A 57,228-nucleotide genomic window follows, 5' to 3' on the forward strand; every position below is an offset into this window, starting at 1 on the left:
TCCAAGAGACGAACACCGTTTCCCTGCGCGATATGAAAGCGCAGATGCTCGACTCGATGGATATCGAGCGCGAGCGCGGGATCACGATCAAGGCCCAGACGGTGCGGATCAACTACACCGCCCAGAACGGCGAGGAATATATCCTCAATCTGATCGACACCCCCGGTCACGTCGACTTTGCCTACGAGGTCTCTCGCTCCATGCGCGCGGTCGAAGGATCGCTGCTGGTCGTGGACAGCACCCAAGGCGTAGAGGCGCAGACGCTCGCCAACGTGTATCACGCGATTGATGCGGATCACGAGATCGTGCCGGTTCTCAACAAGATCGACCTGCCTGCGTCCGACTGCGACCGCGTGGCGGAACAGATCGAGGATGTGATCGGGATCGATGCTTCCGAAGCGATCCGTGTTTCGGCCAAGACAGGTCAGGGCATTGTCGAAACGCTTGAAGCCATCGTGCATAAGCTGCCCGCACCAAAGGGCACGCAGGACGCGCCCTTGAAAGCGATGCTGGTCGATTCATGGTACGACAGCTATCTGGGCGTCATCGTTCTGGTGCGGATCATGGATGGTCAGCTGAAAAAAGGCGACCGTATCCGCATGATGCAGAACGGGTCGGTGCACCACGTCGACCGTATCGGCGTCTTCCGTCCCGCCATGACCGAGATCGACAGCCTCAACCCCGGCGAGATCGGGTTTCTGACCGCATCGATCAAACAGGTCCGCGACACACGGGTCGGGGATACAATCACGCACGAGAAAAAGGGCACCGAAACCCCGCTGCCGGGCTTTAAGCCAGCGCAGCCCGTGGTGTTCTGTGGTCTGTTCCCAGTGGACGCCGCCGAGTTCGAAGACCTGCGCGACAGTATTGAAAAGCTGGCGCTGAACGACGCGTCTTTCAGCTTCGAGATGGAAACATCCGCCGCACTGGGTTTCGGTTTCCGCTGCGGCTTCCTTGGCCTGCTGCACCTTGAAGTCATTCGTGACCGGATCGAGCGCGAGTATGACATCGACCTGATCACCACCGCGCCGTCGGTTATCTATGACATCCACATGAAAGACGGCACGGTCGAGCAGTTGCACAACCCCGCTGACATGCCCGACCTGACCTTCGTGGACCACATCGAAGAACCACGCATCAAGGCGACGATCCTTGTGCCGGATGACTATCTTGGTGACGTGCTTAAGCTGTGCCAGGACCGCCGCGGCATCCAGATGGACCTGACCTATGCGGGCAGCCGCGCGATGGTTGTCTATGATCTGCCGTTGAACGAGGTGGTTTTCGACTTCTATGACCGGTTGAAGTCGGTGACCAAGGGCTATGCCTCGTTCGACTATCAGATGATCGGCTACCGTCAGGATGCGCTGGTCAAGATGTCTATTCTGGTCAACGACGAACCTGTCGATGCGCTCAGCACTATGGTGCACCGCGACCGCGCCGAAATGCGCGGCCGTGCCATGGTTGAAAAGCTTAAAGATCTGATCCCGCGTCACATGTTCAAGATCCCTATTCAGGCGGCCATCGGCGGCAAGGTGATCGCGCGCGAAACCCTATCGGCGATGCGCAAGGATGTGACCGCGAAATGCTACGGCGGCGACGCCTCGCGGAAACGCAAACTGTTGGATAAACAGAAGGCGGGTAAGAAGAAAATGCGCCAGTTCGGCAAGGTCGACATCCCGCAAGAGGCATTTATCTCTGCCTTGAAGATGGACAGCTAAGACGATTGTTGAAAGGGGCGCTTCATGCGCCCCTTTTCGTTGGAACGACACCAAAGGTCAGGGCAGCCTTGTCATCTGTGCAGGCACCGCCCCACCGTCCAGCAGCCGCGCCAGACAAGCGTGGGTGAACCCCCAGATATCTTCGTCGTGCACCAGGTGGTGGGTCAGAAATCCCAAGGGTTCCTGCGGGTCAGTCAGCCCTTTGCGGCGGTCCTGCAGCAGTTTGGTGATATCCGCAATCAGCGTGTCCGGCGGGACAAGGCTGCGGGTGCCGCGCCAGAAAATCGGGTCGATATGGGTGTTAATCTGCACCAACCCGGGGGCGGCAATCCGGTTATTCCGCGGCAGATAGGTCGACACCCCGACATAGCCTGCGTCTGCCAGCATCGGCAGCAACCCATCGTCCAACCGGTTCCACGGCGGCACAAAGATCGGCAGCAGGTCGTCGCCGAAAAGCTGTTGCATCCGGTTCAGCGCTTGGGCGAGCTCGTGGGCCGCGTCCGGGCGCGGGTGCCCGAACTCTGCCTTTTTCGCCCCGTCGGGCGCGTGGCTGATATGCTGCCAGCCATGCACCAGCGGGCGGATCAGCGGTCGGTCCTTGCTATAGGCGGCAAGCGCGGGTTCTGCATGTCTAGGGATGACGGCGATATGCACGGGCAGGGACAGATCCTCGGCCAGTGCGGCAAGGCGATCCAGCGCGGGGGTTGGGGCGATGGCATCATCATCGCGCCACCAGATCGGCAGGTGCAATCCCTCTGCGCGCCATATTGCAAGCTCGGCGTCAAGATTGGTCCAATCCACGGTCATCGCGTGCCCTTTCGCATCGCCTCGGTCAGGGTGACCGTCCTCGCGGCCCCGTCAAACCCGTCTGTCTGCGCAGGCCGGGTCGGGGCGGCGTGCAGAGTTGCCAAGGCGGATAGCAACCTGTCCGGTGTCAGATCAGCGCTGCGCAGCACCTCGATCCCCGGTAGCGCGGACAGCGCATCGGCGCGCAGCCCTTGTTCCACCTCGTTGCCGGCGTCAAAGGGGACAAACAGCGCGCGCACCCCGCTTTGCAGCACATCCAGCGCGGTATTGTAGCCGCACAAAGAGACAGAGGCGGCGGCGTGATACAGCATCTGGCGGAATTCGGGGCGCGCCGGTTCGATCACCACATTCGCGGGGGCATTCTGCATCAGCGCGGCGCTGCGTGCGACCGCATCCTGCCCCCCTAGCAGCAAGCGCCAGACCCGCCCCGCATCACGCGCGGCCGCGGCGCGGCAGGTGTCGAACACATGCGCGCCCACATCGCCGCCCCCTGCGCTGACGATAATCTCGCCCGCGCCAAGCCGGTCGGGATGGGGGCTGGCGGGGGGCGGTGCAACGAAACCGGTATAGCGCAGCTTGTCCTGCATCGCGTCCGACACCGGCCAGCTGAGCGAGAGCGGCGTCACGGCCTCGTCCGCATGGACCAGCACCGCATCGTAATACTGCGCAACCAGATCATCGGCCAGCTGCGCCTTGGCGGGTTTGGATGGCGGCGCGAGGATATCGCGTACCGATGCGCAGATCAGTGGGCGCGTGGGCAGGGCATCTGCGGCGTCAAGCAGGGCCAGGAACTCTGCCTTGAGGGTGCGGCGCCCAAAGGGGAACAGTTCGGTGATCAGCAGATCGGGGGCGCGGGTCTGGATGTGGGCGATCAGCATCTCGCGCCGCGCGGCCTTCAACGCTTCAGAGGCAAGCGTGCCGTGTTCATCCAGCAGCCGCGCGAAATCCACACCGTCAGAGCGCAGCGGCGGCAGTTGCACCATGTCAACGCCGTCGCTGTTCAACTGCGGTGCGGGCATCCCGCCCGAGACGACCTGCACATCATGCCCCGCCGCCCCATAGGCGCGGCCAAGGGTCAAGGCGCGGGCCAGATGGCCGGTGCCCAGCAGATGTGTGACGACGATGCTGACCTTCATAAGCGCGGCTCCAGTCGGATGGGATCAGGGTGGGCGGTCCAGCCCTTGGGTGAAATATCCAGTAGATATAAGCGGTTGCGCTTGATCTGAAAGGGGGCGGGGCCAGCGAAACCCCAGCCGGTCGCATGGGCCAGCAAAACACGCATCACGCCGATATGGCAGACGGCGACAGTATCGCGCGTCAAGCTGTTGGCCCAAGGGATCAGCCGTTCGCGCAGGCTGTCGGGGCTTTCGCCGCCGGGTGGGGTGTAGCCCCAGCCCCAATCCTCGATATCGCGGAACCCGCTGGCGGGGTCTGCCTTAAGGTCTACGCCGTGCAGCCCTTCCCACTTGCCCCAGTCCATCTCCATCAGCGCGGGCGCGGTTTTCGGCGCGCGGTCTGCGACCAGTCGGGCGGTTTCAGCGGCGCGGGACAGGGGGCTCGACACAAGATCGGCACGGTCCCAAGGCGCGGGCAATGCCAGCGCCGCCAGACCGGCGCGGGCGTCATCATCCAGCGGGATATCCGTGCGCCCTTGAATGCGGCCCGCACGGTTCCAGCTTGTGTGCCCGTGGCGGAGCAGGGCAAGCCGGATCACGGGCGCACCCCGCAGCTTTCCAACCCTGCCAGCAAGGTCGCGGTGGCAGTGGGAAGCAGATGATGTTGCGCAACAAAATCGCGGGCGGCTTGGGCGCGTGTGTGGCGTAGGGTGGTATCCGCCAGCAGCGCTTTGATCTGTGCGGCAAGCGGGGCGGTGCCGCTTTCCGGTGCGGGATAGGAGGCAGGGGCCAGCACATCGCGCACGCCGGGGCGGTCTTGGGCCACGACGGGCAGGCCCGCGGCCTGCGCCTCCAGATAGGCGAGGCCAAAGGCTTCGTTCACCCCGGGCCAGAACAGCAGCGATGCATGGCGATAGGCGGCGGCCATGGCGGTCGCATCAAGCTCCCCAAGAAAACGAACCGCGTCGCCAAAGGGGGTCATCATCGTCTCTATCTCGGTGCGGGCGGGGCCGTCACCCGCGATATCCAACCGCCAGCTGTTTGCTGGCAGCAGCGCCAGCGTCTCCGCGATGATCTGATACGAGGCGCGTTTGTCCCCGTCGCGCAGCATACCCACAGCCAGCATCGGGCCATCCAGCGCGGACGGCAGAGGCAAAGCGTCCTGTGCGAGAAACGGCGGCAGATGCACCAGCCGCTGCCCCGCGGTCTGATCGCGGCGCAGCGTTTCGGCATCGCGGTGCGTGAGGTAAAAGATCACATCCGCCGCGTCGCTTGCGGCTTCGGCAGCTTGGGCGAAACCGGCCCACGGGCCTGTCAGCCGTTTGCGCGCACGGCTGGATTCGACCAGCAGATAGGGGATACCAAGGGCGCGGGCGACCGCGGGGCCGATCAGGTCGGGGGCCTTGTAATAGTTATGATAGGTGATCCACGCCTGCCAGCCTTCGGTGCGTCCGCGGGCGGTGGCTTGGGTCACTTCGGCCTCGGCAGCGTTGAACAGCATGGCCTGCGCCGCGCTGTCGCCCGCCCCGTCGCGGCTGCGCAGGGTGCTGGCGACTGTGACGGTCGCGCCCCCCCGCTGCAGGGCAGTCATCAACCCACGCGCCATCGCCCGATCACCCGAGGGTACCGGATGGTCAGGCGACTTTAACGGAGCGTAGAACGCAAGCCGCATCAGCCGCCCTGTGCCAGCATGGCCGTCAGCCGTTTGTGTAGCTGGCGAATGCCGGGGGCCATGGTGAACTCTGCATGCAGCCGCTCGTGGGCGGCTTCGGCCAGCCGAGGGCCAAGCGATGGATCCTCCGCAAAACGCCGCATCGCCTCGGCAAGGGCGGCGGGGGCATCGTCGCTTAGCACTCCGGTGGTGCCGCTGGTGATGAACTCGGGGATGGCGGATACGGGCGTGCTGAGCAGCGGAAGCTTCTGGCTTGCCGCTTCCATCAGCACATTGGGCAGCCCGTCACGGTCACCGTCCTTGGCAATGCGCGAAGGCAGCACGAACAGATCGGCGGCGCGCATGGCCGCGATCACCTCTGGTTGGTCGCAAGCCCCGCGCCAAGTGATCCGGTCGTTGATCCCGTGCGTTTCTGCGCGTGCTTTCATCGGTTCCGACAGGTCCCCGCCGCCGATATGGGTCCAGTGCCAGTCAAACTCATTCGGCAGCAGCGCCAGCGCGTCGATCAGGTTGTCAAAGCCCTTCTTCTCGACCATGCGCCCGACAGACATCATCTGGAACGGATCGCTTTTGGCGCGTTGGACCCGGGTTGGCGGTTCGGGGAAACGCGCCAGATCTAACCCGTGGTAGACCAGATCAATCCGGCCCGGGGCGGTGGTTAGCTTACGCAGATGTTGCGCGTTAAAGTCCGTGCAGGTGGCGCCAAAGGCGGCACCGTGGCTGGCGGGGTCCAGCTTTTCGCGCAACTCCCATTCGGGCGAGGTCCAGATGTCCTTGGCGTGGGCAGAAAAGCTCCACGGTAGGCCCCGCAGGATCGCGGCATAGCGCGCGACCGAGGACGGGGTGTGCAGGAAATGCGCATAGATGCCGCGGGTCTCGGCGGGGAGCTCATGTGCCATGACGCAGGCCTGCCCAAAGCGGCGACGGCGGTTAGGGGTGTCATCGCGGGCAAGGTCTTGTTGGAAAACCTCCCATGCCGCGTCGTAACCGGGCATGGCTTTCGCGGCCTCTTGTGCTGCGGCCACACGTTCGGGATCGTCGCGCAGGTATTCCGGCAAATAGCGCACGCGCGCTTGCAGCCGGTCGTGCAACGGGTGGGTTTTCGTATCGGTCGGGTGGCGCAGCGACCAGATGTCGAACCGCAGACCGGCTTCTTCAAGGGCGACAAGTTCTTGTGCGATGAAGGTCTCGGACAGGCGCGGCCAGCCTTTGACCACAATGGCGAGGGGGGCGGGGGCGAGGGGGGCAGGGGTGTCGGTCATGCGCCACCGCCCATCAGGGCGCGGCCCCGTTCAACCACCACGTCAAGCCCGTCCAGCAGCCCGTCTGCACCGGCTTGCGAGGGTTTGTTCTGATGCGGCAGGTTGCGGATTGCGGCGATCATCGCCTGCGGTGTCATGCCATCACGGGTTTCTTCCAGCATGCGGACGAGCCCAAGCTCTTCGGCGCGGCTGGCACGGATCCATTGTTCCAACCGGGGCACGGTGCGCGGCACGATGACGGCGCGTTTGTCAAAAGAAAGCACCTCGCAGAAGGTGTTGTAGCCGCCCATGCAAACCACGCCTTCAGCCCCGACATAAAGCTGTTCGATCCGGCTATCAAAGCCAAGCGCGGTCACCCGCCCGCCCAGCTTGGCCACCCGCGCGTCAAAGGCGTCGCGGACGTCGCCGGACAGGAAGGGGCCGTAGATCAGCTTGGCATTTGGCGTCAGGTCGGGGTCTTGCTCGTAGGCGTCCAGCACAAGCGACACCATCGCGGCACCGTCCCCGCCGCCGCCGGGGGTAATCAGCACATAGGGCTCTTCGGCGGGGGGCACCTCGTCCGGGGCCTCGCGGCGCAGGTAGCCGGTCCAATGCATCCGGTCGTGGGTCGCCTGCGACAGGGGCAGCCCCTTGGTCGGATCATAGACATCGCGCATGCCGTAGACCCAAATCTCGTCATAGTATGTCTCGGTCGCTTCAACCGCGCCCTTGCGTTCCCATTCGGCGGCCAGCACCTCGGGTTCGTCCAGCACGTCGCGCAGGCCCAGCACGACTTTGGTGGTGCCATTCTCGCGCAGCCAGTCAAGGCTGGGCAGCAGTTCCCCGCGAAAGCCCGTCGGCTCTTTATCCACGATCAGCAGATCGGGGGTGTATTCCTCGATCGCGGTGCGGATCAGACCGGCCCGCAGGGAGGTAACCTCGTCGATATCAAGGCCAAGCGTTTGCGCCACATAGCTGCCGTCGGCCAGCTTCGTCACGCCTGGAAGGCGGATGTGGTCGACGCCTTTAGGAAAGGTGAAACGCCCCGCGACGGGCGATCCGGTCAGGATGATGGCCGAGGCATCTTCGTCGCCGTCCATCAAGGCGGCAGCCAGTGCGCGCGACCGCCGTAAGTGGCCCAATCCAAAGGTGTCGTGGCTATAGAAAAGCACCCGCCGCGCTGGTTTGCCATTGCGGGCGTTGTTCGAGACCGTTTGGCGCATGGGCCGATCCTAACTTAGTCAAATATCCTTGGCCGCACCTATCAGTCTGGCGGCTAGAAAGCGTTTATTGTCGAAGGCAGGTGAACCCGTCCCGCCCGATGCACCCAGAAACCGAATACACTCACATCACCTTGGTCTGCCGGTCGAACAGCCCAATAAGAATACCTTAGGCATCTATGGTGAACATGTCATGCATTTCAGCACCTTCCGCCGTCGGCGCCCTTGAATAGGCTGCGAAAACCGGCGTTTGAGGGGGCCAAGCCCGTGGGAAGATGCGGCGCGTGTCATATTCGGCGTCCTTCGCGGTTCATCGTCTGGGGGAGTAGGTGGGGCCGGGGGGTAAAGATTGCAATGGCACGGGGGGTGGCTTAGCGTCTCTAGACTGCTCCCCAAGGCCATGAGCGAGGACATATGCGGCATTTCATCTTCACCCTTCTTTTGTCGCTGTGGGTCTTGCCCTTTGCCAACGCCGCGACGGCGCAAGGGGTTCTGTCCCTTTTGCCAACAGCGCAGGAAACTGCCGTCAGCGATGCAGAAGGCGATGCCGCGCGACTGCAAGAGGTCATCAGACGAGCCGCTGAAAGCGGGGTGAGCGTGGTGGTGGTCGATAGCGCGGGCCAGTTGTTGAACCAGCCCGCATCTGCCCAACCGGCCGAGGGCGACCGGCAAGAGGCGGCGCTGGCCAAGGAAACCTCTGCGTTGATGCACCTGCAAGAACGGGGCAACCAGTTCCGCACTGCCTTGATCGAACGCATCGTGCAGTTGCCCGACGCGATCAACGAGGTGATCTATATTCTGCGGGCCGCCAGCCCGGACGGCACGCTTTGGGCCTTTGGTGAGACGCTGCTGGTGGCGCTCGCGCTGTTTGCTGTCGGGGCCGTGGTCGAGGTAGAGCTGTTCGGCAAGCGAATGGCACGCGGCTTCGTCACCGCCAAAGTGCAGGCGAACCCCGTTGGCTATACCGAAAAGATGCCGTTTCTGGTGTTTCGGTTTTTCATGGGGGTCATCGGCGTTCTGGTGTCGATGGTGGTGGCCTATATTCTGGGCGCGCTGCTGTTTGGACCGCTTGAAGACACGGCGATCCAGTTCACTGTCACGCTGATCAACATCGGCTATTTTGTCTGTCGCGTGGCCGCGGGCCTGTGGCGGATGATCCTGTCACCCTTCCTGTCGCAATACCGCATCCCTGTGTTCAGCGACCGCGACGCCAAACGGCTGCACCGCTGGCTGTGGATGATGGCAAGCCTTGATACCGTCGCGATCCTGTTCGGTATCTGGATCGCTGAACTCGGGCTGAACTATGATGTCTATGCCTTCATCGCCTCCCTGATGTCGGCGGCGATCGTCGTGGCGAATATTCTGATGATCTGGGTCAACCGCCGCCCCATTTCAAACGCGCTGCGGCAGGGCAAGCCCGCGTCGGAATGCAGCGCCGTGGGGCGATTTATGTCGCGAGCCTGGGCACCGCTGGTGGTGGCCTATGCGATTTTTGCCTGGTTCGAACTGACCTATGATCTGGTGCTCGAGAACCCAAGCTCCGTGCCTCTGATCGCGGGGGCCTATGGTATTCTGGTGTCGATCATCGTGGTCTACGGTGTGATCAACTATGCTATTGAACGCGGCTTTGCCCGCGCGCGCATGATGCGCCGCCTGAACGAGCTGCGCCGCGAGAAGCGCGCTGATGCCGCCCTGGACGAGGACGCGCCCGAGGCCGCCGGCACTGCGCAAGCGGATGATACCATGTCGCTGGACGAGGCTGACCGACAGGCGGCAATGGTGCCACGCCAAAGTCTCACCAGCTTTGAAGGTCTGGCGCGGCGCGTGGCCGGTATCCTCGCCTTTGTTACGGGGGCCTATGCGTTCTTCTATATCTGGGACACAGAGGCAACGTTGATGGTCGAAAGCCACGCGGACAAGCTGCTGGACGTGATGGTGATCCTGTTTATCGGCTACGTCGTCTATCACGCCTTCCGCATCTGGATCGACAGCAAGATCGAGGCCGAAACCGCCGACCAGCCCGAGGCGGAACTGGGCGACGAAGGCAGCGGCGCGTCCTCTGCCAGCCGATTGGCAACGCTGCTGCCGCTGTTTCGCAACTTTGTCCTGATCGTTCTGATCGTGACCATCGCCCTCATCGTGTTGATGGAATTCGGGATCAATGTCGGCCCGCTGTTCGCCGGTGCGGGGATCGTCGGTGTTGCCGTCGGCTTTGGCAGTCAAGCACTGGTGCGCGATATCTTTGCTGGCGCGTTCTTTCTGTTCGACGATGCCTTCCGCAAGGGGGAATACCTTGATGTGGGCGGCGTGAAGGGCACTGTCGAGAAAATCTCGGTCCGGTCGTTCCAGCTGCGCCACCATCTGGGCGCGCTGCACACCATCCCCTTTGGCGAGCTGCAGGTGATGACCAACTACAGCCGCGACTGGGTGATCATGAAGCTGCCGTTGCGGGTGACCTATGACACCGATGTCGAACGCGTTCGCAAGCTGATCAAAAAGCTTGGCATCACGCTGCTGGATGATCCGGTGATCGGCGACAACTTTATCCAGCCGCTGAAATCGCAGGGCGTGATTGAAATGCAGGATTCCGCCATGATCATCCGGGTCAAGTTCATGACCAAACCGGGGGATCAATGGCTGGTGCGCAAGAAGGTCTATGAGGAAATCCGAGCCTTGTTTGAGCGCGAAGGAATCCGTTTTGCCCATCGGGAGGTCACTGTGCGTCTGGCCGACGGCAAGGTCAAAGACCTGAGCGACGAGGAACGCGATGCGGTGACCGCAGCGGCGCAGGCATCGCTGGAAGAAGAGGCACAAACCGGCCCGGAGCCGGGCGGCGACGACCGATAGCCTTGTCTCGCGCAGTTGTGACATTGAAACGACGGCGGCGGGCGCTAGCATCATCTTCACCTGCAACAGGAGAATTCCCATGAAACAGTCCAGACGCCAATTCCTGACGACCACCGCCGCCACCGCCGGGGTTGTGACGCTACTGCCTTATGCCGCGCAAGCCGCGGCTCACGGCGGTAATATGTTCCCCATGACCGGCGGCGAGGTCAAAGTGCACCCCATCGACCACGCGTCCTTTGTGATGGAGACGCCAGCCGGCGTGATCTACTGCGATCCCGTGGGCGAGGTTGCCAATTACAGCGATTTTGCCACCCCCGATCTGATCCTGATCACCCACGAGCACGGCGATCACTATAACGCCGAAACACTGGCCGGTGTGGTGGGCGAAAACACGCAGATCCTTACCAATCCTGCGGTCTACGACATGCTGCCCGAGGCGCTGAAGGCCAAGGCGAATGCGCTGGCCAATGGCGAGCAGGCGATGTTCAACGAGGTCTCGATCGAGGCGATCCCCGCCTATAACACCACTGAAGAACGCAAGCAGTTCCACCCGCAGGGGCGTGACAACGGCTATATCGTGAACCTCAGCGATTTCCGCGTGTATATCTCGGGCGATACCGAAGCGACGCCGGAGATGCTGGCGCTAGAGAATATCGATCTGGCGTTTGTCTGTATGAACCTGCCGTTTACCATGGACGCGACCTCGGCCGCGGCTGCGGTGTCGACGTTCAAACCCTCTTTCGTCTACCCCTACCATTACCGTGGGCGCGACGACGGCACGCAAGACCCCGCCGCCTTTGCCGCCATGGTCGGCGAGGGGATCGAAGTCAAAATGGGCGACTGGTACTGATCCGGCGCAGCGGGGGGCCAGCCCCCCGCACCCCCCGGGATTTAGACCATTTGGAACTGAAGGCCCCAGCGGGTCAGGATTTATACGGATCAAGACTTGCGCGCAGACCATCGCCCAGGAAGTTGAACGCCAGCACCACGACGATGATCGGCAGCATGGGAATGGCGGTCCACCAGTAGATCTCGATGCTCGCCAGATTTTGCGCGTCATTCAGCATGACGCCCCAGCTGACGGCGGGCGCGCGTAGGCCCAACCCGAGGAAGCTCAGCGCGGTTTCCCCAAGGATCATCGCCGGGATCGATAGGGTCGCGCTGGCGATCAGATGCGACATGAAATTCGGCAGCAAGTGTTTGCGGATCACCCGTGCGGGCGACGCGCCCATCATCTCGGCCGCTTTGACGTATTCCTCTTCACGCAGGCTCAGGAATTTTGACCGTACCGCCCGCGCCAGCCCGGGCCAGTCCAGAATCCCGAGGATGATCGAGATGATAAAGAACACCGACACGGGCCCCCAGTTCGACGGCACCGCCGCCGAAAGCGCCAGCCAGAGCGGGAGCTCTGGCAAGGACCGCAAAATCTCGATCGCGCGGTTGACCAGCCAGTCGGTCTTGCCGCCGAAGTAACCGGCCAAAGATCCAAAGAAGATCCCCAGCACAAAGCTGACCGTGATGCCGATCAACCCCACCGTCAAGGACAGCTGCGCGCCATAGAGGATGCGGCTGAACACATCGCGCCCCAACCGATCCGATCCCCAGAGAAACACCGTCGCCCCGTCAGGCGCGCAGAACAGGTGGGTGTCGCTGGGGATGACAGCAAAGAGGTGGTAGGTTTCACCCTTACAAAAATACTCAATCTTGCGCGGGTCGCTGGTATCGGTGTCGTATTCCCAGCGGAAATTCACCAGATCCGCAGTGCCCGTCGTCTCGTAGACAAAGGGGCCGATGAAACTGCCCTCGTGCCAAAGGTTGATGCTTTGGGGTGGCGCGTAGATGTGTTCGGCATTGCGCTCGTTTGGTGTGTAGGGCGCGATGAACCCCGCCACTGGCAAGATCAGATAGCAGAAGGCCAGAAACAGCCCGGATACCAGCGCCAGCTTGTGCCGCCGGAACTTGCGCCACATAAGCCGCGCGACAGAGGCGTCCATCTCGGCCCGCTCAAGCGCGGAAAGATCGGCGTCGTCGGTCCAGGGGGTGGTGTCGACAAAGCGGTTGTCCGGCTGGATGCTCATGAGCTGCGTGCCCCGTAACGGATGCGCGGATCAAGCAGGACCAGCAGCATGTCAGAGATCATCGTGCCGATCAGCGTCAGCAGGGCCACGAACATCAAGATGAACGCCGCGAGGAACTGGTCTTGGGACTTCAGCGCCACCAGCAGATAGGGCCCGATGGTTTGCAGACCCAGCACCACCGATACCAGCACAGAGCCCGACACCATCGCAGGCAGCAGGTTCCCGATATCCGCGACAAAGGGGTTGAAAGCCACGCGCAGCGGGTATTTCGACAGCAGACGCGCGGGGCCCATACCCTTGGCCTTGGCGGTTTCCACATAGGGTTTATCAAGCTCGTCGAGCATATTCGCTCGTAACCGCTGCATCATCGCGGCGGCACCGGCGGTGCCGATCACAAAAGTCGGGACGATCAGGTGCAGCAGGACCGAGCGTACTTTCTCCCATGACATGGGCTGGCCCTCAAGCTCGGGGGCCATAAGCCCGCCAATCGGCAGGTCAAAGTATTTATGCCCATAGTAAAACAGGATCAGTGCCAGCAGGAAGTTCGGTGTCGCGAGCCCGAGGTAGCCCAGAAAGCCGGCGGTATAATCGACCCAAGTCTCGGATTTGGCGGCGGCAAGCACCCCTAGCGGCAGGGCGATAAGATAAACGAATAATACCGCGGCGAGATTGACCAGCACCGTCATCCATAGCGCATCGCCGACGATTTCGCCCACGGGGCGGTCAAATTCGAACGACCAGCCGAAATTGCCTTGGATCAAGCCGGCAAACCCCTGCGGCCCCGGCACCATGCCGACCCAGATCAGGTATTGCTTCCAGATCGGTTCATCCAGCGCGTATTCGTGGCGCAGAAACTCGGCCTTGGCCACGCCTTCGGCCTGACCCGTCGCGCGCAACTCGGCGATCTGGTTCGACAGATAGTCGCCGGGTGGCAGGTTGATGATGACGAAGACCAGAAGCGAAACCACCCAGAGGGTCAGTAGCATGGTGATGAAACGCCACACGGCGTATCGGAGGAAGATCATCGGCTTACCTGCACATGGGGGTCTTGGAAGTAGAATTCGTCGATGCGGTGAATGCCGAAATGCGCGCCGGGATCAAAGGCCCAGATTCCATGCTCCGGTACATTCATTAGGTCGTTTGAGACGACGACGGGTTGCGGGGCCTCGGCCAGCACGCCGATGGCGAATTGCTGTTCGGCGTGAATGGCGAGCATCCGCTTCCAGATGTCTTCGCGCACCTGTGGGTCGTCGGTGTGGTTCCAGTCATTCGCCAGCAGCATCAGCCGTTTCGCGGGCTGCATATCGGGGGGCGACCCGGCCTGTCCGACTGTTTGGTAGTATTGTCCCCACATCGGCCAGGCAAAGAATTCCTGATTGGTGGGCGCCAGATAGGAAGGAGAGGTCGACGGCCCCGGTAGCCCGTTGTCCCAGCCGAACCAGACCGAGGCCATGGTCCGCCCTGCATAGATCCGGTTGCGCAGGATATCGCGGTCCAGCGGGCGCATGATCAGGCGGATGCCCAGATCACGCCATGTGTCCGCGATGATCGCCAGCGCGTTTTCTTCCTCGCTGCGTTCGCCAGCGGTTTCGATCACGAATTCCATCGGGCGGCCATCGGGAAGCTTGCGGAGCCCTGCGGGGGTGCGGTCGGTCAGACCCATATCATCCAGCAGCGCGTTGGCGTGGGCGAGGTTCATCATGGACCACGCATGTGTGTTGTCGTCGTTGTAAAGCGCGCTTTGCGACAGGGCGGACATGCCGCCTTCGCTGGCGAGGCCGAAATAGAGCGCGCGGTTGATCATGCGTCGATCGATGCCGAGGCTCAGGGCGCGGCGAAAACGCACGTCGCGCATGACCTCGCGCCACACGGGGTCGGCGAAGTTCAGGTTGGGATAGATGGCGATCTGGCTGGCGGCGCCGTTGGCCCAAAGCAGGGTGCGGTATTTGCCGCCGTCCGCCTCGCCTTTCTTGAGGATCGCGACATCGGGGAAATCGAGCCCGCGCGCCTGCAGGTCGACCTCGCCCGCGTTGGCCTTGGCCGCGATCAGCCCGCCGCCGACCACGGTCATCTGCACCACATCGATATAGGGCAGCTGCACGCCCCGGCTGTCGATACGGTGGAAATAGGGGTTACGCACAAAGAGCTTGCGCGAGCTGTCCTTGTCCGAGGAGTTGATCCACGGCTGCAGAGTCGGCAGCGCGGGGTTGTCGAACTTATACATATTGTCGCGCTTGTTGTGCAGCGCGGCCCAGCTTTTGACCCGCGCGGCTTTGACCTTTTCGACCAGCGCATCGGGATCGGCGAACTTCTTATGGAACTGCGACAGGTAGTGGGCGGGGCGATAGATGAACGGTGGGCTTGCTTGCGCCAGCAGCGGCAGGAAATTCGGATTGGGGATCTGCCATTCGAACACGACCGTATGTTCATCGGGGAAGGTGACCTTTCCCAGGCGGTTGTCCACGATCATGAAATCCGGCGGCCCGCTGGGGGTGATGTCCGGGTCGTTGGCAACATTTTCCCACCAGTAACGGAAATCATCCGAGGTAAAGGGCATGCCGTCCGACCAGCGGTGACCGGGGCGCAGGTGTAGCGTGAATTTGCGCCCTTCTTCCACGTCCACCGCGGCGAGGATATCGGGGGCAAGCGTGTAGTCAGGCTGATACCCTACCAGCCGCGCATAGCCGTAGACGACCATCTGCCGCACGTCCTTGGTGCGCGAGATCAACGTGCGTAGCGTACCGCCCTGACGCCCGAAGCTGCGGCCCTTGGCTTCGAGGTCGACGACCAGAGGCTCTGACGGGATGCGGTCCTGCACGTGGGGCAGGCTGCCGGCGTTGACCTCTTGCGCCCAAAAGCTGCTTTCTTGCAGCACGGGGCCATCGCTATGCGCGGCAAGGGGCGCAAAGCCGAGGGTCGCGGCGAGGGCAAGGAAGAACTTACGCATGACAACGTACCTTATGGCCGGGCTCAAGCTCGCGCAGGGCGGGGGCGTGACGGCCTTCAAAACGGAACTGTTCGGGCCAGAGCGTGGGAGAGCCCGCGCCCTTGGCGACCAGATCAAGATCGATGGGCCGGCTGATATCGGGTTCGGGCTGTGCCGCGATCAAGGCGCGGGTGTAGGGGTGTTGCGGATTGTAGAACAACGTGTCGGGCGGGGCCTGTTCGACGATCACGCCAGCGCGCATAACCGCGACCTCGTCCGCGATGCGGGCAACGACCGCCAGATCGTGGCTGATGAACAGGTAGCTCAGGTTGGCGCGGTCGCGGATGTCTTCGAGCAGCGTTAGAATTTGCTCTTGGACCGAGACATCCAGCGCCGAGGTGGGTTCGTCGCAGATCAGCAGCTTCGGATCGAGCGTCAGCGCGCGGGCAATGGACAGCCGTTGGCGCTGGCCGCCTGAAAACGCATGCGGGAAACGGCCAAGCATATCAGGGTTCAATCCGACCCACCGCAGCATTTCGGCCGCCTTTTCACGGCGGTCGCGGGCTGTGCCGATGTTGTGCACCTCCATCGGTTCGGTCAGGGCTTGCTGCACGCGCATCCGCGGGCTGAGCGAGGAATACGGGTCTTGAAACACCATCTGCGCTTGCCGTTGAAATGCGGTGCGTTCAGTGGGCGACAGATCATGCACGGCCAGCGGTGCGGCGGCGGGGTCGGGGCGAAACAGCACTTCGCCGCCGACATCGGGACGTTCGGCCCCCATGGCGATGCGGGCGCAGGTGGTCTTGCCCGATCCGCTTTCGCCGACAATCGCCAGCGTCTTGCCACGGGGCAGGTGCAGGTCAACGTGCTGGCAGGCGGATACGGACACCGGCTTGCGCCAGCCGCCCGCCCGCATGGTATAGGTCTTGGACACGTCGCGGAGATCAAGGATCACATCGTCTGCGGGCTTCGTGGAAGCGGGCGCAGGGGCGGCCACGGCGGGGATCATCGGGGCGGCAGCGAAAAGCTTGGCGGTGTAGGGGTGGGCAGGGCTGCCCAACACCTCTTGCGCATCGCCCCGTTCCATCACGCGGCCCTTGTTCATCACCACGACACGCTGCGCCATATTCGCCACGACGCCCAGATCATGGGTCACAAGGATCACACCCATGCCGGTTTCTGCCTGCAGCGACCGGATCAGCCCGAGCACCTGCGCTTGGGTCGTCACGTCCAAGGCGGTCGTCGGTTCGTCCGCGATCAACAGCTCGGGCTTGGCGACCATGGCCATAGCGATCATCGCGCGTTGGCGCATCCCGCCGGACATCTCGAACGGATAGCTTTTCCAGGCGCGCAGTGGATCGACAAAACCGACCTTCTCAAACTGTTCGAGCACGGCACGTTTAGCCGCCGTTCGTCCCATCTTGCGGTGCAAGCGCAGTACTTCGGCGACCTGATCCCCAAGCCGGTGCAGCGGCGATAGCGACCGCATGGGTTCTTGAAAGATCATCGAGATTCGATCCCCCCGAATGGCGCGCATCTTCTTTTCGGGGAGGGACAGCAGGTTGACGGCACCCTCGGCCCCGTTGAACCGGATCGACCCGCCGCGCATCTGTGCCGCATCGGGCAGCAGGCGTAAAACCGACCGGCAGGACAGCGTTTTGCCGGACCCGCTTTCGCCCACCAGCGCGAGGGTCTCGCCCGCGTTCAACGCAAAGCTGACGCCGTCCACGACCGACGGGCCGTTGCCGAAACCGATCGACAGATCATTTACTTCAAGAAGGGGGGCCATTGTTATCCCAAGCGGGTCAGAGCGATCATTACCTATCGAGTGAAGCCGATAAACACCCAAGCGTCTAGGGGGCAGCGCAAAAACCAAGCGTCAGCGGTACACAAAGGGGGGTGGCGTCCCCATGTTGCATCAGTACGACCCAACCCGAAGGAGAACCGCGATGAGCCGCCTGGACATTTTTATCGACCGTATGGTGTCACAGCGTGCGTGTCTCGACCATGCCGCCGCCCTGACGCAGAAAATGACGGGGCCGGTGTTCGAGCTGGGATTGGGCAATGGCCGTACCTTTCACCACATCCGTGAAACGATGCCCGACCGCGATATCTTTGTGTTTGAGCGCGCGGTTGCATCGAATCCCGATAGCACGCCCGAGGACCATCAGCTGATCCTAGGCGATGTGCACGAAACCCTGCCTGCGGCACTGACGCGCTTTGGCGCGAATGCGGCTCTGATTCACGCTGATCTTGGCGGGCATAACCTTGCAAAAAACGATGCTTTCGCGCGTGAAATCTCGCCTTTGATCGAGCCGTTATTGGCCGTCGGGGGCATCATGGTGTCCAGTGACCGGATGTATTTCGACAATTTGATCGAAATCCCCTTACCACCTGAAGCTGTGGAGGGACGCTGCTTCATGTACCGCCGCGAGAAGTCATGATCTGAATTAAGTACTTGATACGTAATGGTTAAATAGTAAGCGGCGTCGGTATTCCGGCGCCGCTTTAAGTTTCGCTTGCACGTTCCAAATCCCCTCCCTAGTGTGCGCCCGAGACATAGTGAAACGATGTTTCGCATGGTAAAACAATTCTTGGGAGGGAATTACATGTCCTTTTTGAAAAACCTATCTTTCGCTGCTGCAATGACTGTGGCGGCTTCCGTTGCCGGTGCTGAAACCGTGCTTATCCACGGCGAAGCAGGCCCGAATCGCGGTGCCCGTGCAGATGCGTTGCAGTGGTTCGCCGATCAGGTTGCCGAGCGGTCGGAAAACGATCTGCGCCTCGACATCCAGTGGGGCGGCGCGCTGTTCAAGGCGAATGCGGCTGTACAGTCCATCGGTGACGGTGTGGCGGATATGGGGTCGGTGATCGCGGTGTATTACCCGCAGGAAATGGCCGCCTATGGCATCGCTGACCTGCCCGTAAACAACCCGGACGCCTGGGTCGGTATGCGCGCCACGGACGAGCTGATGCGGTCGAACCCCGCGATTGCGGAAAACCTGGCTGAAAAGAACCTCGTGTACATCGGGACATGGACCACCAGCCAGGTGAACATCGGCTGTAAGGGCGACGCGATCCGTTCGGTTGCCGATATCGCGGGCAAGAAAGTACGCGGCACAGGGGCCTATGGTAAGGTCTTTGGTGACGAAGGCGCGAACATGGTCAACATGTCGATCTATGACGCGTACCAAGGGCTCGACACCGGTCTGATCGACTGTAGCCAAGGGTATTCCTACGCTGTTGCCGCGCTGAAGCAGGCCGAAGTCATGGACAACTACACCCTGTTGAACTGGGGCCAGGTTGGCGGCGTCGGCATCTTCATGAACAAAGACATGTTCGATGCGCTGTCCGAAGATCAGCAAGCTGTGCTGCTGGAAACCGGTGCGGATCTGTCCGATGAATTCGGCCGCATGATCACAACCGCGAACGACAACGCCATTGCCGCGATGAAAGAGCAAGGTGTCGAAGTGTTCGAACTGCCCGCGGAAGAGCGCGCCAAGCTGGTCGAAGGCGGCGAGAAGTATCTGGCTGAGTGGGTCGAGACAGCCAACCGCACCGGTCTGCCGGGCGAGCAACTGCTGGAAGACTACAAAGCGCTGATCGCCAAATACACGCAAGAGCGCGACGAGAACGGTTACCCTTGGGCAGCTGACAACAACTAAACACAAGCTTTGGGAGGAGCAGGGACCATGTTGGTACCACTTGAGAAAATCCTGTTGGGGTTGGGCGCGGCTGCGGTCATCCTTTTGGGGATCTTGATCACGTCCAACGTGGTCGCACGCGCCGTCTTCGCATCTAGCGTACCCGATAGCGTCACTTTGGTGCGGGAGCTGATGGTTGCGGCCATCCTCCTGCCCCTTGCGGCAGCGACCGCAAACCGCGCTCACGTTAGTGTGGCTTTTGTGTCCGACCGGTTCGGGCCCAAACTCCGGTCCTGGCTTATTGTGCTGGGGTCGGTCATGGGGATGATCGCCTTGGGCGGTCTGATCTATTCCGGCGGCCGCGAATTCCTGAGCGTTTGGGAAAAGGGCAGCTTTTTCTACGGTGACCTGAACCTGCCCAAATGGCCCGGACGTCTGTTGTTTGTGGTCGGTATCGCCGCCTGCTGGCTGCGTCTGGCGGAACTGGCGATCCGCGATGTGCGGACCATCCTGTCCGGGGGCATCGTTTCGGACGAAGAAAACCACACAATCGAGCTCGTTGCCGAAAAAGAGGTGCTGTAATGGATGCGTCGACCATCGGGCTGATTGCCTTTGCTGCCGTTCTGATCCTGTTGGCGCTGCGTGTGCCGATTGCCTTTGCGCTGGCCAGCGTCGCGACGATTGCGACCTTCTTTATCTTTGCCTTCCGCACTGGCACTTTCATGCCCGAACGTGCCATCCGTGCCACAACGTCGATGGTGTTCTCGAACTCCTTTGACCTGATACACTCCTACGATCTATCGATGATACCGCTGTTTGTCGCCCTTGGGCACATTGCCTATCGCGCGGATATCACGACCAAGATCTACCACGCGGCCAAGGTTTGGCTGACGCGTCTGCCCGGCGGTGTTGCCATGGCAAGCGTCATGGGCTGTGGCGGATTTTCGGCCATTACCGGCAGCTCTATTGCCTGTGCCTCGACCATGGGGAAAATCTGTACGCCCGAGATGCTGCGCATGGGATATGACCCGCGTCTGGCAACAGCGTCGGTCGCGGCAGGGGGCACTCTGGGCTCGCTGATCCCGCCGTCGGTTCTGTTCATCATCTACGGTATCTTCACCGAGACATCGATTTCGTCGCTGTTCCTCGCGGGTGTTTTGCCGGGGCTGCTGACGCTGGCGGGCTTTATCCTCGTGATTGCCGTCTGGGTCTGGCGTTCGCCCGAAATCGCCCCTTCGACAGCGACACGCTACTCCGCCAAGGAACGCTTTGCGGCGGCGGCTGAAAGCTGGCCTGCGGTCATGCTGTTCGTGTTGATCATCGGCGGTATCTACGGCGGTATCTTTACGGCGACCGAAGCGGCGGCTGTCTGCGTGGTCGCGGCGACGCTGATCGGTTTTGCGCAGCGCAAGCTGACCTTGCAGGGCCTGTGGGATGCGGTGAAAGAGACGTGCATCCAGACCGCGGCGATCTTCTTTATCGCGGCAGGGGCCAAGATCTTTGTGGCCTTTATCGCCCTGACCAACGTTGCCCCGATGATTGTGAACGTCGTGGCCGAGGCAGAGCTGTCCGTCGTGGTCCTGCTGCTGGCGATTGCCGCGATCTATCTGCTGCTTGGCATGTTCCTTGATCCCATTGGCATCATGGTTCTGACCCTGCCGCTGATGATCCCGCTGGTGGAAAGCTATGACATGAACCTGATCTGGTTCGGTGTTGTGGTGATTAAGCTGCTGGAAATCGGGCTGATCACGCCGCCTGTCGGGTTGAACGTCTTTGTCATCGCCAATGTGGTGGGCAAAGAGGCTCCGATCGACAAGATCTTTGCCGGTATCACGCGCTTCCTCAGCGTTGACGTGATCGTGCTGGTGCTGATCATGTCCTTCCCGATGATCTCGCTGCTTATTCCTATGGCGGCGCGATGAGTGGGGACCCCACAGACAGGAAGTTTGCCAACACTCTGGCGCGGGGGCTTGCTGTATTGCGGGCCTTTCGCGCCAGTGACAGCGGGCTGACCCACGCGCAGATTGCCGACCGGACGGGGCTGCCCAAGCCTACGGTGTCGCGGCTGACCTATACGCTGTGCGAACTGGGCTATCTCAGCCACGGCGGGCGCAATGACCGCTTTCGGCTGGGGCCGTCGGCTATCGCGCTTGGCTCTGTCGCATCGGTGGCGGTGAACTTTCTGGATTTGGTGTCCGACGCCATGCAAGAGCTGGCCGATAAAACGGGCACGCTATTGCTGGTCGCCGTGCGCGACGACGAGAAAATGATGCTGGTGCGCACATGGCGGCCACAGAATGCTTCGACCATCTGGCTGGAGCCGGGGCACCGGATTCCCGTGTTCGGATCGTCGTCAGGCATGGCCGTCGTGGCGTCACTTGGCGAAGAGCGCTTTGAGCAGTTGACGCCCGAAGCGGATATGCGAAGGTTCCGGGCGGAGGGATATTCGCAATTGATAGAACAAGGGTTCGCTTACGCGTCGGAGGGCACACGATATGCCAGTACGATCAACGCCGTAAGTGTCCCCTATTTTGCCGAAGAGTTCGGCGAACCGGTATCGTTCACCGCCGGGGCCATGCCACATGATTTGCCCGATTCCCGTATCGTGCAAGAGGTCGGCCCCGCGTTGCGTGAACTGGTGCGCGCGCTTGAACAGCGCACCGGGCGCACCCCCGCGCTCAGCCGCCGGGACTGAAACAAGACTAGACCAAGGAATATGCTAAATGACTGACAAGATTGGATATACCCGCAAAGGCGACGTGGCCGTACTGCGGATCAAGAACCCCCCGGTCAATGCGTTGTCCCATGCTGTTCGTGAAGGTCTGGTTGCCGGTATGGCGCAGGCCGAGGCCGATGACGGCGTCAAAGCCGTGGTTATCGTCGGCGAGGGCCGCGCTTTTATCGCCGGTGCGGATATCACCGAATTCGGCAAAACGCCGCTGGAACCTTTCCTGCCGGATGTGTGCAAACGGATCGAGGAGTCCCCGCTGATCGTTGTCGCCTCCATGCATGGTGTGTCTTTGGGCGGCGGGCTCGAGATCGCGCTGTCGGCGCATTACCGCGTGGCGCAGCCGTCGGCCAAAGTGGGCCTGCCCGAAGTGCATCTGGGCCTGATCCCCGGTGCCGGTGCGACCCAGCGTTTGCCGCGTCTGATCGGTGTGGACCCCTCGCTTGATCTGATCACCTCTGGCCGTCAGGTCAAAGCGGCCGAAGCCGAAAGCCTTGGCATCGTCGATCAGGTCACCGAGGGTGACCCCGAGGATGTGGGCGTCGCCTATGCCGAGAACCTGATCGCCACCAACGCACCGCGCCGCCCCGTCAGCGAGCTGGCCGCACCCGCGCCGATCGACTGGGATGCCGCCTATGACGGGACGCTGAAAAAGGGGCGGGGGCAAATCTCTCCGGCGCAGGCGGTCCGCGCGGTTCAGGCCGCGGCAGAGCTGCCCTTTGACGAAGGCATGCTGGCCGAGCGCAAGATTTTCATGGAGTTGATGGAGACAGACCAACGTCAGGGCATGATCCACGCGTTCTTCTCTGAGCGTGCGGTAGGCAACCTGCCGGAACTGAAAGGCGTCGAACCCCGCGCGTTGCAATCCATCGGCATCATCGGCGGCGGCACCATGGGCGCAGGCATCGCCACGGCGGCGCTGTTGGCGGGCTTCAACGTCGTGCTGATCGAGATGAAGGAAGACGCCGCAGAGGCCGCGCGCGGACGCATCGCGGGCAATCTTTCCGGCGCGCTTAAGCGTGGCAAGATCACGCAGATGAAATACGACGCGATGACCAACACCGCGCTTGAGGTGTCGATCAACTATGACAGCCTCGCCTCGGTCGATCTGGTGATCGAAGCCGTGTTCGAGGATATGGGTGTCAAGAAAGAGGTGTTCGGCAAGCTTGATGCCGTGTGCAAACCCGGTGCTATTCTGGCGTCCAACACATCCTATCTGGATGTGGACGAGATCGCGGCCAGCACCTCGCGCCCTGCGGATGTGATCGGGCTGCACTTCTTCTCGCCCGCGCATATCATGAAGCTGCTCGAAGTGGTCGTCGCCGAAAAGACCGCCCCCGATGTGGTCGCCACGGGCTTTGCTCTTGGCAAGGCGCTGAACAAGATTTCTGTGCGCGCCGGTGTCTGCGACGGGTTTATCGGCAACCGTATTCTGGCAACTTACCGCACCGCTGCCGATCACATGGTGCTTGATGGTGCATCGCCGTTCCAGATCGATAAGGCGCTGGTGGATTTCGGTTTTGCCATGGGCCCCTTTGCCGTGGGCGATCTGGCCGGACTCGATATCGGCTGGGCCACACGTAAGCGCAAGGCGGCGACGCGCCACCCTGCCGAACGCGTGCCGACATACCCCGACAAGATCTGCGAAGCCGGCAACTTCGGCCAGAAGACCGGCAAAGGCTACTACATCTATGAGGCCGGATCGCGCGGCGGCGTGCCGAATCCCGAAGTGTCCGAGCTGATCGCCGCCGAACGCGCCGAGCGTGGCATCACCCCGCGTGACTTTACCGACGCAGAGATCGTCCGCCGCTATATGGCCGCGATGGTCAACGAGGCGGCAAAGGTCGTGGGCGAGGGCATCGCGAAGCGGCCCTTGGACGTGGATATGGTCCTGCTCTTTGGCTACGGCTTCCCGCGCTACTGGGGTGGCCCGATGAAATGGGCCGACCTGCAAGGGCTGCCTGCTCTGCTGGCCGACATCGAAAGCTACGCCAAGGAAGACGCCTGGTTCTGGGAACCCGCACCGCTGCTGAAACAGCTGGTGGCCGAAGGGCGCAACTTTGACGACCTGAACAAACAAGCCGCTAAGTAAATGAACAAGGGCGCAATGCCCGACAGTATAAACCGGAGGAAGACAAATGGATCTGAGCTATAGCGACGAAGAAAAGGCTTTCCGCGCCGAAGTGCGGGCCTTTCTTGAGGAAAAGCTCCCCAAGGAAATGAGCGACAAAATCCGCAAGGGTGAAGAGCTGGGTAAAGACGGTCAGGAACAGTGGCATGCTATCCTGAACGCCCAAGGCTGGCTGGCCCCGAACTGGCCCAAGAAATTTGGCGGTGCGGAATGGAACGCGGTGCAGCGTCACATTTTCGAAGAAGAAGCTGCTGCCGCCTATGCGCCACGCATTGTGCCTTTTGGCCTGTCGATGCTCGCGCCCGTGCTGCAAAAGTTCGGCTCGCAAGAGCAGAACGACTACTGGCTGCCCCGCATCCTGTCGGGCGAAGACTGGTGGTGTCAGGGCTATTCCGAGCCGGGTGCGGGGTCCGACCTTGCCTCGCTCAAGACCGAAGCGGTCCTGAACGACGAAGGCACGCATTACATCGTCAACGGCCAGAAGACGTGGACCACGCTGGGTCAGCACGCGAACATGATCTTCTGCCTTGTACGCACCGACAAGACGGTCAAGCAGCAAGAGGGTATTTCCTTCCTGCTGATCGACATGGACACCCCCGGCGTCGAAGTGCGCCCGATCATCCTGCTCGACGGCACCCACGAGGTGAACGAAGTCTGGTTCTCGGATGTGAAAGTGCCGGTCGAAAACCTTGTCGGCAAAGAGAACGAAGGCTGGACCTACGCCAAGTACCTGCTGACCCACGAACGCACCAACATCGCGGGCGTCGGGTTCTCGCAAGCGGGTCTGACCGCGGTCAAACGTATCGCCAAGGCAGAGATGTCCGGCGGCAAGCCGTTGATGCAGAACCCGCATTTCGCGGCACGTGTGGCACAGGTTGAAATCGACCTGATGGCGATGAGCACCACAAACCTGCGCATCGTCTCCAAGGCGGCAGCGGGCGCGGCACCGGGCGTTGAATCGTCGATGCTGAAGGTCAAAGGCACGATCATCCGTCAGGAGATCAACGACCTCGCACGTCGTGCGGCGGGTGCCTATGCGATGCCATTCGCATCCGAAGCGATCGAAGGGTCGAACCTGGCCCTGCCTGATCCGTTGAATGCCGGCCCCGTCGCCGCGCAATATTTCAACAACCGTAAACTGTCGATCTTTGGCGGCTCGAACGAAATCCAGCGCCAGATCATTGCCAAAACAACGATGGGAGGTGGAGCATGAACTTCGACCTGACAGAAGAACGCCAAATGCTGCAAGACAGTCTGCGCCGTTTCCTGCGCGACAAATACGATACAGCAGCCCGCAACAAGATCCTTGAAAGCGACACCGGCTTTTCCGCCGACATCTGGAACGGTCTGGCCGAACTGGGCGTCATTGGCGCGCTGTTCACCGAAGATCAGGGCGGCTTTGGCGGCGCTGGTTTCGACATCGCCGTCGTGTTCGAGGAACTGGGCCGCGCAGGCGTGGTCGAACCCTTCCTTGATACCGCCATTCTGGGCGGCGGTCTGATTGCCGACTTGGGCAATGAAGACCAGCAGGCCCATGTCGAAGAGCTGATCGGTGGCGCGTTGCAGGTGGCTTTTGCCCACGGCGAACCCACCAGCCGCTATGACCTGAACCAGGTGACCTCTACCGCCAAGGTCGATGGCGACAACGTGGTGCTGAACGGTCGCAAGGCGGTTGTGGTCAACGCTGAAAACGCCGACATGCTGATCGTTTCTGCCCGCGAAAGCGGCGAGGCAGGTGACGAAAACGGGATCTCGCTGTTCCTCGTGCCGGCAGATACCAAGGGCATCACGCTGCAAGGTTATGCGCTGCTGGCCGGTGGTCGTGCCGCCGAAGTCACGCTGGATGATGTGACCGTCCCTGCCTCTGCCCGTCTGGGTGAAGCGGGCAAGGCGTTCAAGGCGATCGAGGCGCGCGTCGCTGCGGCCAATGTCGCGATCTGTGCGGAAACACTGGGGGCGATGGAAACGGCAACCCGCCTGACCCGCGAATACCTGATGACCCGCAAGCAGTTCGGCAAGCCCATCGGCACGTTCCAGGCGCTCGCGCACCGCATGTCCGACCTGCTGATCGAGATGGAGCAGGCGCGCTCTGCCGTGATCGTTGCCGCGGGCAACCTCGAAGCGGAGTACAAAGCGCGCGAGACGCATATCTCTGCCGCCAAGAACCTGCTGGGTCGCGCGGGCCGTCTGGTTGCCGAAGACAGCATCCAGATGCACGGCGGTATCGCCATGACGCAAGAATACGAACTGGCCCACATCGCCAAGCGTATCATCATGGCAGACCACCGCTTTGGTGACACAGACCACCATCTGGAGCGTTTCATTGCCCTTGCAGCAGCCTGACGAAAGCCAGCTGATCCGGGACGAGACCGGTACCCAAACCCTGGTCGGATATGTCGTCGACATATCCGATCCGGCCCACGGGCGCTGCTTTCTTGATCTGGGTCCGCAACACTTTAACCGCCATGGGGTCCTTCATGGCGGTATTGCCGCCACATTGCTGGATAACGCCTGTGGCATGACCGGATCGCTGAGCGTGGATCCCACCGGCCAGCACCCGTTCCTCACGATCTCGCTGACGACCCAGTTTCTGGCCGCGGGGCAGCCCGGGCGCGTGACCGCGACCGGCACGATCAAGGGCGGTGGCCGCAGCCTGCTGTATATCGACGCTGAACTCGTCCACGAAGACGGCACGGTCATTGCGACATCCACCGGCGTGTTCAAGCGCGTCCCACAGGAGAAACTGAAATGAGCGCTCGGATCGAAGACAAGGGTGACCGGATCGTCATCTGGAACGGAAACGCGCACAAGCGGGGGGCCCTGTCGCCCGAGCTTTACGCCTGCATCGGCCAAGCGATTGAAATGGCCGCCGAGCCGCGTATCCGTGCCGTGATCCTCACCTCCGAAGGGGATTTCTTTTGCGCGGGCGGCGATCTGAATGTCCTGATTGCCCGCCGCGACATGCCCAAAGATGAACGTCGGGGCAAGATCAACGAATTGCACAGCCTGATCCGCGGGATCCGGTCCTGTCCGGTGCCGGTGATCGCCGCCGTCGAAGGCGGTGCCGCGGGCGCGGGGCTGTCTTTCGCGCTGGCCTGCGATCTGATCGTTGCCGCCGCCGGTGCCAAGTTCACCGCTGCTTACGTCAAGGCGGGGCTGGTGCCCGACGGGGGGCTGACCGCCTCGCTCGCGCGTGCGCTGCCGCGGCAGCTCGCGATGGAGATGTGCTTGCTGGCGCAGCCCGTCACCGTTGAACGCATGCATGATCTGGGCGTGGTAAATGCCGTCACCGACAAGGGCGGCGCGTTCGAGGCCGCAATGGCGCTTGCCGACCGCTTGGCCGCAGGCCCCCGCGAAGCCCAAGGGGTGATCCGCGGGCTGGTCGCGCAGGGCTATGACGTGTCCGAGGCCGACCAGCTTGAAGCGGAATGTGACGCCATGGCCCATGCCACCGGCGCAGATGAAGCCGCCGAAGGCATCGCCGCTTTCCTCGAGAAGCGCACACCGAATTACGGCGGCTGACCCTCGGCCACCGATCTATTGACCCAACCCGCAGCCAGACGCGCTGACCGGGTTCTGAAAGACTGCGGGGAGGCAGAGAATATAATGGTACGTGTAGAGCAATTTCTGGCGGATCAAGTGGCCGCACGCGGGGACGCGCCCGCGCTGAGCGACAGCACAGGGGTACGCTGGACGTACAAGATGTTCGACAAGGCAAGCGATGACATCGCGCAGGCGCTCAAGGATGCCGGTGTGCAGCCCAACGACCGCGTGCTGATGCTGTCGGAAAACTGTGCCGCCGCCGTGGCCACTGTGTTTGGCACGTGGAAAGCCGGCGCAGTCATCATCCCCGTCAATGCACGCCAAAGCGCGGGCGAGATCCAGCGGATCATTGACCACGCGGCGCCTGCTGCTGTGCTGATGACCTGCCACGCCTCACCGGATGCGACAGCCCATGCGGAACGGCTGGATGCCGCAGAGATCACCGGTGCCTTCGGCGCGATGCATCTGGCCACGCCGATCGCCAGCAACCCTGATGGGGATCTGAGCGATGTGGCGGTGCTGCTGTATACCACCGGCACAACGGGCGACCCAAAGGGCGTCATGCTGACCCATGCCAACGTGCGCTTTGGCGGCAATGCCTCGGCGACGCTGCGGGGGATCAATGCAGGCGATGTGGTCTATGGCGTGTTGCCCCTGACCCATGTTTTCGGGCTGTGTTCAGTCATGACCGCCTCCTGCTGCGCCGGTGCCGAAATCCGGCTGGAGGCGCGTTTCTCGGCCGAAAAGCTTTATACCGCGCTGACCACGGGGGTGAACTTCCTGTCGGCCGTGCCGCAGATGCACGCGCTGCTGATGCAATACACGAAAGAGCAGGGGCTCACGCAGCTCAACTCCGAAACGCTGCGCTATGTATCTTCGGGGGCGGCACCGCTGGACCCCACGTGGAAGCGCAAGGCCGAAGCCTTTTACGGCGTCGCGATCCAGAACGGCTATGGCATGACGGAATCCACCGCCGGTATCTCGGCCACCAGTAACCCACTGGGATCGCCCGATATCTCGGTCGGCCCGTCCTTGCCCGGTGTCGAGACCAAGATTGATGATACCGTCGAAGGCGGCAGCAATGGCAAGGGCGAGGTCCTGACCCGTGGGGCCCACGTCATGAAGGGCTACTACAAGAACCCCGAGGAAACCGCCAAAGTCCTCGGCCAGGATGGCTGGCTGCGCACCGGCGATCTGGGGACGTTCGACGAACACGGTCATCTGCATATTCTGGGCCGCTCGAAAGAGCTGATCATCCACGGCGGGTTCAACGTCTACCCGCCCGAGGTAGAGGCCGCGATCAACGATCACCCGCAGGTCATTCAGGCCGCCGTGGTGGGCCGGTCCACAGGCAATGACGAAGAGGTGCTGGCCTTCGTCCAGATCGCCGAGGGCGATACGCTGGACCCGCAAGACCTGAAGGCCTTCGTCAAGGAACGGCTGACTGGCTATAAACGCCCCAGCCAGTTTATCATCGGAACGGCCCTGCCTGCGGCCCCCACGGGCAAGATCCTCAAGCACAAGCTGATCGAGACATTCAAGGATCAGCTGGCCTGATTGGCTTCTGATTGTTCCCTGTGCGGTGTTAAGGAAAAGGCCGGTCCCCCGTGGTGGGGGCCGGCCTTTTCCTTTGTCGCTGGTGTGCGGCTGGCGCTTAGACGTAGACGCCTTCCGCAGCGGCGCGGATAGCGCGGATGTTTTCGCCGTAGGGGGCAGGGTTGCTGACAGACCCGCCACGGAATACCGCGGAGCCTGCGACCAGCACATCCGCCCCCGCCTGCGCCACGCTGGAAGCGGTGTTCACATCAACGCCTCCGTCGATTTCGATATGCACCGGACGGTCACCGATCATCGCGCGCAGGGTGCGGATCTTGTCGCTCATATCGATGAACTTCTGCCCGCCGAAACCGGGGTTCACGGTCATCACACAGACCAGATCGGCAACGTCCAGCAGATGCTCGACCGCTGCGGCAGGCGTGCCGGGGTTCAGCGCGACACCGGCCTTGGCACCGGCACCGCGGATCGCTTGCAGCGTGCGGTGGATATGGGGGCCGGCTTCGACATGGGCCGTGATCACATCGGCACCGGCTTTGGCAAAGGCATCGATGTAGGGATCCACGGGTGCGATCATCAGATGCACGTCCATCACGCCCTTGATATGGGGGCGGATCGCGGCGCAGGTGGTCGGGCCAAAGCTGATGTTCGGGACGAAATGCCCGTCCATTACATCGACATGTACCCAGTCCGCACCCTGCGCTTCGATGGCGTCGCACTCTGCCCCGAAATTGGCAAAGTCGGCAGCAAGGATGGAAGGGGCGATTTTGATCGAACGGTCGAAGGTCATGGAATCGGGCCTTTTGTGAAAGGGAGGGGGCTGATGCAGCGGTGACGCCCATATAGGCAATGTCGTACGCGCTGGCAATCTGGGGAGCCTTCGGCGAGGATTTAAGGCCATTTGGAAGCGGGCGAGGCTTGGTGCCACAGGCCGTGACGCTTCGTTCGTGAGGGTGGTTTTCGGGGGGCGTGCGCTTGACACTACGTCATGCCACGACCCATTGTGCGCGCAAATTCAAGGGGAGGATATCATGACCACATTCAACCGCCGCCAGACATTGGCGACCATGGGGGCCGCTGCCGCGGTCGGGCTTGCTGCACCGGCTGTTGCGCAGGGCAAAAAGATCACTCTGGGCGCGCTGCGTTTCACCAGCCACTCCGGTACATTCGTGGCCTATCAGCGCGAGTATTTCAAGCAGGCCGGTCTGGATGTCGAGCTCAAGTTCTTTCAGGCCGCCCAACCGATGGCCGTGGCGATTGCCAGCGGGGATGTCGACTATGCCGTGACCGCGATCTCGGGCGGGCTGGTGTCGCTGGCGGATAAGGGTGCGATCAAGGTGATCGGCGGTGCCTTGTCTGAAGAGAAGGGCATTGACGGGCAGAAGTTTCTGGCCTCGGACGCGGCCTATCAGGCGGGTGTGACCGCGCCTGCGATGCTGGACGGAAAGAGCTTTGGCATGACCACGGCGGGATCGTCGTTCCATTATATGGGGTCAAAGATGGCGCAGGCCGAGGGGATCGAGCTGTCGTTCAAGCCGTTGCAGAAGGTGGGTGCCATCATCGGCGCGCTGAAGACCGGCCAGATTGATGGCTGGTCCATCGTGCCCCATATTGCCAAGCCACTGGCGGGCTCGGGTGCCGTGCATATCATCGGGAACGTGTCCGATTATCTGCCCGACTATCAGGTCACCACGGTCTTTACCTCGACCAAGAACGCGAGTGAGGAAAAGCAGCAGACGCAGGATTACCTTGCGGCCTATGCCAAGGGGGTGGCTGACTACAACGCAGCGATGATCGAACAGACCGCCGGTGCGGAAGGCGTGGCCGAGATGGTCAAGCTGATCCACAACTACGTCTACACCGACAAAACGCTCGAGGCCGCGACGCCGGGGATTGTCAACGGCACCATGCGTCTGAACGAGGGGGCCGCGTTGAACGTCGCCTCTGTGCGTGACCAGCTGAGCTGGTTCCAGTCCGAGGGGCTGGTGGATGCGGATATCACGCTTGAGACGTTGATCGACACGTCTTTCGTCGACACCATCGGCGCCTGATCGCGCCATCTATACCAACGACAGGTCGGGCAGGCTTTGCCCGGCCTTTGATATTTCAGGACGTTTCTCATGGATCTTAGGTTAGCGGGGGTCAGCCATACTTATGGCGAGACCGAAGTGCTGCGCGATATCAACCTTGATATCCCCTCAGGGCAGATTGTCTGCATCGTCGGGCCTTCGGGCTGTGGCAAGTCGACCCTGCTGCGGATGCTGGGCGGGCTGGAGCAGCCGACTTCGGGTCAGGTGCTGCAACTGGGCACGCCCCCAGCCGGCTGTCTGAACCCGCTCACCTACGTGTTTCAGGATTTCGCCTTGCTGCCCTGGCGCAGCGTGCGCGGCAATGTGGCGCTGGTGCTGGAGGATCATGGTCTGGACGCCGCCGCGCGGGCGCAAATCATCGACGATGTGCTGGCCCGTACCAAACTGACCGAATTTGCCGATGCCCTGCCCAAACAGCTGTCGGGCGGGATGAAACAGCGGGTGGCCATCGCACGCGCCCTGGCGGTGAACCCTGCGGTGATGTTGATGGACGAACCGCTGAGCGCCTTGGACAGCCAGACGCGCGAGCTGTTGATGGACGATCTGATCAGCCTGTGGACCCGCCAGCCTTTCACCGCCGTCTATGTCACCCACAATCTGGCAGAGGCCGTGCGGCTGGGGCACAGAATCGTGGTGCTATCTCGCCGCCCCGGGCAGATCCGCGAAGTGGTCGAGCTGACCACCCCGCTGGCAGAGCGTGCCTATGGCGATGCCGCCCTCGAGGCGCAACAACAACATTTGTGGGGGCTGATGCGCGAAGAAGCCGCCGCCGCCGATGCGGAGTTGATCCATGTCTGATGTAGCACATACAAATAGCCGCCCCGTCGCCTTTCGCGGCGGCGGTTTTGCCCCCAAGCAACGACGGGGTATGGGGGTTTTGGTCTTTGTCCTGCTGATCCTGTTGGCCGAATGGGGCACGCGCAGCGGCTTTATCTCCAACCTGACGTTGCCGCGCCCCTCGGATGTGGCGATGACCTTTGTCGAACTGTGGCAATCGGGGATGCTGTTCAAACATCTGGCCCCCTCGCTCAGCCGCTTGGCTGTTGGGGCGACGCTCGGGGCTTTGGTTGGTGTCGGCGTCGGGGTGATGATCGGGCTGTTCAGCTATGTGCGTGCCGGGCTGGTGCCCCTGGTTGCGGCGCTGTTCCCGATCCCCAAGATTGCGCTTTTGCCGTTGTTCGTGATCTGGTTCGGCATTGACGAGGGCAGTAAATACGCGCTGATCGCCTTTGGGACATTCACGCCGACGGTCGTGGCGACCTATGCTGCGGTGGACAATGTGGACCGCGGATTGATCCGTATGGGGCAGAGCTTTGGTCTGTCGTGGTGGTCGATCGTGCGCAAGATCGTACTGCCGGGGGCGATGCCGGGCATCCTGTCGGGGCTGCGCATCTCGTTGGCGATTGCAATCATCCTGTTGGTGGCCGCTGAAATGCTGGGCGCGGAATATGGCATCGGGGCTTATATCCTTGAGGCCGGCAGTCTTTATGATCTTGAACGTCTGTTTGCGGGGGTGGTGATCCTGTCGGTGCTTGGGGTTTGCGTGAGCGCCGTGATTGCCGCCATCGAAACCCGCGTGCTGCGCTGGCGGGTCTGATCGGAGGGAACCCGTTTCGGGCATAGGTCGTTATCCTTTCACACCAAACAGTGCGGAAGGGGACGACGATGTCAGGGATATCCAAGGGCACCAAGGTCAAATGGGACTGGGGGCAGGGCACTGCCAGTGGCAAGGTGACAGAACGCTTTACCAAAAGTGTGACCCGTACGTTGAAGGGGTCCGAAGTCACGCGAAACGGGTCCGATGATGATCCGGCGCTGCTGATCGAGCAAGACGACGGGGATGAGGTGCTCAAGCTGTCGTCGGAAGTCGAGGCTGTCTGACATATGAGCGGCGCGGGGCTGACCTATTATGGCGATGACCGCCCCGGAATTTCGCGTCAGCGGCGCGGGCGCGGGTTTACCTATAAGGCACCGGACGGCACAACTATTGCTCGCGGAGAAGAGCGCGCGCGGCTGGAAGCGATGGCGGTGCCGCCCGCCTATGAAGACGTGTGGATGACGCCTTTGGCGAACGGGCATTTGCTGGCCACGGGGCGCGACACCCGCAATCGCAAACAATATCGCTATCACGAAAAATGGTCAGAGGCGCAGGCAGAGACGAAATTCGCGAGCCTGGTGGATTTTGCGCATGCTTTGCCGCGTCTGCGCCGCTTTGTCGCTCGCGATCTGGATCAGCAGGCGGGGGAGCGCAGCTTTGCCTTGGCCAGCGCCGTCACGCTGATCGACCGCGCGTCGCTGCGGGTGGGAAATCCGGACTACACGCGCGAGAATGGCAGCTATGGCACGCTGACCCTGCGGTCGCGCCATGTCAAACTCGACGGGAATGTGATCCGGCTGCGTTATACGGCCAAGGGCGGCAAGAAGGTGCGGCGGCAGATCAACGACCGGACGCTGGCCAAAACGCTGGAGAAAATTAACGACCTGCCGGGGGCGGAGCTGCTGACATGGGCCGATGCGCAGGGCGAGGTGCATCAGTTGAACTCAGCCGGATTGAACGCCTATATCGCCGAAGCATCGGGGTGCGACGACTTTACCGCCAAGACCTTCCGTACATGGGCGGGCACCGTTGCCGCCTTCGAGGCCGCCGAGAAGGGGCAGGCCACCATCAAGCAATTGGCCGAAGCCGCCGCCGCACAGCTGAGCAATACGCCGACCGTGGCGCGCAACAGCTATATCCATCCGGCGGTGATCGATCTGGCGGGCGAAGCCCCGCCCGAGATCAAGGTCGGGCGCAAGACCGGGCTATTCGCCTCGGAAGCGCGGCTGCTGACGTATCTGGAGCAGCTCTGAGCCGCGTTTACCCGTCGTTGTCCGGTTTGCAGAACATATCATAGACGACTTCCATGATCTTTTGCGGACGGTCATCGGCCAGCCGGTAATAGATCGTCTTTCCGTCGCGGCGAGGCGTTACCAGCCCTTCAAGCCGCAAGCGTGACAGCTGTTGGGATACCGCCGCCTGACGGGCTGACAGTAGCTCTTCCAGCTCGGTGACGGATTTTTCGCCTGCAGAGAGGTGACACAGGATCATCAACCGCCCCTCGTGGCTGATCGCCTTGAGGAAGTTAGAGGCACGTGCGGCGTTTTCGGCCATACGGTCCCGATCGGCTTGGCTCATTTCTGTGTCGGAACCGGGGTTACCCACTGGTTAACATCCTTAGCTGAATAAAAGGGGATTGGCGTGCGCATATCGCAAGGGGCGCTAGCTTTTGGCGGGGTCTGGCATCAATTTGGCGTCGGATAGCATTTTTTCCAGCACGCCCCAAAAGAAATCTTCGCCCGGGTAGCCTTCGATGCGCGACACCTCATGGCCGTCGACCATCAACACGAACGTCGGCGTGTAATGCAGGCTGCGGGCAAAGTGCAGATCGGCGGGTTTGTCATCGTTGATATCAACGCGGCGCAGCGGGGCTGCCTTGCCCGCTTGGGTCTTGGGATAGATCGGGGCGATCTGGTCATCCCAACGGGCACACCATACGCAGCCCTGTTCCTCGACCATGATCAGCGCGGTCTGGGCCGCGGCGATCACAGGGGAAACCGCAAGACCTGCGGCCACCGAGAGAGACAAGAAAGCAGTGCGCAACCGCATAGGGAATTCACCTGTTGATTTCAAAATACTTAATGTGAATATGTGAATGGCACAAGATAAAGGCAACCTGCATGCTTGAAATCACCTTTCTGGGCGCGGCATTTGCCGGGCTTTTGTCCTTTTTGTCGCCCTGCATCCTGCCGATCGTGCCCTTTTATCTGAGCTATCTGGCGGGCGTCGGCATGAACCAGATCACGGCAGACGGGCCGGTGGATGCCGCCGTGCGCCGGCGTGCGGTGATCGCGGCGCTGTTCTTTGCGGCGGGGGTGATCACGATCTTTGTCGGGCTGGGGGCGGTGGCCACGACCTTTGGCCAGATCGTGCGAGACTATTTCGATATTTTGCGATGGGTCGCTGCGGCTGTTATCATTGCGATGGGGCTGCATTTTCTGGGCGTGATCCGTATCGGTTTTCTATATCGCCAGTTTCGTGCGGATGCGGGGAACACGACCGCGACCAGTTTTCTGGGGGCGTATGTGATCGGGCTGGCCTTTGCCTTTGGCTGGACCCCTTGCGTCGGGCCGGTGCTTGCGGCCATCCTGTTCACCGCTGCGGGGGCCGAGACGGCGGGCTCGGGTGCGCTGTTGCTGCTGACCTACGGCGTGGGCATGACCGCGCCTTTCGTGCTGGCGGCGCTGTTCATCGGGCCGTTCATGCGCTGGATGGCGGGGTTCCGGCAACATCTGGGCACGGTAGAAAAGGCGATGGGGGTTCTGCTGATTGTCTTTGGCCTGCTGATCGCCACCAACTCGATCAATTATATTGCGCAGTGGATGCTTGAAACCTTCCCTGTTTTCAGCGCCATTGGCTAACAACCGGAGGGACTTTTGATGAAGATGATCCGAAACGCTTTGGCCGCGCTGGCGGCTGTCGCTTGTATGGTGACTGCGGGCAGTGCCGCGACCTTGGGGGATGACGGTTTGCACAAAACCGCCTGGATGCGCGAGACCTTTAAAGACCTGCGCGACGATCTGGCCGAGGCGACGGACGAGGGCAAGCGCCTGATGGTCATCATCGAACAGCGCGGCTGCATCTACTGCAACAAGATGCACGAAGAGGTTTTCCCGCTGCCCAAGATCGATGCCTACCTGCGCGAGAACTTCTTTGTCGTGCAGATCAACATGTTCGGCGATGTCGAGGTCACCGACTTTGACGGAGAGTCATTGCCCGAGAAGGACATGGTGCGCAAATGGCGTCATATGTTCACGCCGACGCTGATGTATTTCCCCCAGACCGTAGAGGAAGGGCAGACGGCCGTTGAAGCGGCGGTCGCGACGGTCCCCGGTGCCTTTGGTCCGGCGACGACCTTTCACATGATGAACTGGGTCGTCGACAAGGGATATGAGGGGGACGAGACGTTCCAGAAGTATCACGCGCGTATGCTCATTGAAGAGCAGGAATAACGGCGGTAGGATCCGCTAAATGCCGTGCTGCTATAAGAAATTCAATAAATTGAATTTATAGTTGCGTCATTTTGGCGCGGGCAGTAGGGTTTTCAAAATAGATGTCTGTGGGAGGACGCATGAAAGTTTCCGTATTTGCCCTGGTGGCCTCTGTCGGCTTTGGCGCGGCGGCGCATGCGGCCGACGTGGCCCCCGGTGACGTGGTCTATGATGAGTATGGCGCAGTTGAACAATCGCTGACCGGCACTCCCGGTAACCCCGAAGAGGGGGCCAAGATCGTGGGCAGCAAAAAGCTTGGCAACTGCATCGCCTGCCATCAGGTCAGCGCTTTGCCCGATATCCCGTTCCAGGGCGAAATCGGCCCGATGCTGGATGGGGCGGGGGACCGCTGGACCGAGGCTGAATTGCGCGGCATCGTGGCCAATGCGAAGATGCTGTTCGAGGGGACGATGATGCCCGCGTTCTACAAGGACAGCGGCTATATCCGTCCGGGAAAGGGCTATACCGGCAAGGCGGCTGATGACACGCTGGGGCCTATTCTGGCCGCCCAGCAGATCGAGGATGTCGTGGCCTATCTTGCCACGTTGAAAGACTAAGAACCCCACCCAGCGGGATCTGATCAGGAGTGATGATAATGGAATTTACACGACGTAGCGCGATTGCGATGGGGGCAGGTGCCTTTGCCGCACTGTCCCTGCCCAAGCTGGCCGTGGCCGCTGCCGGGGATGACGCGATTGCTGCCTTCACCGGCGGTGCGCAGATGGCTGATACCGGCGTGACCCTGACCGCCCCCGAGATTGCGGAAAACGGCAATACCGTCCCGATCGAGGTCGACGCCCCCGGTGCCACTGAAATCATGGTGCTGGCGCTTGGCAACCCCACGCCGCCTGTGGCGAACTTCAAGTTCGGCCCGCTGGCAGCAACGCAGCACGCCTCCACCCGCATCCGCTTGGCGGGCACGCAGGATGTGGTGGCCATCGCCAAGCTGGCCGACGGCTCTTTCGCCAAGGCGACCAGCACAATCAAAGTAACAATCGGCGGCTGCGGCGGCTAAGGCGAGAGGAAGAAAAACATGGCATCTGGTGTAAAACCCCGCGTCAAAGTCCCCAAGTCAGCAGCGGCTGGCGAGACCATCACGATCAAGACCCTGATCAGCCACAAGATGGAATCCGGCCAGCGCAAGGACAGCGACGGCAACACGATCCCGCGGTCGATCATCAACCGTTTCACCTGCGATTTTAACGGCGAGAATGTGATCGATGTCGCGATGGAGCCCGCGATCTCGACCAACCCGTATTTCGAATTCGACGCCACCGTGCCCGAAGCGGGGACATTCACCTTCACGTGGTATGACGATGACGGCGATGTCTACGAGGAAACCAAAGACATCGCGATCAGCTAAGCGTCCGCATCCTTGGGAGGAACAGGAATGAGCAATTTCACAAAAGGTCTGGGCGCGTGCCTTGCTGCGGCGCTGATGTCGACGGGGGCCTTCGCCGATCCCGTGGATGATACGCTGGTGATCAACGAAGAGATCGACATCGTGACCCGCACTGCCGCCCCCGCGCATATGGCGGACGCGGTAGACGAGGTCATGTCGGGCTGGCTTTTCCGCGGCACCGAGACCCGCGCGATGCAGGCCGATGATTTCGACAACGCCGGCATGATCTTTGTGGAACAGGCCGAGGACGTCTGGAACACCGCTGACGGGTCAGAGGGTAAATCCTGCGCGGATTGTCACGGGGCCTCGGCCGAGATGGCAGGCGTGCGTCCGGTTTATCCGAAGTATGTCGACTCCGCGGGCGAGGTGCGCACGCTGGAAATGCAGATCAACGATTGCCGCGAGAACCGCATGGGGGCGGAAAAGTGGAAATACACCGGCGGCGACATGGTGAACATGACGGCGCTGATCTCCTCTGTTTCGCGGGGGATGCCGGTGAACATCGCCATCGACGGTCCGGCCCAATCCACATGGGAGCAGGGCAAAGAGATCTACTATACCCGTTTTGGCCAGCTTGAACTGTCCTGCGCCAATTGCCACGAAGACAATTATGGCAACATGATCCGTGCCGACCACCTGAGCCAGGGCCAGATCAACGGTTTCCCGACCTACCGTCTGAAAAACACCAAGCTGAACGCGGTGCAGGCCCGTTTCAAAGGCTGTGTACGCGACACCCGTGCCGAGACCTTTGACCCCGGAAGCCCCGAGTTTGTCGCACTAGAGCTGTACGTCGGCTCGCGCGGGAACGGGTTGTCGGTCGAAGGGCCCTCTGTCCGGAACTAACCTAAAAAGACCCGTTTCGCCGATGCGAGGCGGGTCTTTTTATCATATTTTTATTCAAATATGCGCATATGAATTGCGCGTCGAAAAGGCCAACCTATGATCTCTCGTCGTGATTTTCTTCAGGCCAGCATGGCTGCAACGGCTTTGTATGGTGCGTCGTCCTTTGGCAACTGGGGCAAGCTCGCCGCGCAGCAGGCGTTGACGCAGGATAAATTACTTGAATTCGACACTTTCGGCAACGTCAGCCTGATCCACGTGACCGACATCCACGCGCAGTTGAAACCGATCTATTTCCGCGAGCCTTCGGTCAACATCGGTGTGGGCGAGAACCGCGGGAAGGTGCCGCATCTGACCGGCGCGGATTTCCGCAAGCTTTACGGGATCGCGGACGGCAGCCCCTCGGCCTATGCGCTGACCTATAACGATTTTTCGGCTCTGGCGCAGGGCTATGGCAAGATGGGCGGTCTGGACCGTGTGGCGAGTGTGATCAACCAGATCCGCGCGGACCGGCCCGATGCGCTGCTGCTGGATGGCGGCGACACATGGCACGGCAGCTACACCTGCTATCACACGCAAGGTCAGGACATGGTCAACGTGATGAATGCGCTCAAGCCTGACGCCATGACCTTTCACTGGGAATTCACACTCGGCTCTGACCGCGTGGCAGAGATCGTCGAGGGGCTGCCCTTTGCCGCACTGGGGCAGAACATCTTTGACGCCGAATGGGACGAACCGACAGAGCTTTTCCCACCCTACAAGTTCTACGAGACAGGCGGCGTTAAAGTCGCGGTGATCGGGCAGGCTTTCCCCTATATGCCGATTGCCAACCCCGGCTGGATGTTCCCCGAATACTCGTTCGGTATCCGCGATGAACGGATGCAGGAAATGGTGGACGAGGTCCGCGCCAAAGGGGCTGAACTGGTCGTCTGCCTAAGCCACAACGGCTTTGATGTGGACAAGCAGATGGCAGGCGTGGTGACGGGGATCGACGTGATCCTGTCGGGTCACACCCATGACGCGCTGCCCGAACCTGTGCTGGTGGGCGAGACGATCATCGTGGCCTCGGGGTCGAACGGCAAATTCGTCAGCCGCGTCGATCTGGACGTGCGCAACGGCCGCATGATGGGCTTCCGACACAAGCTGATCCCGATCTTCTCTGACGTGATTGCGCCTGATCCGGCGATGACCGCGCTGATCGACGCACAACGCGCCCCCTATCTTGACCAACTGACCGAAGTCATCGGCACCACCGCCGAAGACACGCTGCTGTACCGGCGCGGTAATTTCAACGGCACCTGGGATGATCTGATCTGCGACGCGCTGCTTTCCGAGCGCGAGGCCGATATCGCGCTGAGCCCGGGTGTGCGTTGGGGGCCGTCGATCCTGCCGGGGCAGGACATCACGCGCGAGGATATCTGGAACGTCACCTCCATGACCTACCCCGAAGCCTACCGGACCGAGATGACGGGTGAATTCCTGCATGTCGTGCTGGAAGATGTGGCCGACAACCTGTTCAACCCTAACCCCTATTACCAGCAGGGCGGTGACATGGTGCGCACAGGCGGGCTTGGCTACCGCATTGACGTGACCCAGCCGCAAGGCAGCCGCATCACTGAACTGACCTTGCTGAAAACCGGGGAACGTATCGATCCGGCCAAGACGTATCAGGTTGCAGGCTGGGCTAGCGTGAACGAAGGCACCGAGGGCCCCGCGATCTGGGACGTGGTCGAAAGCCACATCCGCAAGCAGGGCAGCGTGTCGCTGGACCCCAACACCAGCGTCATCGTCAAGGGCGCGTAACAGGGCAGCATGAAAGGCAAGGCCATGGCACCACGGAAGACAGCGAACAGACGGGCCTTCTTGCGTGGCGCGGCGACTGCTGGACTAGGGGCGATGGCGGCCCGTAGCGCTGCCGCGCAATCGCCCGATCCCTTGATCGTTGAACCGCAACCCTGGGCGCAGGGCTTGGGCGATGGGGTGGATGTGACGCCCTACGGTCTGCCAATCCGGTTCGAGCAAGACGTGGTACGGCGCAATGTGCCTTGGCTGACGGCGGATACCATCAGTTCGATCAACTTCACCCCGATCCACGCGCTGGACGGTACGATCACCCCGCAGGGCTGCGCCTTTGAGCGGCATCACTCGGGCGCGATCGAACTGTCGAAACAGGATTACCGCCTGATGGTGAACGGGCTGGTGGACCGCCCGCTGGTGTTCACCTACGCCGATCTGGAACGTTTCCCGCGCGAAAATCACGTATATTTCTGCGAATGTGCCGCCAATTCGGGCATGGAATGGGCCGGCGCGCAGTTGAACGGGGCGCAGTTCACCCATGGCATGATCCATAATATGGAATACACCGGCGTGCCCCTGCGGTTGCTGCTGGAGGAAGCGGGCTATGACCCCGCGGGCAAATGGGTGTATGTCGAGGGGGCGGATGCGTCGTCGAACGGGCGGTCGATCCCGATGGATAAGGCGCTCGACGATGTGCTTGTCGCGTTCAAAGCGAATGGCGAGGCGCTGCGCAAGGAACACGGCTACCCCGTGCGGCTGGTCGTGCCGGGGTGGGAGGGCAACCTCTGGGTCAAATGGCTCCGCCGGATAGAGGTCACGGACGCGCCCGTCGAAAGCCGCGAGGAAACGTCGAAATACACCGATACGCTGGCCGATGGCTCCAGCCGCAAATGGACGTGGGCGATGGACGCGAAATCAGTCATCACCGCACCAAGCCCGCAAGCGCCGGTGCCCCATGGGGCGGGGCCTTTGGTGATCACCGGGCTGGCATGGTCAGGGCGCGGTGCGATCACCCGCGTGGATGTGTCGACCGATGGTGGCGCAAGCTGGCAAACCGCGCGATTGGCCCAAAAGGGCACGCCGATGGCGCTCAGCCGCTTTTACCTCGATGTGCAGTGGGACGGCACAGAGATGCTGCTGCAATCCCGCGCGATGGATGACACGGGCTATGTCCAGCCGACGAAAACGCAACTGCGCGCGGTGCGGGGGCTGAACTCTGTCTACCATAACAACGGCATCCAGACATGGTGGCTGCACGCGGACGGGAGCGTTGAAAATGTCGAACTTTCTTAACACCATTGCTGCATGCGTCATCGCCACGGCCACGGCTTTGCCCTTGGCGGGGGCCCCCTTCGGTCTGGGCCGCGCCGCACTGCCGGAAGAGATCGCGGCCTGGGATGTGGACGTGATGCCCGATGGGCGCGGTCTGCCCGAGGGGCAGGGCGATGTGCTGACGGGCGAAGCGATTTTTACCGACAAATGCGCCGCCTGCCACGGGGACTTTGCCGAAGGCCGCGGGAACTGGCCTGCGCTCGCGGGCGGTCAGGACACGCTGGCGGATGCCGATCCGGTCAAGACGGTCGGGTCCTATTGGCCGCATCTGTCCACAAGCTTCGACTATATCCGCCGATCCATGCCCTATGGCGATGCGGGAACGCTGACGGCGGATGAGGTCTATGCCATCGTGGCGTATATCCTGTATTCTAACGATCTGGTGGCAGAGGAATTTACCCTGTCCAAAAATAACTTCGCCGCGGTCCAGATGCCCAATGCCGACGGTTTCCTCCGCGATGATCGCGACACTACGGAATTGCCGCGCTGGCAGATCGACCCGTGTATGGAGGACTGCAAGGAAAGCGTGAACGTTACCATGCGCGCGCTGTCGCTGGATGTGACACCCAAGGACGCCGCCCCCGCGACTGTGCCGCAACAAACGCCCGTCGCTAATGTCGAGCCGGTGTCAGAGCCTGCTGCCGACCCTGCCTTGCTCGCGGATGGAGAGTTGGTGTTCCGCAAATGCAAAGCCTGCCATCAGCTGGGCAAACGCGCCAAAAACCGCGCGGGCCCGGTCCTGAACGGGATCGTTGGTGCGCCTGCCGGTGGGGTCGAGGGGTTCAAATACTCGCGCGCCCTGATGGCGCAGGCAGAGGATGGTCTGATCTGGACACCCCAGACGCTGGACGCCTTTCTGGCAGCACCGCGCAGCTTTATGAAGGGCACCAAGATGGGGTTTTCCGGCTTGAAAAGCGATGCCGAGATCAAGGCGGTGATCGCGTATCTCAACAGCTTTCCGGCCCCGTGACGGTGCGCATGATTGGCGACGTGCGGCGAGGGTGATAGGATAGGCCCGCGCCCGTTTGTGAAAGGACAAGGATGAGACCGTTACAGATTGCCGCAGCACTTTGCCTTTGTGCCGCGCCGCTCGCCGCTCAGGATCAGGCCGTGACCTATGCCTATGACGGTAGCTTTGACGATGCGACCTTCGCGGTCGAGAACGCGATTGTCGGCAAGGGGCTGGTGATCGACCACGTCAGCCACACGGGCGAGATGCTGGCCCGTACCGCCAGCGACGTCGGCAGCGATGTCGAGATCTTTCGCGCGGCAGACGTGTTTCTGTTCTGCTCTGCCGTGGTGTCGCGCAAGGTGATGGAGGCGGACCCGATGAACATCGCCCATTGTCCCTACAGCATCTTTGTCACCGACATCGACGGCGCGGTCTCTGTCGGGTATCCGACCTACCCGGACGGCCCCATGCAAGAGGTGCAGGCCCTGCTGGACGAGATCACGCAAAGCGCGCTGGACGGGTTCTGAATGCTGCCGCTGTTGCGTAGAGCAGGCGGCAGGCACAGGACGCTTTGTCGCGGCGGCTGTGGCGGTCGGGCAGCACAATCCGCTTCCTTGATAAAAAATTCCATAGTATGAATATGTTCGACTCGACGACGGGGCGCAGCCTTCAGATGTCGGGCGAAAAAGCGCAAACGGAGCAGGTGACCATGACTGAATACCCCGTGAATATGGATGTCATCCCCGATGTCTCGGGCCACTTTGATCCGGTGACCAATACGATCAGCTATATCGTGCGGGATCCGAACTCCAACGCCTGTGCGATCATCGATTCCGTGATGGATATCGACTATGCCGCCGGACGGATCACCTATGACCACGCGGACAAGCTCATCGCCGAGGTCGAAGCGCAGGGGCTCGCGCTGGAGTGGATCATCGAGACCCACGTCCATGCCGACCACCTGTCTGCCGCGCCCTATATCCAGCAAAAGCTGGGCGGCAAGATCGGCGTCGGAGAGCAGATCATGACCGTGCAGGACACTTTTGGGAAAGTGTTCAACGAGGGGACGGAATTCCAGCGCGACGGGTCGCAGTTCGACGCCTTGTTCAAGGATGGCGATCGCTACCGCGTCGGCGGCATGGAATGTTTTGCTATCTACACCCCCGGTCACACGCCCGCATGCATGGTGCATGTCATGGGCAATGCCGCCTTCACGGGCGATACGCTGTTCATGCCCGACGGCGGCTCTGCCCGCGCGGATTTCCCTGGGGGCGACGCCGGAGAGCTGTATGACAGCATCCAGAAGGTCTTGTCCCTGCCGGACGACATGCGTCTGTTTATGTGTCATGACTACGGTCCCAATGGGCGCGATATCCAGTGGGAAACCACCGTGGGCGAAGAGAAGGCGCATAACATCCATGTGGGCGGCGGCAAAACGCGCGAGGAATTCATCGCCTTTCGCACCGAACGCGACGCGCAGCTGTCGATGCCGAAGCTGATCATCCCGTCGCTTCAGGTCAACATGCGCGCAGGGCATATGCCGCGCGACAAGGACGGGAACCTGATGCTCAAGGTGCCGGTGAACGGGTTGTAATCAGGTGCGTATTCCCGCCGCTGCCCGCCGCTATCTGCCCGTCCTCGACTGGGGGCGCGACTACGACAAGGCGGCCTTGTCCAATGATCTGATCGCGGCGGTGATCGTCACGATCATGTTAATCCCGCAATCGCTGGCCTATGCGCTGTTGGCGGGGCTGCCGCCCGAAGCGGGGCTCTATGCATCGATCGCGCCGATCCTGCTTTATGCCGTCTTTGGCACCAGCCGCGCGTTGGCGGTGGGGCCGGTGGCGGTGGTGTCGCTGATGACAGCCGCCGCCTTGGGCAATATCGCCGATCAGGGCACGATGGGCTATGCCGTCGCCGCGTTGACGCTGGCCTTGCTGTCTGGGGTAATGCTGCTGGTGATGGGCGTGTTCAAACTGGGGTTTCTGGCGAATTTCCTGTCCCACCCCGTGATCTCGGGCTTTATCACCGCCTCTGGTGTGATCATCGCCGCCAGCCAGATCAAGCATATTCTGGGCATTGATGCCTCTGGCGGCAATCTGGCAGAGCTGCTGATGTCGATCTGGGCCAATCTGGGAACGGTGAACGGGACGACGGTGGTGATTGGCGTATCCGCGACGCTGTTTCTGTTCTGGGTGCGCAAGGGGCTGAAACCTTTCCTGCGCGCGCGTGGCGTGGGCCCACGGGCGGCGGATGTGGCGACCAAGGCGGGGCCCGTGGCGGCGGTGGTTGTCACCACATTGGCGGTCTGGGCCTTTGATCTCGCGGGGCAGGGCGTCAAGATTGTGGGTGCCGTGCCGCAAAGCCTGCCGCCGCTGACCCTGCCGGACCTGTCATTCGATCTGATGGGCAGCCTGCTGCTGCCGGCTTTTCTGATCTCTGTCATCGGGTTTGTTGAATCCATCTCTGTCGCGCAAACGCTTGCCGCGAAACGGCGTCAGCGGATCAATCCGGATCAAGAGCTGATCGGTCTGGGGGCGGCCAATATCGGCGCGGCCTTTACGGGTGGCTATCCGGTCACGGGCGGGTTTGCGCGGTCTGTGGTGAACTTTGACGCAGGGGCGCAGACACCGGCGGCGGGGGCCTATACCGCCGTGGGGCTGGCCGTGGCCGCACTGGCGCTGACGCCGCTGGTCTTCTTTCTCCCGCAAGCGACCTTGGCTGCGACGATCATCGTGGCCGTGCTGACGCTGGTGGATTTCTCGATCCTGAAAAAGGCATGGGGCTATTCCAAATCCGATTTCGCTGCCGTGCTGTCGACCATGTTGATAACTTTGGGCAGCGGGGTCGAATTGGGGGTGACCTGCGGGGTGGTGCTGTCGATCTTTCTGCATCTCTATAAAACCACCAAACCGCATATTGCCGAAGTCGGGCTGGTCCGGGGCACCGAACACTTCCGCAATATCAACCGCCACGAGGTCGAGACCTGCCCCACGGTGCTGACCCTGCGCATCGACGAGAGCCTGTATTTCGCCAACGCGCGGTTCCTGGAGGATTGCATCTACGACCGGCTGGCGGGCAATACCTGTCTGCGCCACGTCGTGCTGATGTGCTCTGCCATCAACGAGATCGACTTTAGCGCGCTGGAATCGCTTGAAGCGATCAACGCAAGGCTGCGCGACATGGGGATCAAACTGCACCTATCCGAGGTCAAAGGCCCTGTCATGGACCGTTTGAAAAAGCAGCATTTCATCTCGGATTTGACAGGCAGCGTGTTCCTGTCCCAGCATGCAGCCTATGTCGCCTTGGGAAAAGCTGCCGCATAGTCACCCATCGTTTGCAAGTTTCTGTTTGATCGTTACAACTGCTGTCAGGGGCTGCGGAACGGCGTTCCGCAGCGGGGAGAGAACTATTTCAGGACAGTGATATGATACCGATCAATCCGCCGGCACCGGCGACGACACCCACGAAAACCATCGTCGAGGTCGTGCGCGACAACGCCAAAGCACATCCGGAAAAACTTGCGCTGGTCTGTGACGGGCAAACCGTCAGCTGGGGGGCATTCGACCAGCGCATCAACAAGATCGCCAATCTGCTGCTGTCGATGGGGGTGAGCAAGGGCGACAATATCGCGATCATCTCGCCCAATTCCATTCCCTATGCAGAGCTGTTTATGGGCATCTTGCGGGCAGGGGCCTGCGTGACGCCGCTGTCGACGATGGCCTCGCCCGATGCGCTGCAAAAGATGCTGACCGACTGCGGCGCACGCGCGATCTTTGTCGCGGCGCAATACCTTGAACTGGTCGATGGCTTTATCGCCGATCTGGATCTGGCGCGCTTTGCCATTGATTTCGACCACCCCGCGTTTCAGCCTTATGGCGCTGCGGTTGACGGGGCTTCGGACTCCGACCCCGAAATCCAGATCGAGATGTCGGATGCGTTCAACCTGATCTATTCCTCGGGCACGACCGGCACGCCCAAGGGCATCTTGCACAATCACTGGATGCGGTCGGCGCAGATGGACCGCGTGTCGCCCAACGGATATGACGATAACGCCCGCACGCTGCTGTCGACGCCGCTGTATTCCAACACAACGATCGTGTCCTTCCTGCCGACGCTTTATGGCGGCTCGACCGTCTATCTGATGCCGAAGTTCGACGCCCGCGGGTACCTCGAGATCGTGCAGCGCGAAAAGATCACCCACACGATGCTGGTGCCTGTGCAATACAAACGCATCATGGACGTGCCTGACTTTGACGCCTTCGACCTGTCATCGATGCAGGTGAAATTCTCCACCTCCGCGCCGCTGCGGGCCGAGGTCAAGGCGGATGTGCTGGCGCGCTTTCCCGGCAAGCTGCTGGAATACTACGGTCTGACCGAAGGCGGCGGGGTCACGGTGCTGAATTCTGCCGAACATCCCGACAAGCTGCATACGGTGGGCCAGCCTGCGCCGGGCAATGAAATCCGCCTGATTGACGAAACGGGCAAAGAGGTTCCCAAGGGCACCGTGGGCGAAATTTGCGGTCGCGGGCCGACGATGATGGCGGGGTATTTCGGGCGCGATGACCTGACGGCTGACTACATCTGGCGCGACGCAGCGGGCAACGTCTTCTTCCGCTCGGGTGATATGGGCCGTTTTGACGAGGACGGCTTTTTGATCCTGTCGGACCGCAAGAAAGATATGATCATCTCGGGCGGGTTGAACATCTATGCCGACGATCTTGAACTGGTGTTGTTGGCCGACCCCGATGTGACGGATGCCGCCGTGATCGGCGTGCCCTCTGACGCTTGGGGCGAAACGCCTTACGGGTTGGTGGTGCTGCGCGAGGGGGCGACGCGTTCGGGCGATGATATCTGCGCTGACGCCAACGCCAAACTGGGTAAAAGCCAGCGTCTGTCGGCGGTGGAACTGCGCGAAGAACTGCCGCGCAGCTCTATCGGGAAGATCCTCAAGAAAGAATTGCGCGCGCCCTTCTGGGCGGCGGTTTCTGCGTGAACAAGGAAGATGACATGAGCGACCAAGACGATACAGACCAGATGAACGGGGCCGATAGCCTTGTGCAGACGCTGCTCGATAGTGGGCTTGATACCTGTTTCACTAATCCCGGCACGTCGGAAATGCACTTTGTTGCCGCGCTGGATCACGTGCCCGGCATGCGGTCGATCCTTGTCCTGCAAGAGGGCGTGGCGACGGGGGCGGCGGATGGGTACTACCGTATGGCCGGCAAGCCCGCCTGCACCCTGCTGCACCTTGGGCCAGGGCTCGCCAACGGGTTGTCGAACCTGCACAACGCGAAAAAGGCAGGCTCGGGCGTGGTGAATATTGTCGGCGAACATGCGGTCACGCATATCGAGCTGGACGCGCCGCTGACCTCTGACATCGAAGGGATCGCGCGGCCCGTGTCCCATTGGGTGCATACATCCATGTCGGCGGCGGATGTGGGCGCGGATGCCGCCCGTGCGGTGCAGGCGGCAAATGTGGCACCGGGGCAGGTGGCGACGCTGATGCTGCCCAGTGACACCGCCTGGAACGAAGGCGGCGCTGTCGCGCCCGCGCTAGAGCCTGCACAGCGCCCTGCCTTCGACGCGGCGGCGTTGGAGGAAGCCGTCGCCGCGCTGTCCGGCCCCGACAGCCTGCTGCTGTTGGGCGGTGCCGCGCTCAGCGCCGAGATGCTTGAGATTGCGGGGCGGATCGCGGCCAAGACGGGCTGCAAACTGCTAAGCGAATGGGCCAATGCGCGGCAGGAACGCGGGGCAGGGCGTGTGGTGGTCAACCGCGTGCCCTATCCCATCGATCAGGCGCTAGAGACGCTGGCCCCGTTCAAGCGCATCGTTCTGCTGGGCGCACGCGCACCCATCGGTTTTTTCGCCTATCCGAACAAGCCCGCGATCCTGACCGCCGAGGGCACGCAGATCACCAACCTCTGCACCACCGCGCAGGATATCGCGGGGGCGCTGGAAGCGCTGTGCGGCAATGTGGGTGCGGCGGACACTCCGCCCGCCCATGTGGCCGAAGCCGCCACCCCCGACAAACCCAGCGGCCCGTTGGAGCCGGGCGGCATCGCGCAAGCCCTAGCGCGCACCATCCCCGAGGATGCGATTGTCATCGACGAGGCGATCACCACAGGCCGCGCGTTCTTCCCCGCAACAGCAGGGGCCCCCAAGCACACTTGGGTGAACAACTGCGGCGGGTCCATCGGCTATGGCATGCCCGTGGCGATCGGGGCGGCCGTGGCCTGCCCTGACCGCAAGGTGATGGCGCTGATCGGGGATGGCAGCGCGATGTACACGGTGCAAGCGCTTTGGACGATGGCGCGAGAGGGGCTGGACATCACCATCGTGATCTTCGCCAACCGCGTCTACAAGATCCTGCGCGGCGAGCTGACCAATGTCGGCGTCAGCAATGCGGGCCCCAAGGCGATGGATATGCTGTCGCTTGACCAGCCGACGCTGGAATTTGCACAGATGGCAAAGTCGATGGGGGTAGAGGCGACGCAAGTCACAGATTGCGAAGCGCTTGAGCTCGCGATCGAGACAGGGTTGGCGCATAAAGGTCCGTATCTGATCGAAGCGGTGATGTAGCGCCTGCGCCAACTACCCGACACGAAAAGGCCCCCGATCAGCGTTGATCGGGGGCCTTTTTCTATTTCAGTCATCCGCGTCTGTTAGCGGTCTGCACCACCGTCGCCGTCGGCATCATCGCTGTCCGGCACATCGTCTGCCTCGATCGGCTTGGACACGGTTTTGGTCGGCGGCAGGCCTGTGTCCTGCGCGGCGGGGCCTTCGATCTTGAACGGCTGGGTGGTGCCGTCCTTGTTCTCGCCCAGCCAGATGGTCTGCTGCGGGAAGGGGATCTCGATCCCGCGCTCGTCAAAGACCGTCTTGAGGTAGCCGTTGTACATACGCCCGATGCCCCATTGCTTGCCGGGATCGGTCTTGATCCGCACGCGTAGCACCACGGCGCTGTCACCAAGGGATTGCACGCCGAACCATTCCAGCTCTCCCATGATGCTATTGGCGATCTCTGGCTCGTTCTCCATCATGCGGTCGAAGGCGTCGAACATGGCCTGCTTGGCCTCTTCGACATTCTCGCGGTAGGCGATGCCCATGTCACAGACCGTGTAGGAGAAGCCGCGCATATAGTTGCTGACCACATCAACGGTAGAGAAGGGGATCATGTGGAATGCGCCTTGCACATCGCGCAGCGAGACAGAGCGCACCGACAGCTTTTCGACGGTACCAGTGGTGCCGCCTACGGTGATCACATCGCCCACGTTGATGACGTTCTCGAACTGGATGAACACACCGGTGATGATGTCTTGCACCATCTTCTGCGCGCCGAAACCAATCGCCAGACCCAAGACGCCGGCAGAGGCGAGCAGTGGCCCGATATCCAGCCCGATCTCGCTCAGCACGAACATCAGCGTGAGGATGATCAGCGTAATGGTCGCCGCATTGCGCAGCAAGGTCAGCAGGGTGGTTTCCCGCGAGGTTGGCACAGCGCCGTATTCAGGGTTCAGCTTGTAGTCGACAAAGGATGTCAGCGCGAGCCAGATGCCGAAGGCCACCGTCAGGATCAACCCGACAGAGATCAGCGCCTTGGTCACCGCCAGCCCGACCTGCCCCTCAAGCCAGCTGCGCATGTCGATCGTGCCGATCACGTCCAACGTAAAGAACAGCACGCAGACCAGCAGGAACAGCCGCAAGGCGCTGAAGGCGCGGGGGACAAAGGTGTTGATGCGACGTTCCAGCAACGGCAGCTTGGCGTTCACGTCCTCGGGCAGTGAAATGCCGCGGTGCACGGCCTGTGCCAACCAGCCGGACAGCAGGGCGGCGATGATGATCGCGGCAAGGATTTTGCCCGACCCGACAATCGCGTTCAGCGTAACCTCGGCGGGCTGGGTCATGACCACGATGAACATCACCGCGATATAGGCCAGCGCGAACCAGTGCCAGATGCCTGCCAACCCGTGCAGCGTGCGCGCGATAAAGCCGCGGCGCGCCTCTGCGATGGTGGCGGGGTCGACGCCCTCGGCGGCTTGCGCCTCGCTGGGGTCGGCCTCGCTTTGCAGCCAGCGGGTGACAGCCTTGCGACGGCGCAGCACGATGTAGACAAAATACAGCAGTACGAGAACCGACAGAAGGGCCGACACGCCAGCGCCCGCGGCCGTGTTGACGCTTTGGTTGACGATTGGCACGACCAGCAGTTGTCCGTAGCCCAGAACACTGACCACGATGCTCAGATAGCGCGTCAGCGCCGCGGCGGCCTTGTCACCGACGGGCACCAGACGCAGACCCGACGCAACCGGCGAGAGAAACGACCGGATGACGACTTTGGTCATTTCGACCAGCAGGAAGGCGTTCAGATACATCGACTGGCGGATGCCGATCTGCCCGACTTCGCCAACGGCGAGGATGGTGATCAGATAACCAGCGGCCCAAGCCACGACCACGATAAAGGCGTCCAGCAGGTTCGACCCCAGAAACAGCCCGATAGAGCGGAAGAGGCCCACATGCTCGGCCGTGCGCCCCATGCGCGCATACAGCCCTCGCGCAAGGTAGCGCAGCACCACAAAGAGCGCGACGGTGATCGCAATGACCGCAAGCAGACCGGGGATCGCTTCCAGCAATACGGTCAGTTCCGCACCGCTGAGGCCAGAGAACACCCTGCCGCCGCGTTCGAACCCGTTCCAGAAAGAGGTGAGCGTGCTGACTGTGTCTTGTCCGATCTGCTGGGTGATCAGGGCGATTTGCCGCCCGACCGATACGTCTTCGGCATCCGCGGCTTCGGTGATCGTTTCAATCGCGGGGTTTTCATCACCCGAGGGGTCGCCCGAGGCATCCAGCGACTTTTCAAGGTCCGCGATCAGCGCGGCGCGCGCGTCGTCGTCTTTGAGCACCTCAAGCAGGGTATCCAGCGGTGCCTTCGCCTCTGCCTCGGGTGTCGTTTCGGTTGTTTCCGTGTCGGAAGACCCGCCACCGGTGAACAGCGATTGCGCCTGCGCCGCGAAAGGGGCGAGCGTCAGGAAGAGTGCCACCACAAGCCCCGTCAGTACGTAGAGCCACCCTTGGGTTGGCATCGCGATCTTTCCGGTTTTTGACATGGGGGCCTCTTTCAACACACTAATTTACACTACGAGATAGGGGAACATTCCCTATTTCCACTGTTTTTCGCTTATGGGCGGTCTTGGACGTAAAGAAAACCCGATGGCAGGGCAAGTCTGCGCATCGGGCGGTCTTTCGGTCATGGCGAGAACGGGCTTGTTTACGCTGTGGAACTGCCGGTGATCACCTCGGCGCGCGGGGCCTCGGCTTTGGTCGGGGCGGGTTGCTTTGGCTGCGGCTGTTTGCGTGCGGCTTCGGCCAGCAGGGCGGCGGCATAGCACACAGCGATGGCGGCCAGCGGCAGGGTCCACGGCAGGGCGGTGACCGTAGGTTCGATATCCATCATGATCTGTCCGGCCAGTGCAAGGATCGTCCCTAGCCCAAAGACCAGCAGGCCGTGGCTGCCCATCAGACGCAAGGGGGCCGCATAGCGGTGCGCGCAGATGCGGGTCACCACGGGGAGGCACGAAAGCACATAGACCAGCGCGAGGATATGCACCAAGCGCGGCAGCGCGAGCATCGACTTGTTGTGCGTCGTGATGTTGCTGGGAAGGCCAAGCCCGCCAAGCTGCGCCATCTTGTGATTCATGAACGATCCCAGACCGGGCACGTAGCGCCAGGCAAAGATGAACAGCAGCAGACCGAGCGCCAACTTGAACAGGATCGGAGAGTTTCGGACCAGCCGTTCGTCCTTGCGATGACGCACGCCAATGGCAAGGCCGATGACAAAGATGAACTGCCAGGTGAGCGGGTTGAAGAACCAGCCGCCGCCACCGGGGTGGTTCGGGATGGTCAGTCGGGTGGCTCCTGCATAAAGCCAGAACCCCCCCGCAACGGCCAAGGTCGTGCGTGGCGCGTAAAGCACAGCGGCGATCAGCGCAGGGCCTGCCAGCAGCAAGACGGTATAGGACGGCAGAATGTTCACATAGCCGATCTGATATCCCAGCGTGACCAGCCCCGCCATCGCGGCACCGGTCTGGTCATACAAGAGGGCAAGGTTGTGCATCACACGAAACTCCGAGCGCACAAACGTATCTGCCGCCCAGGCATAAAGACCGATGGCCGCGACCGTCAGCACGATATGCACGATATAAAGCTGCCACGCCCGCCGCCACAGCGGGGCCATCGCATCCCAAAGACGCAGCTCGCCCGACATCCAGCGGCCAATGGCGGGGGAATAGGCTATGCCCGCCGCGATGCCCGACATGATAAAGAACGCCTCTGCCGCGTCGGAGAACCCGATATTGCGGATGGTCAGATGCTCCCACGGGTTGCCGGGCATGTGGTCGATGATGATCATGATCAGCGCCAGCCCGCGAAACGCATCGATCCGCGGATCACGCGCGCGGCGCGGCAGGTCGACCCCGCGCCGGATGGGAATAAGTTGGGCGTCAGGCCGGTTGGACGATTGTGTCATGCGACGATCCTTCTGGGGCGGCACCCGATCTCAGGTTGTCGCGATATGCTGCAATGACGGCGGGCGTGGCCCGTTCTTGCGGCGTGGTAAAGACTTGGCCGGTGCTCTCGTGCGAGGTCACGGCGATCAACAGCGGCGCGATGGACATTGGCAGCGTCACCGGCAAGAGCCAGAAGATCAGGTTCGGCACCCAAAGATAGACGGCAACAGTCACCGCGACCCCGAACAGCGATACCCAACGGCTGGCACGCCAGCTTTCGGCGAGGGTAAGCCGCCCTTCGCCGCGTGCAGTCGCGGGCCAGCCGCCATCCTTGCCCGCAAAGACCTCGGCGACGGCGCGGCTTTGATACATCAGCATGACGGGCGCAGTCAGCGCGGTCAGCAGGATTTCAGAGAGGACAGAGCCAAGCGCGCGCAGCGCCCCGCCAAACCCCTTGGCGCGGCCCGTTGCAGCCGCTTCGCCAAAGATCGCGAGCTTGGGCAGCAACAGCAGCCCACCGATCCCAAAGGCAAGCGCCACGATCTGGAAGGTCTTGTCGTCGGGGAAGACGGGGAAAAGCTGATAGGCGTTGGGGAAATAATCAGGGCTGGCATTGGTCGCAGCGGCCAGCAGCGACACGATCAGGAAGGCCCCCCAGGCGACCGATACCAGATAGGCCATGATCCCCTGGACAAAGACGAACCGGCTCCACCCGTGCAGGCCGGGGGCACCGACCAGACGCATGTGTTGCAGATTGCCTTGACACCAGCGGCGATCACGGCGCGCAAAGGCGAGCAGATTGTCGGGGCCTTCCTCGAAGGAACCGGCGATGCGGGGGTCCATCTCTACGCGCCAGCCGCCGCGTACCAGCAGAGCGGCTTCGACATAGTCATGGCTCAGGATGGTGCCGCCGAAAGGGGCGGGGCCGCTAAGTTCTGGCAGGCCGCAGCATTGCGACAGGGCGCGCACGCGGGCGATGGCATTATGCCCCCAGAAGGGGCCCGCGCGCCCCTGCATACGGGCCAGACCGCGTGCAAAAACGGGCGAATGAAAGCTGGCCGAGAATTGCATCGCACGGCCAAACAGCGACCCCGCGCCAAAGATCTTGGGCAGGGTTTGCAGTAGGCCAAGGCTCGGGGCTGCCTCCATCCGTGCGACAAGATGGCGGATCGTGTCGCCCTCCATCAGGCTGTCGGCGTCAAGGATCACGACGTATTCATAGGCCCCGCCGGATTTGCGGATGAAATCCTCGACGTTGCCCGCCTTGCGGCCATATCGGTCAGTACGGTTGCGGTAGTAGACCGGGTTCGCAGGGCTTTCATCGCCCAAGAGCGGGGCCAGCGCCGCGCGCTCTGCGATCAGGGCGTCGGGGTCAAAGGTGTCGGACAGAATGGCGAATTCAACGGGCACGTTCGCGGCCTGCATGGATTGGCGCATTGCCATAATGCGCGCGCAAACCTCGGTTGGATTTTCGTTGCAGATCGGCACAAGGATCGCCGTCGGGGGGAAATCCGCGTTGCTCAGGTCCAAATCCGGAAGGGGATCGAAAGAAGGCACGCCCAAAAACGCTTGCCCCGCCCCCCAGGCCAACCAAGCCGTCGTAAGCGCGATAAGCGCCACGGCGAAGCCGTCCCAGATATCAAATCCGGTATTAAGCCCCGCTTGCGCCAGCGTCGCGGCTGCCGCTGTTGCGCATAGCAGGGCAAAGCAAATGGCACCAACGCGGCTGACCCGCGTGGCACCATCGCGTAAATAAGAGGGCATGTCAGGCATTACGCATGAAGATGCGGCTCACCACCTCGAACAGGGAGGGGCGGGCATCATGCTCTAGCACCTGCCGCGGCATATCCAGCGGGGCAGGGCGAGGCGCATAACGGTCAAAGTCGGTCATTTGTTCGTTGGTCACAGTTGATGTCACAGACGTATTCATTCTTTCAGCCATTGGTATACCCAAGTCTCGGTCAAGCTACGGTCGCCCGCGACCAGATTGGCGCGCAGTTCAACCGTTGCATCAGTTTCGGCGACGACCTCTAGAACCAGTCGCCACATGTGATCGTGGCCGTCGATCTGCTGCAGTACTTGTCCTGCAACTGTGCCGCCAGCGATGTTTACATTGGCTTCAACAACGTTCTCGGCGTTTGGTTCCCCTAAAGTTGCACCTTCGAAGTCGATGACAAACTTTCGGCGATCATTGCGCGGTTTTACGCCCGCGATGCCCCCATTTCCGGCAAGAGTGCGCGATACTTGGGCAAGTGTCGAAGACGCGCCGGGCGGGTTCATCCCCCAGTTCAGACGGTAGGAAATGCTTTTGCTATCCCCCGCCGCGAACCCGTTCTTGTAGGTCCAGAAGGCGACGATATTGTCGTTCCCCTCCAGATCCGACGGGATCTCGATCAAGCGGACCATGCCTTCGCCCCAGTCCCCTTTTGGTTCGACCATCAGCGTCGGGCGCAGCTCGTAGTGGGCTTCGGCGTCCAGATAGTCGTCAAAGGCACGGTGGCGCTGCACGAGGCCAAAGGATTTCGGCGATTGCGCGCCAAAGTATGAATTGGCGAGCTTGGGCGGGTTGTTCAGCACGCGGAACAGCGTGTCTTGGCCGGTGTTGACCACCAGCGCCTCGCTGTCGTGGACGCGGGCACGGTAATCGTCAAAGCCACCCTGATCGTTCAGGCCGAACAGATACATCGATGTTAGCGGCGCGACGCCCAGTTGCTGCACGTCCTGGCGGAAGAACAGTTCGGTGGTCACATCCATCGTGGTGGTGGCACCGGGGGTCACAGTGAACTTGTAGGCCCCCACGACCGACTGGCTTTCCAGCAGGGCGTAAAAGGTCATCTTCGTCTCGCCGGGTGCGGGACGCTGCAGCCAGAAGGCGCTGAAGCGGGGGAATTCCTCGGGTTCGGAGGTGGCAGTGTTCACCGCCAGCCCGCGCGCGCTCAGGCCATAGCGGTTGCCCGCCCCCAAGGCACGGAAGTAGCTCGCCCCGAGGAAAGACACGATCTCGTCGAACTGCTGCGGATCGTTCAGCGGCGCATTCATGCGGAAGCCCGCGACGCCGGGCAGTTCGGTACCGGTCGGGATCTTTTCAAGCGCTTTGGACTGGTAGATGAAGTCATCCGAGGTAAAGCCAAGCGGCTGCGCCTTGTTATTGACGATCTCGTAAAGCGACACGGTGCCGTCAAACAGCCAGCCGGGGTGATAGGCATGTACCACCGCCTGCGCCGCGGGGCCTTTCCAGATCGCGCTGTCCTCGCGGAAGCGGATGTTGCGGTAATCGTCATAGTCCAGCGTGGTAAAAGGCTCGCCCAGTTGCGTCGGCGCGGTGTACTCTTCACCCGCAAGGCTGCGTGCCCGTTCGATCAGAATATCAAAGGAAAAAGGCTCCGCCGTATCACTGGCCTGCGCCCAGGCAGCAGTGTCTTGCAAACCGGTTGCAGCGGCGAAAGCCAAAGCGGCCCCCCCTGCGCGCAATACTGACCGGCGAGACATCGGGCGGGAGCGAGACAAATGATGCATCAAAAATGATTCCTGTTCGTTGCTGCATTGCAGAATTCATATAATTACGCGGGAAGTTCAATAACATGAAGCATGATGCGCAAAATTTTGCTGCACAGTGCGGGGTTTACGCGAAAATCGCGAAATCAGCGCGGCATCATCCGGCAATATTTGCAAAGACATAGCGCCCCGGAGTGCAGGTTTTGTCTAGCCTCTTTGAATTACAGCGGAAAATTGCCGGAAATTACTTTCAATCGCCCTAGAATAAGATTGGTTGGCATCACAGGCCCGCAATGCCACCCTAAAGGGAATCTGTGTGTGTATCAGTAAACAAGAATACAAAAACGAGGACAAAATGGACAATAAAGACCTTCCATCGCTCCCGCTGGCGCTGCTGCCCGTCGTTCTGACGCTTGGCCTTCTGGCGCTGCAACTTTTCTACTATGGCGACTTCACGCCGCATATTCCCCTCATCCTCGGATTGGCCATCACGTCCCTGCTGGGTG

General features: G+C 61.6%; 52 protein-coding genes (2 of these 52 cut by a window edge). 34 read left to right on the forward strand and 18 right to left on the reverse strand.

Annotated features, from left to right (window positions below):
* On the forward strand, positions 1-1,718 hold the 3' portion of the coding sequence (gene lepA, locus AADW22_RS05135; protein ID WP_037963537.1) for a translation elongation factor 4. Its footprint begins 82 nt before the window's first position; the window shows 1,718 of its 1,800 coding nt (coding positions 83-1,800); its start codon lies off the left edge, out of view; it ends in the stop codon at positions 1,716-1,718.
* A gap of 57 nt (positions 1,719-1,775) precedes the next feature.
* Here the strand turns inward: lepA and AADW22_RS05140 are convergent, their stop codons facing one another.
* The 6 genes from AADW22_RS05140 to AADW22_RS05165 form a co-directional block, all read right to left on the reverse strand.
* Complete coding sequence (locus AADW22_RS05140; protein WP_407474379.1) at positions 1,776-2,525, reverse strand: polysaccharide deacetylase family protein; 750 nt, start codon at positions 2,523-2,525, stop codon at positions 1,776-1,778.
* Complete coding sequence (locus tag AADW22_RS05145) at positions 2,522-3,661, reverse strand: glycosyltransferase family protein (protein ID WP_407474380.1); 1,140 nt, start codon at positions 3,659-3,661, stop codon at positions 2,522-2,524. Before AADW22_RS05145 ends, AADW22_RS05140 begins: the two co-directional genes overlap by 4 nt.
* Complete coding sequence (locus AADW22_RS05150) at positions 3,658-4,239, reverse strand: histidine phosphatase family protein (protein ID WP_407474381.1); 582 nt, start codon at positions 4,237-4,239, stop codon at positions 3,658-3,660. Before AADW22_RS05150 ends, AADW22_RS05145 begins: the two co-directional genes overlap by 4 nt.
* Entirely contained in the window at positions 4,236-5,231 is a 996-nt protein-coding gene (locus tag AADW22_RS05155; protein WP_407474382.1) for a glycosyltransferase family 4 protein, read from the reverse strand. The genes AADW22_RS05150 and AADW22_RS05155 overlap by 4 nt, the downstream gene beginning before the upstream one ends.
* Before the next feature lie 80 nt (positions 5,232-5,311).
* Entirely contained in the window at positions 5,312-6,574 is a 1,263-nt protein-coding gene (locus AADW22_RS05160) for a glycosyltransferase family 4 protein (protein WP_407474383.1), read from the reverse strand.
* Positions 6,571-7,776 carry a glycosyltransferase family protein gene (locus AADW22_RS05165; protein ID WP_407474384.1) on the reverse strand — a complete coding sequence of 402 codons (1,206 nt, stop codon included), beginning with the start codon at positions 7,774-7,776 and terminating at the stop codon, positions 6,571-6,573. Before AADW22_RS05165 ends, AADW22_RS05160 begins: the two co-directional genes overlap by 4 nt.
* Positions 7,777-8,187: 411 nt before the next feature.
* Between AADW22_RS05165 and AADW22_RS05170 the strand changes: the two genes are divergently transcribed.
* Positions 8,188-10,620, forward strand: coding sequence for a mechanosensitive ion channel family protein (locus AADW22_RS05170; RefSeq protein ID WP_407474385.1), 2,433 nt, complete (start codon positions 8,188-8,190; stop codon positions 10,618-10,620).
* A 79-nt stretch (positions 10,621-10,699) separates the two neighbouring features.
* Positions 10,700-11,470 carry an MBL fold metallo-hydrolase gene (locus AADW22_RS05175; RefSeq protein ID WP_064216243.1) on the forward strand — a complete coding sequence of 257 codons (771 nt, stop codon included), beginning with the start codon at positions 10,700-10,702 and terminating at the stop codon, positions 11,468-11,470.
* Positions 11,471-11,543: 73 nt separating this feature from the next.
* Here AADW22_RS05175 and AADW22_RS05180 read toward each other — a convergent pair whose 3' ends face one another.
* From AADW22_RS05180 to AADW22_RS05195, 4 genes are read right to left on the reverse strand one after another with little or no spacing between them, the layout of a single operon-like run.
* Positions 11,544-12,698 (reverse strand): ABC transporter permease, encoded by a 1,155-nt coding sequence (locus AADW22_RS05180; protein ID WP_407474386.1) that lies wholly within the window; start codon positions 12,696-12,698, stop codon positions 11,544-11,546.
* Positions 12,695-13,723 carry an ABC transporter permease gene (locus AADW22_RS05185; protein WP_005851921.1) on the reverse strand — a complete coding sequence of 343 codons (1,029 nt, stop codon included), beginning with the start codon at positions 13,721-13,723 and terminating at the stop codon, positions 12,695-12,697. Before AADW22_RS05185 ends, AADW22_RS05180 begins: the two co-directional genes overlap by 4 nt.
* Entirely contained in the window at positions 13,720-15,645 is a 1,926-nt protein-coding gene (locus AADW22_RS05190; protein WP_407474387.1) for an ABC transporter substrate-binding protein, read from the reverse strand. Before AADW22_RS05190 ends, AADW22_RS05185 begins: the two co-directional genes overlap by 4 nt.
* On the reverse strand, positions 15,638-17,413 hold the full coding sequence (locus AADW22_RS05195) for a dipeptide ABC transporter ATP-binding protein (protein ID WP_407474388.1): 1,776 nt from the start codon (positions 17,411-17,413) through the stop codon (positions 15,638-15,640). The genes AADW22_RS05190 and AADW22_RS05195 overlap by 8 nt, the downstream gene beginning before the upstream one ends.
* Before the next feature lie 160 nt (positions 17,414-17,573).
* Here AADW22_RS05195 and AADW22_RS05200 point away from each other — a divergent pair, with 160 nt between their 5' ends.
* The 11 genes from AADW22_RS05200 (at position 17,574) to AADW22_RS05250 (ending at position 29,227) form a co-directional block, all read left to right on the forward strand.
* Positions 17,574-18,068, forward strand: a complete 495-nt coding sequence (locus AADW22_RS05200; protein WP_407474389.1) for a class I SAM-dependent methyltransferase — start codon at positions 17,574-17,576, stop codon at positions 18,066-18,068.
* Positions 18,069-18,233: 165 nt separating this feature from the next.
* Complete coding sequence (locus AADW22_RS05205) at positions 18,234-19,289, forward strand: C4-dicarboxylate TRAP transporter substrate-binding protein (RefSeq protein WP_037943567.1); 1,056 nt, start codon at positions 18,234-18,236, stop codon at positions 19,287-19,289.
* A 27-nt stretch (positions 19,290-19,316) separates the two neighbouring features.
* Positions 19,317-19,850: a TRAP transporter small permease gene (locus AADW22_RS05210; protein ID WP_005851926.1), complete on the forward strand. Its 534-nt coding sequence runs from the start codon at positions 19,317-19,319 to the stop codon at positions 19,848-19,850.
* A complete protein-coding gene (locus AADW22_RS05215) occupies positions 19,850-21,190 on the forward strand; it encodes a TRAP transporter large permease (protein ID WP_005851928.1) in 1,341 nt (446 codons plus the stop codon). The genes AADW22_RS05210 and AADW22_RS05215 overlap by 1 nt, the downstream gene beginning before the upstream one ends.
* Entirely contained in the window at positions 21,187-21,963 is a 777-nt protein-coding gene (locus AADW22_RS05220; protein ID WP_037943569.1) for an IclR family transcriptional regulator, read from the forward strand. The genes AADW22_RS05215 and AADW22_RS05220 overlap by 4 nt, the downstream gene beginning before the upstream one ends.
* 28 nt (positions 21,964-21,991) lie before the next feature.
* Positions 21,992-24,088, forward strand: coding sequence for an FAD-dependent oxidoreductase (locus tag AADW22_RS05225; RefSeq protein WP_407474390.1), 2,097 nt, complete (start codon positions 21,992-21,994; stop codon positions 24,086-24,088).
* A gap of 46 nt (positions 24,089-24,134) precedes the next feature.
* On the forward strand, positions 24,135-25,340 hold the full coding sequence (locus AADW22_RS05230; protein WP_005851934.1) for an acyl-CoA dehydrogenase family protein: 1,206 nt from the start codon (positions 24,135-24,137) through the stop codon (positions 25,338-25,340).
* Entirely contained in the window at positions 25,337-26,470 is a 1,134-nt protein-coding gene (locus AADW22_RS05235) for an acyl-CoA dehydrogenase family protein (protein WP_132997029.1), read from the forward strand. Before AADW22_RS05230 ends, AADW22_RS05235 begins: the two co-directional genes overlap by 4 nt.
* The gene (locus AADW22_RS05240; RefSeq protein WP_005851938.1) at positions 26,451-26,879 is read left to right on the forward strand and encodes a PaaI family thioesterase; all 429 of its coding nucleotides are present in this window, start codon (positions 26,451-26,453) and stop codon (positions 26,877-26,879) included. The genes AADW22_RS05235 and AADW22_RS05240 overlap by 20 nt, the downstream gene beginning before the upstream one ends.
* The gene (locus tag AADW22_RS05245; protein ID WP_037943576.1) at positions 26,876-27,649 is read left to right on the forward strand and encodes an oxepin-CoA hydrolase, alternative type; all 774 of its coding nucleotides are present in this window, start codon (positions 26,876-26,878) and stop codon (positions 27,647-27,649) included. The genes AADW22_RS05240 and AADW22_RS05245 overlap by 4 nt, the downstream gene beginning before the upstream one ends.
* Positions 27,650-27,733: 84 nt before the next feature.
* Complete coding sequence (locus AADW22_RS05250; RefSeq protein WP_037943578.1) at positions 27,734-29,227, forward strand: class I adenylate-forming enzyme family protein; 1,494 nt, start codon at positions 27,734-27,736, stop codon at positions 29,225-29,227.
* A gap of 97 nt (positions 29,228-29,324) precedes the next feature.
* Here the strand turns inward: AADW22_RS05250 and rpe are convergent, their stop codons facing one another.
* On the reverse strand, positions 29,325-30,014 hold the full coding sequence (gene rpe, locus AADW22_RS05255; RefSeq protein ID WP_037943580.1) for a ribulose-phosphate 3-epimerase: 690 nt from the start codon (positions 30,012-30,014) through the stop codon (positions 29,325-29,327).
* Positions 30,015-30,255: 241 nt separating this feature from the next.
* Between rpe and AADW22_RS05260 the strand changes: the two genes are divergently transcribed.
* The 5 genes from AADW22_RS05260 to AADW22_RS05280 all read left to right on the forward strand — a co-directional run bounded on the left by AADW22_RS05260 (position 30,256) and on the right by AADW22_RS05280 (position 34,164).
* Positions 30,256-31,275, forward strand: coding sequence for an ABC transporter substrate-binding protein (locus AADW22_RS05260; RefSeq protein ID WP_074635256.1), 1,020 nt, complete (start codon positions 30,256-30,258; stop codon positions 31,273-31,275).
* A gap of 69 nt (positions 31,276-31,344) precedes the next feature.
* Positions 31,345-32,112, forward strand: a complete 768-nt coding sequence (locus AADW22_RS05265; protein WP_180828833.1) for an ABC transporter ATP-binding protein — start codon at positions 31,345-31,347, stop codon at positions 32,110-32,112.
* Positions 32,105-32,911: an ABC transporter permease gene (locus AADW22_RS05270; RefSeq protein WP_200867178.1), complete on the forward strand. Its 807-nt coding sequence runs from the start codon at positions 32,105-32,107 to the stop codon at positions 32,909-32,911. The genes AADW22_RS05265 and AADW22_RS05270 overlap by 8 nt, the downstream gene beginning before the upstream one ends.
* A gap of 68 nt (positions 32,912-32,979) precedes the next feature.
* Complete coding sequence (locus tag AADW22_RS05275; protein ID WP_037943589.1) at positions 32,980-33,195, forward strand: DUF2945 domain-containing protein; 216 nt, start codon at positions 32,980-32,982, stop codon at positions 33,193-33,195.
* 3 nt (positions 33,196-33,198) lie between these two features.
* A complete protein-coding gene (locus AADW22_RS05280) occupies positions 33,199-34,164 on the forward strand; it encodes a DNA topoisomerase IB (RefSeq protein WP_037943590.1) in 966 nt (321 codons plus the stop codon).
* Between the two features lie 7 nt (positions 34,165-34,171).
* Here the strand turns inward: AADW22_RS05280 and AADW22_RS05285 are convergent, their stop codons facing one another.
* Together AADW22_RS05285 and AADW22_RS05290 are read right to left on the reverse strand one after the other, a co-directional pair.
* On the reverse strand, positions 34,172-34,489 hold the full coding sequence (locus AADW22_RS05285; RefSeq protein ID WP_005851955.1) for a helix-turn-helix transcriptional regulator: 318 nt from the start codon (positions 34,487-34,489) through the stop codon (positions 34,172-34,174).
* An 84-nt stretch (positions 34,490-34,573) separates the two neighbouring features.
* Entirely contained in the window at positions 34,574-34,960 is a 387-nt protein-coding gene (locus AADW22_RS05290) for a hypothetical protein (protein ID WP_037963487.1), read from the reverse strand.
* A 71-nt stretch (positions 34,961-35,031) separates the two neighbouring features.
* Between AADW22_RS05290 and AADW22_RS05295 the strand changes: the two genes are divergently transcribed.
* From AADW22_RS05295 to AADW22_RS05360, 14 genes are all read left to right on the forward strand, one after another.
* Positions 35,032-35,772, forward strand: a complete 741-nt coding sequence (locus tag AADW22_RS05295) for a cytochrome c biogenesis CcdA family protein (RefSeq protein WP_037943593.1) — start codon at positions 35,032-35,034, stop codon at positions 35,770-35,772.
* Between the two features lie 18 nt (positions 35,773-35,790).
* On the forward strand, positions 35,791-36,363 hold the full coding sequence (locus AADW22_RS05300; protein WP_407474391.1) for a SoxW family protein: 573 nt from the start codon (positions 35,791-35,793) through the stop codon (positions 36,361-36,363).
* A 119-nt stretch (positions 36,364-36,482) separates the two neighbouring features.
* Complete coding sequence (soxX, locus tag AADW22_RS05305) at positions 36,483-36,959, forward strand: sulfur oxidation c-type cytochrome SoxX (protein ID WP_037963481.1); 477 nt, start codon at positions 36,483-36,485, stop codon at positions 36,957-36,959.
* Positions 36,960-36,997: 38 nt separating this feature from the next.
* Positions 36,998-37,417, forward strand: coding sequence for a thiosulfate oxidation carrier protein SoxY (gene soxY, locus AADW22_RS05310; RefSeq protein ID WP_064216228.1), 420 nt, complete (start codon positions 36,998-37,000; stop codon positions 37,415-37,417).
* Positions 37,418-37,435: 18 nt separating this feature from the next.
* On the forward strand, positions 37,436-37,765 hold the full coding sequence (gene soxZ, locus AADW22_RS05315) for a thiosulfate oxidation carrier complex protein SoxZ (protein ID WP_037943597.1): 330 nt from the start codon (positions 37,436-37,438) through the stop codon (positions 37,763-37,765).
* A gap of 27 nt (positions 37,766-37,792) precedes the next feature.
* Positions 37,793-38,647, forward strand: a complete 855-nt coding sequence (gene soxA / locus AADW22_RS05320; protein ID WP_407474392.1) for a sulfur oxidation c-type cytochrome SoxA — start codon at positions 37,793-37,795, stop codon at positions 38,645-38,647.
* Between the two features lie 96 nt (positions 38,648-38,743).
* Positions 38,744-40,447 carry a thiosulfohydrolase SoxB gene (soxB, locus tag AADW22_RS05325; RefSeq protein WP_407474393.1) on the forward strand — a complete coding sequence of 568 codons (1,704 nt, stop codon included), beginning with the start codon at positions 38,744-38,746 and terminating at the stop codon, positions 40,445-40,447.
* Positions 40,448-40,471: 24 nt separating this feature from the next.
* Positions 40,472-41,734, forward strand: a complete 1,263-nt coding sequence (soxC, locus tag AADW22_RS05330; protein WP_407474394.1) for a sulfite dehydrogenase — start codon at positions 40,472-40,474, stop codon at positions 41,732-41,734.
* A complete protein-coding gene (locus AADW22_RS05335) occupies positions 41,718-42,743 on the forward strand; it encodes a c-type cytochrome (RefSeq protein ID WP_407474395.1) in 1,026 nt (341 codons plus the stop codon). The genes soxC and AADW22_RS05335 overlap by 17 nt, the downstream gene beginning before the upstream one ends.
* 71 nt (positions 42,744-42,814) lie before the next feature.
* Complete coding sequence (locus tag AADW22_RS05340; RefSeq protein WP_005851974.1) at positions 42,815-43,252, forward strand: DUF302 domain-containing protein; 438 nt, start codon at positions 42,815-42,817, stop codon at positions 43,250-43,252.
* A gap of 182 nt (positions 43,253-43,434) precedes the next feature.
* Positions 43,435-44,319 carry an MBL fold metallo-hydrolase gene (locus tag AADW22_RS05345; protein ID WP_051577563.1) on the forward strand — a complete coding sequence of 295 codons (885 nt, stop codon included), beginning with the start codon at positions 43,435-43,437 and terminating at the stop codon, positions 44,317-44,319.
* Between the two features lie 4 nt (positions 44,320-44,323).
* Positions 44,324-46,051 carry a SulP family inorganic anion transporter gene (locus AADW22_RS05350; RefSeq protein ID WP_407474396.1) on the forward strand — a complete coding sequence of 576 codons (1,728 nt, stop codon included), beginning with the start codon at positions 44,324-44,326 and terminating at the stop codon, positions 46,049-46,051.
* 101 nt (positions 46,052-46,152) lie between these two features.
* Entirely contained in the window at positions 46,153-47,721 is a 1,569-nt protein-coding gene (locus AADW22_RS05355) for a class I adenylate-forming enzyme family protein (RefSeq protein WP_407474397.1), read from the forward strand.
* 14 nt (positions 47,722-47,735) lie between these two features.
* Positions 47,736-49,307, forward strand: coding sequence for an acetolactate synthase large subunit (locus AADW22_RS05360; RefSeq protein WP_235183754.1), 1,572 nt, complete (start codon positions 47,736-47,738; stop codon positions 49,305-49,307).
* An 83-nt stretch (positions 49,308-49,390) separates the two neighbouring features.
* Here AADW22_RS05360 and AADW22_RS05365 read toward each other — a convergent pair whose 3' ends face one another.
* The 5 genes from AADW22_RS05365 to AADW22_RS05385 form a co-directional block, all read right to left on the reverse strand.
* Positions 49,391-51,829 carry a mechanosensitive ion channel domain-containing protein gene (locus tag AADW22_RS05365; RefSeq protein ID WP_407474398.1) on the reverse strand — a complete coding sequence of 813 codons (2,439 nt, stop codon included), beginning with the start codon at positions 51,827-51,829 and terminating at the stop codon, positions 49,391-49,393.
* Positions 51,830-51,990: 161 nt separating this feature from the next.
* Positions 51,991-53,247, reverse strand: coding sequence for an OpgC family protein (locus AADW22_RS05370; protein ID WP_407474399.1), 1,257 nt, complete (start codon positions 53,245-53,247; stop codon positions 51,991-51,993).
* A complete protein-coding gene (mdoH, locus tag AADW22_RS05375; protein WP_407474400.1) occupies positions 53,222-55,000 on the reverse strand; it encodes a glucans biosynthesis glucosyltransferase MdoH in 1,779 nt (592 codons plus the stop codon). Before mdoH ends, AADW22_RS05370 begins: the two co-directional genes overlap by 26 nt.
* A complete protein-coding gene (locus tag AADW22_RS05380) occupies positions 54,993-55,157 on the reverse strand; it encodes a hypothetical protein (protein WP_407474401.1) in 165 nt (54 codons plus the stop codon). The genes mdoH and AADW22_RS05380 overlap by 8 nt, the downstream gene beginning before the upstream one ends.
* The gene (locus AADW22_RS05385) at positions 55,154-56,716 is read right to left on the reverse strand and encodes a glucan biosynthesis protein (RefSeq protein ID WP_260004991.1); all 1,563 of its coding nucleotides are present in this window, start codon (positions 56,714-56,716) and stop codon (positions 55,154-55,156) included. Before AADW22_RS05385 ends, AADW22_RS05380 begins: the two co-directional genes overlap by 4 nt.
* 361 nt (positions 56,717-57,077) lie before the next feature.
* Between AADW22_RS05385 and nhaC the strand changes: the two genes are divergently transcribed.
* Positions 57,078-57,228: the 5' end (the start) of a Na+/H+ antiporter NhaC gene (gene nhaC, locus AADW22_RS05390; protein WP_037954620.1), read on the forward strand. It continues 1,343 nt past the right edge of the window; 151 of the gene's 1,494 nt are visible here — the first part of the coding sequence; its start codon is at positions 57,078-57,080; its stop codon lies off the right edge, out of view.

This window comes from Sulfitobacter sp. PM12, assembly GCF_045586035.1.
Classification (GTDB): Bacteria; Pseudomonadota; Alphaproteobacteria; order Rhodobacterales; family Rhodobacteraceae; genus Sulfitobacter; species Sulfitobacter pontiacus.

Excerpts from the sequence above, each read along its gene's own strand:
- AADW22_RS05140 (WP_407474379.1), bottom strand. The coding sequence starts at position 2,525 with ATGACCGTGGATTGGACCAATCTTGACGCCGAGCTTGCAATATGGCGC.
- AADW22_RS05145 (WP_407474380.1), bottom strand. The coding sequence starts at position 3,661 with ATGAAGGTCAGCATCGTCGTCACACATCTGCTGGGCACCGGCCATCTG.
- AADW22_RS05155 (WP_407474382.1), bottom strand. The coding sequence starts at position 5,231 with ATGACTGCCCTGCAGCGGGGGGGCGCGACCGTCACAGTCGCCAGCACC.
- AADW22_RS05160 (WP_407474383.1), bottom strand. The coding sequence starts at position 6,574 with ATGACCGACACCCCTGCCCCCCTCGCCCCCGCCCCCCTCGCCATTGTG.
- AADW22_RS05165 (WP_407474384.1), bottom strand. The coding sequence starts at position 7,776 with ATGCGCCAAACGGTCTCGAACAACGCCCGCAATGGCAAACCAGCGCGG.
- AADW22_RS05170 (WP_407474385.1), top strand. The coding sequence starts at position 8,188 with ATGCGGCATTTCATCTTCACCCTTCTTTTGTCGCTGTGGGTCTTGCCC.
- AADW22_RS05175 (WP_064216243.1), top strand. The coding sequence starts at position 10,700 with ATGAAACAGTCCAGACGCCAATTCCTGACGACCACCGCCGCCACCGCC.
- AADW22_RS05180 (WP_407474386.1), bottom strand. The coding sequence starts at position 12,698 with ATGAGCATCCAGCCGGACAACCGCTTTGTCGACACCACCCCCTGGACC.
- AADW22_RS05185 (WP_005851921.1), bottom strand. The coding sequence starts at position 13,723 with ATGATCTTCCTCCGATACGCCGTGTGGCGTTTCATCACCATGCTACTG.
- AADW22_RS05190 (WP_407474387.1), bottom strand. The coding sequence starts at position 15,645 with ATGCGTAAGTTCTTCCTTGCCCTCGCCGCGACCCTCGGCTTTGCGCCC.
- AADW22_RS05195 (WP_407474388.1), bottom strand. The coding sequence starts at position 17,413 with ATGGCCCCCCTTCTTGAAGTAAATGATCTGTCGATCGGTTTCGGCAAC.
- AADW22_RS05200 (WP_407474389.1), top strand. The coding sequence starts at position 17,574 with ATGAGCCGCCTGGACATTTTTATCGACCGTATGGTGTCACAGCGTGCG.
- AADW22_RS05205 (WP_037943567.1), top strand. The coding sequence starts at position 18,234 with ATGTCCTTTTTGAAAAACCTATCTTTCGCTGCTGCAATGACTGTGGCG.
- AADW22_RS05210 (WP_005851926.1), top strand. The coding sequence starts at position 19,317 with ATGTTGGTACCACTTGAGAAAATCCTGTTGGGGTTGGGCGCGGCTGCG.
- AADW22_RS05215 (WP_005851928.1), top strand. The coding sequence starts at position 19,850 with ATGGATGCGTCGACCATCGGGCTGATTGCCTTTGCTGCCGTTCTGATC.
- AADW22_RS05220 (WP_037943569.1), top strand. The coding sequence starts at position 21,187 with ATGAGTGGGGACCCCACAGACAGGAAGTTTGCCAACACTCTGGCGCGG.
- AADW22_RS05225 (WP_407474390.1), top strand. The coding sequence starts at position 21,992 with ATGACTGACAAGATTGGATATACCCGCAAAGGCGACGTGGCCGTACTG.
- AADW22_RS05230 (WP_005851934.1), top strand. The coding sequence starts at position 24,135 with ATGGATCTGAGCTATAGCGACGAAGAAAAGGCTTTCCGCGCCGAAGTG.
- AADW22_RS05235 (WP_132997029.1), top strand. The coding sequence starts at position 25,337 with ATGAACTTCGACCTGACAGAAGAACGCCAAATGCTGCAAGACAGTCTG.
- AADW22_RS05245 (WP_037943576.1), top strand. The coding sequence starts at position 26,876 with ATGAGCGCTCGGATCGAAGACAAGGGTGACCGGATCGTCATCTGGAAC.
- AADW22_RS05250 (WP_037943578.1), top strand. The coding sequence starts at position 27,734 with ATGGTACGTGTAGAGCAATTTCTGGCGGATCAAGTGGCCGCACGCGGG.
- rpe (WP_037943580.1), bottom strand. The coding sequence starts at position 30,014 with ATGACCTTCGACCGTTCGATCAAAATCGCCCCTTCCATCCTTGCTGCC.
- AADW22_RS05260 (WP_074635256.1), top strand. The coding sequence starts at position 30,256 with ATGACCACATTCAACCGCCGCCAGACATTGGCGACCATGGGGGCCGCT.
- AADW22_RS05265 (WP_180828833.1), top strand. The coding sequence starts at position 31,345 with ATGGATCTTAGGTTAGCGGGGGTCAGCCATACTTATGGCGAGACCGAA.
- AADW22_RS05270 (WP_200867178.1), top strand. The coding sequence starts at position 32,105 with ATGTCTGATGTAGCACATACAAATAGCCGCCCCGTCGCCTTTCGCGGC.
- AADW22_RS05275 (WP_037943589.1), top strand. The coding sequence starts at position 32,980 with ATGTCAGGGATATCCAAGGGCACCAAGGTCAAATGGGACTGGGGGCAG.
- AADW22_RS05280 (WP_037943590.1), top strand. The coding sequence starts at position 33,199 with ATGAGCGGCGCGGGGCTGACCTATTATGGCGATGACCGCCCCGGAATT.
- AADW22_RS05285 (WP_005851955.1), bottom strand. The coding sequence starts at position 34,489 with ATGAGCCAAGCCGATCGGGACCGTATGGCCGAAAACGCCGCACGTGCC.
- AADW22_RS05290 (WP_037963487.1), bottom strand. The coding sequence starts at position 34,960 with ATGCGGTTGCGCACTGCTTTCTTGTCTCTCTCGGTGGCCGCAGGTCTT.
- AADW22_RS05295 (WP_037943593.1), top strand. The coding sequence starts at position 35,032 with ATGCTTGAAATCACCTTTCTGGGCGCGGCATTTGCCGGGCTTTTGTCC.
- AADW22_RS05300 (WP_407474391.1), top strand. The coding sequence starts at position 35,791 with ATGAAGATGATCCGAAACGCTTTGGCCGCGCTGGCGGCTGTCGCTTGT.
- soxX (WP_037963481.1), top strand. The coding sequence starts at position 36,483 with ATGAAAGTTTCCGTATTTGCCCTGGTGGCCTCTGTCGGCTTTGGCGCG.
- soxY (WP_064216228.1), top strand. The coding sequence starts at position 36,998 with ATGGAATTTACACGACGTAGCGCGATTGCGATGGGGGCAGGTGCCTTT.
- soxZ (WP_037943597.1), top strand. The coding sequence starts at position 37,436 with ATGGCATCTGGTGTAAAACCCCGCGTCAAAGTCCCCAAGTCAGCAGCG.
- soxA (WP_407474392.1), top strand. The coding sequence starts at position 37,793 with ATGAGCAATTTCACAAAAGGTCTGGGCGCGTGCCTTGCTGCGGCGCTG.
- soxB (WP_407474393.1), top strand. The coding sequence starts at position 38,744 with ATGATCTCTCGTCGTGATTTTCTTCAGGCCAGCATGGCTGCAACGGCT.
- soxC (WP_407474394.1), top strand. The coding sequence starts at position 40,472 with ATGGCACCACGGAAGACAGCGAACAGACGGGCCTTCTTGCGTGGCGCG.
- AADW22_RS05335 (WP_407474395.1), top strand. The coding sequence starts at position 41,718 with ATGTCGAACTTTCTTAACACCATTGCTGCATGCGTCATCGCCACGGCC.
- AADW22_RS05340 (WP_005851974.1), top strand. The coding sequence starts at position 42,815 with ATGAGACCGTTACAGATTGCCGCAGCACTTTGCCTTTGTGCCGCGCCG.
- AADW22_RS05345 (WP_051577563.1), top strand. The coding sequence starts at position 43,435 with ATGACTGAATACCCCGTGAATATGGATGTCATCCCCGATGTCTCGGGC.
- AADW22_RS05355 (WP_407474397.1), top strand. The coding sequence starts at position 46,153 with ATGATACCGATCAATCCGCCGGCACCGGCGACGACACCCACGAAAACC.
- AADW22_RS05360 (WP_235183754.1), top strand. The coding sequence starts at position 47,736 with ATGAGCGACCAAGACGATACAGACCAGATGAACGGGGCCGATAGCCTT.
- AADW22_RS05365 (WP_407474398.1), bottom strand. The coding sequence starts at position 51,829 with ATGTCAAAAACCGGAAAGATCGCGATGCCAACCCAAGGGTGGCTCTAC.
- AADW22_RS05370 (WP_407474399.1), bottom strand. The coding sequence starts at position 53,247 with ATGACACAATCGTCCAACCGGCCTGACGCCCAACTTATTCCCATCCGG.
- mdoH (WP_407474400.1), bottom strand. The coding sequence starts at position 55,000 with ATGCCTGACATGCCCTCTTATTTACGCGATGGTGCCACGCGGGTCAGC.
- AADW22_RS05380 (WP_407474401.1), bottom strand. The coding sequence starts at position 55,157 with ATGAATACGTCTGTGACATCAACTGTGACCAACGAACAAATGACCGAC.
- AADW22_RS05385 (WP_260004991.1), bottom strand. The coding sequence starts at position 56,716 with ATGTCTCGCCGGTCAGTATTGCGCGCAGGGGGGGCCGCTTTGGCTTTC.